The organism is Burkholderia mycopellens (genome assembly GCF_964265025.1).
GTDB lineage: Bacteria > Pseudomonadota > Gammaproteobacteria > Burkholderiales > Burkholderiaceae > Burkholderia.
Genome location: NZ_OZ183802.1, coordinates 2,336,929 through 2,394,599 on the forward strand (window position 1 = coordinate 2,336,929; position 57,671 = coordinate 2,394,599).

At 59.5% G+C, this 57,671-nt stretch carries 52 protein-coding genes and 1 pseudogene (2 of these 53 only partly in view); 23 read left to right on the forward strand and 30 right to left on the reverse strand.

The features are described 5' to 3' along the window. Together clpB and ACPTTC_RS10750 are read right to left on the reverse strand one after the other, a co-directional pair. On the reverse strand, positions 1-562 hold the beginning of the coding sequence (clpB, locus tag ACPTTC_RS10745; RefSeq protein ID WP_175969703.1) for an ATP-dependent chaperone ClpB. It extends 2,036 nt beyond the left edge of the window; 562 of the gene's 2,598 nt are visible here — the first part of the coding sequence; the start codon lies at positions 560-562; its stop codon lies beyond the left edge, outside the window. A gap of 157 nt (positions 563-719) precedes the next feature. Further along, entirely contained in the window at positions 720-1,235 is a 516-nt protein-coding gene (locus ACPTTC_RS10750; RefSeq protein ID WP_423392465.1) for an Rrf2 family transcriptional regulator, read from the reverse strand. Between the two features lie 249 nt (positions 1,236-1,484). On the opposite strand from ACPTTC_RS10750, the gene ACPTTC_RS10755 reads away from it, so the two are divergent. Next, positions 1,485-2,045: a group III truncated hemoglobin gene (locus tag ACPTTC_RS10755; protein WP_423392466.1), complete on the forward strand. Its 561-nt coding sequence runs from the start codon at positions 1,485-1,487 to the stop codon at positions 2,043-2,045. A 66-nt stretch (positions 2,046-2,111) separates the two neighbouring features. Here the strand turns inward: ACPTTC_RS10755 and ACPTTC_RS10760 are convergent, their stop codons facing one another. The 6 genes from ACPTTC_RS10760 to ACPTTC_RS10785 all read right to left on the reverse strand — a co-directional run bounded on the left by ACPTTC_RS10760 (position 2,112) and on the right by ACPTTC_RS10785 (position 8,449). After that, entirely contained in the window at positions 2,112-2,588 is a 477-nt protein-coding gene (locus tag ACPTTC_RS10760) for a molybdenum cofactor biosynthesis protein MoaE (protein WP_423392467.1), read from the reverse strand. Positions 2,589-2,598: 10 nt separating this feature from the next. Continuing rightward, positions 2,599-2,856, reverse strand: coding sequence for a molybdopterin converting factor subunit 1 (gene moaD / locus ACPTTC_RS10765; RefSeq protein ID WP_175955956.1), 258 nt, complete (start codon positions 2,854-2,856; stop codon positions 2,599-2,601). Positions 2,857-2,875: 19 nt separating this feature from the next. After that, positions 2,876-4,123: a gephyrin-like molybdotransferase Glp gene (gene glp / locus ACPTTC_RS10770; protein WP_423392468.1), complete on the reverse strand. Its 1,248-nt coding sequence runs from the start codon at positions 4,121-4,123 to the stop codon at positions 2,876-2,878. A 242-nt stretch (positions 4,124-4,365) separates the two neighbouring features. Next, positions 4,366-5,817, reverse strand: a complete 1,452-nt coding sequence (gene thrC, locus ACPTTC_RS10775) for a threonine synthase (protein ID WP_175955952.1) — start codon at positions 5,815-5,817, stop codon at positions 4,366-4,368. 12 nt (positions 5,818-5,829) lie between these two features. Further along, a complete protein-coding gene (locus ACPTTC_RS10780; protein WP_423392469.1) occupies positions 5,830-7,158 on the reverse strand; it encodes a homoserine dehydrogenase in 1,329 nt (442 codons plus the stop codon). A 52-nt stretch (positions 7,159-7,210) separates the two neighbouring features. After that, complete coding sequence (locus tag ACPTTC_RS10785; protein WP_021156506.1) at positions 7,211-8,449, reverse strand: pyridoxal phosphate-dependent aminotransferase; 1,239 nt, start codon at positions 8,447-8,449, stop codon at positions 7,211-7,213. Positions 8,450-8,763: 314 nt separating this feature from the next. Between ACPTTC_RS10785 and ACPTTC_RS10790 the strand changes: the two genes are divergently transcribed. The 9 genes from ACPTTC_RS10790 (at position 8,764) to ACPTTC_RS10830 (ending at position 17,130) form a co-directional block, all read left to right on the forward strand. Continuing rightward, the gene (locus tag ACPTTC_RS10790; RefSeq protein ID WP_012328660.1) at positions 8,764-9,138 is read left to right on the forward strand and encodes an Mth938-like domain-containing protein; all 375 of its coding nucleotides are present in this window, start codon (positions 8,764-8,766) and stop codon (positions 9,136-9,138) included. A 124-nt stretch (positions 9,139-9,262) separates the two neighbouring features. Then, positions 9,263-10,939, forward strand: a complete 1,677-nt coding sequence (locus tag ACPTTC_RS10795) for a glycosyltransferase family 39 protein (RefSeq protein WP_423392470.1) — start codon at positions 9,263-9,265, stop codon at positions 10,937-10,939. Positions 10,940-10,952: 13 nt separating this feature from the next. Next, positions 10,953-11,324 carry an EamA family transporter gene (locus ACPTTC_RS10800; RefSeq protein ID WP_423392471.1) on the forward strand — a complete coding sequence of 124 codons (372 nt, stop codon included), beginning with the start codon at positions 10,953-10,955 and terminating at the stop codon, positions 11,322-11,324. A gap of 134 nt (positions 11,325-11,458) precedes the next feature. After that, the gene (locus tag ACPTTC_RS10805) at positions 11,459-12,610 is read left to right on the forward strand and encodes a DegT/DnrJ/EryC1/StrS family aminotransferase (protein ID WP_423392472.1); all 1,152 of its coding nucleotides are present in this window, start codon (positions 11,459-11,461) and stop codon (positions 12,608-12,610) included. Positions 12,611-12,616: 6 nt separating this feature from the next. Beyond that, on the forward strand, positions 12,617-13,654 hold the full coding sequence (locus ACPTTC_RS10810) for a glycosyltransferase (RefSeq protein WP_423392473.1): 1,038 nt from the start codon (positions 12,617-12,619) through the stop codon (positions 13,652-13,654). Beyond that, positions 13,651-14,598: a formyltransferase gene (locus ACPTTC_RS10815; protein WP_423392474.1), complete on the forward strand. Its 948-nt coding sequence runs from the start codon at positions 13,651-13,653 to the stop codon at positions 14,596-14,598. The genes ACPTTC_RS10810 and ACPTTC_RS10815 overlap by 4 nt, the downstream gene beginning before the upstream one ends. Beyond that, positions 14,595-15,650 (forward strand): bifunctional UDP-4-keto-pentose/UDP-xylose synthase, encoded by a 1,056-nt coding sequence (locus ACPTTC_RS10820; RefSeq protein ID WP_006482864.1) that lies wholly within the window; start codon positions 14,595-14,597, stop codon positions 15,648-15,650. The genes ACPTTC_RS10815 and ACPTTC_RS10820 overlap by 4 nt, the downstream gene beginning before the upstream one ends. A gap of 13 nt (positions 15,651-15,663) precedes the next feature. Next, positions 15,664-16,560 (forward strand): polysaccharide deacetylase family protein, encoded by an 897-nt coding sequence (locus ACPTTC_RS10825; protein WP_089456348.1) that lies wholly within the window; start codon positions 15,664-15,666, stop codon positions 16,558-16,560. 108 nt (positions 16,561-16,668) lie between these two features. Next, positions 16,669-17,130, forward strand: a complete 462-nt coding sequence (locus ACPTTC_RS10830; RefSeq protein ID WP_009694041.1) for a peroxiredoxin — start codon at positions 16,669-16,671, stop codon at positions 17,128-17,130. Positions 17,131-17,322: 192 nt separating this feature from the next. On the opposite strand, the pseudogene ACPTTC_RS10835 reads toward ACPTTC_RS10830, so the two are convergent. Then, positions 17,323-17,567, reverse strand: a pseudogene (locus tag ACPTTC_RS10835) (hypothetical protein); the annotation flags it as partial. On the opposite strand from ACPTTC_RS10835, the gene ACPTTC_RS10840 reads away from it, so the two are divergent. After that, positions 17,463-19,265, forward strand: a complete 1,803-nt coding sequence (locus ACPTTC_RS10840; RefSeq protein ID WP_423392475.1) for a PhoH family protein — start codon at positions 17,463-17,465, stop codon at positions 19,263-19,265. The pseudogene ACPTTC_RS10835 and the gene ACPTTC_RS10840 sit on opposite strands and share 105 nt — an antisense overlap. A gap of 237 nt (positions 19,266-19,502) precedes the next feature. Then, the gene (locus tag ACPTTC_RS10845) at positions 19,503-20,597 is read left to right on the forward strand and encodes a C40 family peptidase (protein WP_423392476.1); all 1,095 of its coding nucleotides are present in this window, start codon (positions 19,503-19,505) and stop codon (positions 20,595-20,597) included. A gap of 133 nt (positions 20,598-20,730) precedes the next feature. Here ACPTTC_RS10845 and ACPTTC_RS10850 read toward each other — a convergent pair whose 3' ends face one another. Both ACPTTC_RS10850 and ACPTTC_RS10855 read right to left on the reverse strand, forming a co-directional pair. Then, a complete protein-coding gene (locus ACPTTC_RS10850) occupies positions 20,731-21,741 on the reverse strand; it encodes an inorganic phosphate transporter (protein WP_423392477.1) in 1,011 nt (336 codons plus the stop codon). Positions 21,742-21,751: 10 nt separating this feature from the next. Then, positions 21,752-22,378, reverse strand: a complete 627-nt coding sequence (locus ACPTTC_RS10855; protein ID WP_174388121.1) for a DUF47 domain-containing protein — start codon at positions 22,376-22,378, stop codon at positions 21,752-21,754. Positions 22,379-23,073: 695 nt separating this feature from the next. Between ACPTTC_RS10855 and ACPTTC_RS10860 the strand changes: the two genes are divergently transcribed. Beyond that, the gene (locus ACPTTC_RS10860; protein ID WP_175808331.1) at positions 23,074-23,286 is read left to right on the forward strand and encodes a helix-turn-helix transcriptional regulator; all 213 of its coding nucleotides are present in this window, start codon (positions 23,074-23,076) and stop codon (positions 23,284-23,286) included. 302 nt (positions 23,287-23,588) lie between these two features. Then, complete coding sequence (locus tag ACPTTC_RS10865) at positions 23,589-24,656, forward strand: hypothetical protein (RefSeq protein ID WP_423392478.1); 1,068 nt, start codon at positions 23,589-23,591, stop codon at positions 24,654-24,656. Between the two features lie 631 nt (positions 24,657-25,287). Here the strand turns inward: ACPTTC_RS10865 and ACPTTC_RS10870 are convergent. The 5 genes from ACPTTC_RS10870 to ACPTTC_RS10890 form a co-directional block, all read right to left on the reverse strand. Further along, on the reverse strand, positions 25,288-25,410 hold the full coding sequence (locus ACPTTC_RS10870; RefSeq protein ID WP_423392479.1) for a hypothetical protein: 123 nt from the start codon (positions 25,408-25,410) through the stop codon (positions 25,288-25,290). 31 nt (positions 25,411-25,441) lie between these two features. Then, entirely contained in the window at positions 25,442-26,275 is an 834-nt protein-coding gene (locus tag ACPTTC_RS10875; protein ID WP_423392480.1) for a competence protein CoiA, read from the reverse strand. A 64-nt stretch (positions 26,276-26,339) separates the two neighbouring features. After that, entirely contained in the window at positions 26,340-26,915 is a 576-nt protein-coding gene (locus tag ACPTTC_RS10880) for a hypothetical protein (protein WP_423392481.1), read from the reverse strand. 34 nt (positions 26,916-26,949) lie between these two features. Next, the gene (locus tag ACPTTC_RS10885) at positions 26,950-27,774 is read right to left on the reverse strand and encodes a hypothetical protein (protein WP_423392482.1); all 825 of its coding nucleotides are present in this window, start codon (positions 27,772-27,774) and stop codon (positions 26,950-26,952) included. Between the two features lie 21 nt (positions 27,775-27,795). Beyond that, positions 27,796-28,521: a hypothetical protein gene (locus ACPTTC_RS10890; RefSeq protein ID WP_423392483.1), complete on the reverse strand. Its 726-nt coding sequence runs from the start codon at positions 28,519-28,521 to the stop codon at positions 27,796-27,798. 76 nt (positions 28,522-28,597) lie between these two features. On the opposite strand from ACPTTC_RS10890, the gene ACPTTC_RS10895 reads away from it, so the two are divergent. Continuing rightward, positions 28,598-29,134, forward strand: a complete 537-nt coding sequence (locus ACPTTC_RS10895; RefSeq protein WP_423392484.1) for a hypothetical protein — start codon at positions 28,598-28,600, stop codon at positions 29,132-29,134. A gap of 40 nt (positions 29,135-29,174) precedes the next feature. On the opposite strand, the gene ACPTTC_RS10900 is transcribed toward ACPTTC_RS10895, so the two are convergent. After that, positions 29,175-30,413 (reverse strand): hypothetical protein, encoded by a 1,239-nt coding sequence (locus tag ACPTTC_RS10900; protein ID WP_423392485.1) that lies wholly within the window; start codon positions 30,411-30,413, stop codon positions 29,175-29,177. Positions 30,414-30,490: 77 nt separating this feature from the next. Beyond that, the gene (locus ACPTTC_RS10905) at positions 30,491-32,164 is read right to left on the reverse strand and encodes a P-loop ATPase, Sll1717 family (protein ID WP_423392486.1); all 1,674 of its coding nucleotides are present in this window, start codon (positions 32,162-32,164) and stop codon (positions 30,491-30,493) included. Between the two features lie 175 nt (positions 32,165-32,339). On the opposite strand from ACPTTC_RS10905, the gene ACPTTC_RS10910 reads away from it, so the two are divergent. The 4 genes from ACPTTC_RS10910 (at position 32,340) to ACPTTC_RS10925 (ending at position 34,801) form a co-directional block, all read left to right on the forward strand. Beyond that, positions 32,340-32,834 (forward strand): hypothetical protein, encoded by a 495-nt coding sequence (locus tag ACPTTC_RS10910; RefSeq protein ID WP_423392487.1) that lies wholly within the window; start codon positions 32,340-32,342, stop codon positions 32,832-32,834. A 155-nt stretch (positions 32,835-32,989) separates the two neighbouring features. After that, the gene (locus ACPTTC_RS10915) at positions 32,990-33,190 is read left to right on the forward strand and encodes a hypothetical protein (protein WP_423392488.1); all 201 of its coding nucleotides are present in this window, start codon (positions 32,990-32,992) and stop codon (positions 33,188-33,190) included. Positions 33,191-33,240: 50 nt separating this feature from the next. Then, a complete protein-coding gene (locus tag ACPTTC_RS10920) occupies positions 33,241-34,368 on the forward strand; it encodes a hypothetical protein (protein WP_423392489.1) in 1,128 nt (375 codons plus the stop codon). Between the two features lie 133 nt (positions 34,369-34,501). Continuing rightward, positions 34,502-34,801 carry an H-NS family nucleoid-associated regulatory protein gene (locus ACPTTC_RS10925; protein WP_423392490.1) on the forward strand — a complete coding sequence of 100 codons (300 nt, stop codon included), beginning with the start codon at positions 34,502-34,504 and terminating at the stop codon, positions 34,799-34,801. Between the two features lie 25 nt (positions 34,802-34,826). Here ACPTTC_RS10925 and ACPTTC_RS10930 read toward each other — a convergent pair whose 3' ends face one another. The 9 genes from ACPTTC_RS10930 to ACPTTC_RS10970 form a co-directional block, all read right to left on the reverse strand. Then, complete coding sequence (locus tag ACPTTC_RS10930; protein WP_423392491.1) at positions 34,827-35,438, reverse strand: hypothetical protein; 612 nt, start codon at positions 35,436-35,438, stop codon at positions 34,827-34,829. 60 nt (positions 35,439-35,498) lie between these two features. Further along, entirely contained in the window at positions 35,499-35,933 is a 435-nt protein-coding gene (locus tag ACPTTC_RS10935) for a hypothetical protein (RefSeq protein ID WP_423392492.1), read from the reverse strand. Between the two features lie 1,068 nt (positions 35,934-37,001). Next, entirely contained in the window at positions 37,002-37,199 is a 198-nt protein-coding gene (locus ACPTTC_RS10940) for a hypothetical protein (protein ID WP_423392493.1), read from the reverse strand. Between the two features lie 11 nt (positions 37,200-37,210). Next, entirely contained in the window at positions 37,211-38,248 is a 1,038-nt protein-coding gene (locus tag ACPTTC_RS10945) for a DUF746 domain-containing protein (RefSeq protein ID WP_423392494.1), read from the reverse strand. Between the two features lie 37 nt (positions 38,249-38,285). Continuing rightward, positions 38,286-38,855, reverse strand: coding sequence for a hypothetical protein (locus tag ACPTTC_RS10950; protein WP_423392495.1), 570 nt, complete (start codon positions 38,853-38,855; stop codon positions 38,286-38,288). Positions 38,856-38,879: 24 nt separating this feature from the next. Continuing rightward, on the reverse strand, positions 38,880-40,640 hold the full coding sequence (locus ACPTTC_RS10955; protein WP_423392496.1) for a ShlB/FhaC/HecB family hemolysin secretion/activation protein: 1,761 nt from the start codon (positions 40,638-40,640) through the stop codon (positions 38,880-38,882). 26 nt (positions 40,641-40,666) lie between these two features. Then, positions 40,667-41,332 (reverse strand): immunity protein Imm33 domain-containing protein, encoded by a 666-nt coding sequence (locus ACPTTC_RS10960; RefSeq protein ID WP_423392497.1) that lies wholly within the window; start codon positions 41,330-41,332, stop codon positions 40,667-40,669. A 5-nt stretch (positions 41,333-41,337) separates the two neighbouring features. Next, a complete protein-coding gene (locus ACPTTC_RS10965) occupies positions 41,338-50,592 on the reverse strand; it encodes a hemagglutinin repeat-containing protein (protein WP_423392498.1) in 9,255 nt (3,084 codons plus the stop codon). Positions 50,593-51,414: 822 nt separating this feature from the next. Then, positions 51,415-51,786 carry a helix-turn-helix domain-containing protein gene (locus tag ACPTTC_RS10970; protein ID WP_423392499.1) on the reverse strand — a complete coding sequence of 124 codons (372 nt, stop codon included), beginning with the start codon at positions 51,784-51,786 and terminating at the stop codon, positions 51,415-51,417. A 132-nt stretch (positions 51,787-51,918) separates the two neighbouring features. On the opposite strand from ACPTTC_RS10970, the gene ACPTTC_RS10975 reads away from it, so the two are divergent. Continuing rightward, positions 51,919-52,677 (forward strand): acyltransferase, encoded by a 759-nt coding sequence (locus tag ACPTTC_RS10975; RefSeq protein WP_423392500.1) that lies wholly within the window; start codon positions 51,919-51,921, stop codon positions 52,675-52,677. Positions 52,678-52,776: 99 nt separating this feature from the next. Here ACPTTC_RS10975 and ACPTTC_RS10980 read toward each other — a convergent pair whose 3' ends face one another. Then, a complete protein-coding gene (locus ACPTTC_RS10980; protein WP_423391749.1) occupies positions 52,777-53,997 on the reverse strand; it encodes an ISL3 family transposase in 1,221 nt (406 codons plus the stop codon). Between the two features lie 149 nt (positions 53,998-54,146). On the opposite strand from ACPTTC_RS10980, the gene ACPTTC_RS10985 reads away from it, so the two are divergent. From ACPTTC_RS10985 to ACPTTC_RS10995, 3 genes are read left to right on the forward strand one after another with little or no spacing between them, the layout of a single operon-like run. Continuing rightward, the gene (locus ACPTTC_RS10985; protein WP_423392501.1) at positions 54,147-54,545 is read left to right on the forward strand and encodes a hypothetical protein; all 399 of its coding nucleotides are present in this window, start codon (positions 54,147-54,149) and stop codon (positions 54,543-54,545) included. A gap of 37 nt (positions 54,546-54,582) precedes the next feature. Continuing rightward, on the forward strand, positions 54,583-55,059 hold the full coding sequence (locus ACPTTC_RS10990) for a PH domain-containing protein (RefSeq protein WP_423392502.1): 477 nt from the start codon (positions 54,583-54,585) through the stop codon (positions 55,057-55,059). A gap of 5 nt (positions 55,060-55,064) precedes the next feature. Beyond that, the gene (locus ACPTTC_RS10995) at positions 55,065-55,478 is read left to right on the forward strand and encodes a lysozyme inhibitor LprI family protein (protein WP_423392503.1); all 414 of its coding nucleotides are present in this window, start codon (positions 55,065-55,067) and stop codon (positions 55,476-55,478) included. Between the two features lie 684 nt (positions 55,479-56,162). Here the strand turns inward: ACPTTC_RS10995 and ACPTTC_RS11000 are convergent. Continuing rightward, complete coding sequence (locus ACPTTC_RS11000) at positions 56,163-56,843, reverse strand: recombinase family protein (protein WP_423392504.1); 681 nt, start codon at positions 56,841-56,843, stop codon at positions 56,163-56,165. A gap of 462 nt (positions 56,844-57,305) precedes the next feature. Continuing rightward, positions 57,306-57,671: the 3' portion of a tyrosine-type recombinase/integrase gene (locus tag ACPTTC_RS11005; RefSeq protein WP_423392505.1), read on the reverse strand. Its footprint extends 777 nt past the window's final position; 366 of the gene's 1,143 nt are visible here — the last part of the coding sequence; the start codon falls outside the window, past its right edge; it ends in the stop codon at positions 57,306-57,308.

Consider the following 57,671-nt stretch of genomic DNA (forward strand, 5'->3'; position numbering starts at 1 on the left):
GGATTTCGTCGTCGCGGCCGATCACCGGATCGAGCTTGCCCGCACGGGCGCGCTCGGTCAGGTCGACCGTGTATTTCTTCAGTGCCTCGCGCTGGCTTTCCGCATCCTGGCTGTGCACCTGCGAGCCGCCGCGCACAGCGGCGATCGCGGCTTCCAGCGCCTTGCGCGTGAGGCCATGCTGGCGCGCGAGCTTGCCGGCGTCGCCCTTGTCGTCGGACACGGCGAGCAGGAACATCTCGCTCGCGATGAACGTGTCGTTGAGCTTCTGCGCTTCCTTGTCGGCCTGGTTCAGCAGCCCGGCCAGTTCACGGCCGATCTGGATATCGCCGCCCGTGCCCGTCACTTGCGGCAGGCGCGAGATAGCCTCGTTCAGCGCGCCTTGCAGCGCCTGAATGTGCACACCCGCGCGCGACATCAGCGAGCGGGCGGAACCGTCCTGCTGCGCGACCAGCGCCGCGAGAACGTGAACGGGTTCGATGTATTGATTGTCACGGCCTGCCGCGAGGCTTTGCGCGTCCGCGAGTGCTTCCTGGAACTTGGTGGTGAGCTTGTCGATTCTCATTTAGTCGAGACCTCCAATTTTCGATTAACACCAAGATGAGGATGGTTATGCGGCTTTCAAGCGAAATTCGGGTTGATTCAGCGCAAAAATCGATGGATATCCTTGAAGCGGCGCCTGGACGGGCCACGGCCGGATCGAGAAGCGCGGCGAGCGCGTATCAGCCGGCCGTCGACGGCGGCTCGACGGGCGCCGGTGCGTCTTCCGGCGACGGCTCGGCACGCATGTGCACGACCGGGCGGATGCCGAGCAACGCGGCGAGCGGCGAAGCGGGTTCGACCAGTTCGCCTAGCGTGTGACGGTCGAGTTCGGCAAAGAATGCATCGCGCGCGGCCGCCAGCACGCCCTTCAACCGACACCGCGGCTCGATCACGCAGCCGCGCGACTCGCCGTCGGCCGAGAAGCAGCCGACCAGCGCAAAATCGCTCTCGGTCGCGCGCACGACCTGGCCGACGGTCAGTTGCAGCGATTCGGGGAACAGCCGCAGCCCGCCATTACGACCACGAACGGTATCGACCCACCCCAGCTCGCCGAGCTGCTGCACGACTTTCATCAGATGGTTCTTCGAGATGCCGTAGGCGTCCGAGATCTCCTGGATCGTGGCGAGCCCCTCGCCGCGCACGGCAAGGTACAGCATCACGCGCAGCGAATAGTCGGTGTAGTCGGTGAGTCTCATGGGCGAATACGGAAAAGATCGATCGTGCCCCGATTACGTGAGCCGGGCCGGTCGGGATGCGCACGAAGCCGGTTGACGGCCCTGTTCTGCGGCCCCGGGTTGCCGGGAGGGCGTGCGTGCAATAAGATGCTTGACACTTGCACGTTTTCAGGGGTCATTGGACGCCATTTTGCGTCAAAATTCGGCCGGTGTCCTGCACGATGTCCGCGCCGCCACCCCGTCGTTGCCTATTTCTCCGGCCCTTTTGCCATGACCGTCACGCCCGCCTCGCCCGATACCGCACCGGCCCGCCTTCGCGACACCGAGCCGACCGAAGAGAACATCCGCGATCTCGTCTACGCGTTCTACGACCGCGTGCGCGCCGATCCGCTGCTCGGGCCCGTGTTCGATGCGAAGCTGGCGGGTCGCTGGGACGACCACCTGCCGAAGATGGTCACTTTCTGGTCGAGCCTCGTGCTCGGCACCAAGGGCTATCGCGGCAACGTGCAGCAGGCGCATCAGCCGCTCGACGGGATCGAGCCGGCCCATTTCAGCCGCTGGCTGTCACTGTTCCTGAAGACCGTCGAGGCGCGCTACGCGCCGCCCGCGGCAATCCGCTTCATGGAGCCCGCGCTGCGGATCGCGCAGAGCCTCCAGTTGAGCCGGTTCGGCTGGGACTACCGGATTCCGCCCGAGCAGCAGGCCCTGCTCGACGCGATCTCGCCGCGCCGTCGCGACGTGGGCGACGATCCGCACCCGTTGCCGTCGCGTGCCCGCGGCGAGCCGTTTCCGACGAAGATCATCGGGCGCAGCAGCGATCCGGACGCGTAACGGGTAGCCGTCACGCGCGACGCTTGCGCGCATGCGGCACCTCGCCGCACTCCGCTGACGCCGCGCTCAACGCCGCGTATTGCCCGATTCGACGCCCCAGCGCGCGAGTGCTGCATCGTCGGTGCTGCGCGCATCGACCCAGCGCTCGCCATCCGGCGTCGTTTCCTTCTTCCAGAACGGCGCTTCGGTCTTCAGGTAGTCCATCACGAACTCGCACGACGCGAACGCATCGCCGCGGTGCGACGCAACCGTCGCGACCATCACGATCTGGTCGAGCGGCAGGAGTCGGCCGACGCGATGCACGATCGCGACGTCGATGCCCGGCCAGCGCCGGCCGGCCTCGGCGGCAATCTTCTCGAGCGCCTTCTCGGTCATTCCCGGATAGTGCTCGAGCTCCAACGCGGCAACCGAATCGCCTTCGTTCAGGTCGCGCACCGTGCCGACGAAGCACGCGAGCGCACCGATCTTCGGGTTGCGTGCGCGCAGTGCCGCGACTTCCGCGTTCAGGTCGAAGTCGTCGGACTGGATTCGTACCGTTGTCATCGCCCGTGCCTCAACCGCCCGTCACCGGCGGAAAGAACGCGACTTCGCAGCCTTCGGTGAGCCGCGTGTCGGCATCGGTCATCTCGTGGTTGCACGCCATGCGCAGTGCGCGCCCTTCGGCGAGCGTCTCGGCCCACGCGCCACCGCGCACGCGCAGCCACGCGCGCACGTCGCCGACGGTCGTGACGCTGTCCGGCACGTCGGCCTGCTCGTCGGCAACGCCCAGCGCCTCGCGTACGCTTGCAAAGAATTTCAGTTGAATCTTCATGGTTCGGGAGGCGGTCGCGTTACGACAGCAGTTCGGAAAACGGAATGAAACGCACGGTCTCGCCAGCGCTGATCGCGTGCTGCGGCGGGTTGTCGATCAGGCCGTCGCCCCACACTGTCGACGTCAGCACCGCCGAGCTCTGGTTCGGGAACAGGTCGAGGCCACCGGCCGCGTTCACGCGCGCACGCAGGAATTCGTTGCGCCGGTCGCCCTTGTTTTGCGAAAAGTCGGCGCGCAGCGACAGCGCGCGCGGCGTGACGTCGCGCACGCCGGACAGGCGCAGCAGGAACGGCCGCACGAACAGCAGGAACGTGACGAAGCTCGACACCGGGTTGCCCGGCAATCCGATGAAGTGCGCGTCGGCGCGATCGTCGCCGCGGCGCACCGCGCCGTACGCGAGCGGCTTGCCGGGCTTCATCGCGATCTGCCACAGCGCGAGCCGCCCTTCGGCCTCGACGGCCGGCTTCACGTGATCCTCGTCGCCGACCGACACACCGCCGCTCGTCAGGATCACGTCGTGATCGCGGGCGGCCGCGCGCAGCGTGTCGCGCGTCGCGGCGAGCGAATCGGGCACGATCCCGTAGTCGGTCACGTGGCAGCCGAGCCGCTCCAGCAGCCCGCGCAGCGTGAAGCGGTTCGAGTTGTAGATCGCGCCGGGCTTCAGCGGCTCGCCGGGCATCGTCAGCTCGTCGCCGGTGAAGAACACCGCGACGCGAATCCGCCGCGCGACCAGCAGTTGCGCGCAGCCAACCGACGCGGCCAGGCCGAGCGCCTGCGGCGTGAGCCTCGTGCCGGCCGGCAGGATCACCGAGCCCTGCCGGATATCCGCGCCCTGTGCGGTGATCCATTCACCGGCCTTCGGCGTGTGCAGGATTTCCACCGCATCGCCGTCGGCCGACGTCTGTTCCTGCATCACGACGGCGTCGGCGCCGGGCGGCACCGTCGCACCGGTGAAAATCCGCGCGGCCGTGCCGGCAGCCAGTGGCGCGGCAGGATGGCCTGCCGGAATGCGCTGCGACACGGGCAAGCGCCGCTCGCCATGCAGCAGGTCGGCGACGCGCACCGCATAGCCGTCCATCGCACTCGTATGCATCGGTGGCACGTCGAGCGGCGAGCTCACGTCAGTGGCCAGCACGCGGCCGAGCGCATCGAGCGTGGCGACCGTTTCGGCGCCGGGCAACGGCTTCGCGGCATCGAGCAGCGCGGCGAGTGCCTCGGCGGTCGACAGCATCGGCGCGCGCGGCGCCGCGGGATTCGGGTTCGACATCGATGGAATCGGGGATCGTTGGATTCAATACGTCATTGTAGCGACGCCGTCGCACGGGCGCGCGATATGGCCGACATGCGGAAACTGTGATCGGCGCGAGCGCGCAGGTCTGGCACTTGTTTCGGGTGCAATGCGGCGGTCGCCGCACGGTGCCGCCAAACAAAACGGCCGGAACCCCGATCCGTTCGACGAATCGGCATTCCGGCCGTCCTGCGCAGCCGGGCCCGCGGCCCGGCTGCGCGTCATGCGCCCGTATGGGCGGCGATGAAGTCCTTCACCTGCTGCGCGTCGGCCTTCACGACCTCGAAACGCTGCGGCAGCGCCTCGAGCCCGTCGAATGCAGCCGGACGCTCGGCTTCGCGATCGAGTGCTTCGCGAATCGTCTCGCCGAACTTGATCGGCTGCGCGGTCTCGAGCACGACCATCGGCACGCCTGCGTCGAGATGTTCGCGCGCGACCTTCACGCCGTCGGCCGTGTGCGTATCGATCATCGTGTCGTAGCGCGAGAACACGTCGCGAATCGTCGCGATGCGGTCCGTATGGCTACTGCGGCCCGACACGAAACCGAACTCGGCGACGCGCGAGAAATCGCCGCTCGCCGCGAGATCGAAACCGCCCTTCTCCTCGACGTCGCGGAACAACTGCATCACGCGCGCCGGATCGCGGCCGAGCAGGTCGAACACGAAGCGCTCGAAGTTCGATGCCTTCGAGATGTCCATGCTCGGGCTGCTCGTGTGATACGTGTTCTCGGCGCTGCGCACGCGATACGCGCCCGTGCGGAAGAACTCGTCGAGCACGTCGTTCTCGTTCGTCGCGACCACGAGCTTCGCGATCGGCAGCCCCATCATCCGCGCGATGTGGCCTGCGCAGACATTGCCGAAGTTGCCCGACGGCACCGTGAACGACACGCGCTCGTCGTTGGATTGCGTGGCCGCGAAATAGCCCTTGAAGTAGTACACGACCTGCGCGACGACGCGCGCCCAGTTGATCGAGTTGACCGTACCGATCTTCTGCTGCGCCTTGAATGCGTGATCGTTCGAAACGGCCTTCACGATGTCCTGGCAATCGTCGAACACGCCCTCGACCGCGAGGTTGAAGATGTTCGGATCCTGCAGGCTGAACATCTGGGCCGTCTGGAACGCGCTCATCTTCTTGTGGGGCGACAGCATGAACACGCGCACGCCGGCCTTGCCGCGCATCGCGTATTCGGCCGCGCTGCCGGTGTCGCCGGACGTCGCACCGAGAATGTTCAGCGTCTGCCCGTGCTTCGCGAGCGTGTACTCGAACAGGTTGCCGAGCAGCTGCATCGCCATGTCCTTGAACGCGAGCGTCGGGCCGTTCGACAGTTCGAGCAGCGAGATCGGCGCGCCGTGCTCGGTGCCGAGCGTCTTCAGCGGCGTGATGTCGGACGCGTTCTCGCCATGGCGCGTATTGCGGTACACGTCGGCCGTGTACGTGCGGCGCGTGATCGCGCGCAGGTCGTCGGCCGGCACGTCGTCGCAGAACTTCGACAGGATCTCGAACGCGAGATCCGCGTACGACAGCGTGCGCCAGCGCGCGAGCTCGTCGGCGGACACCTTCGGATACTCGGCCGGCAGGTAGAGCCCGCCGTCCTTCGCGAGACCGCCGAGCAGAATGTCGGAGAACGTGTGGCGCTCGCCGATGCCGGCGCCGCGCGTGGAGATGTAGTTCATGTCGTCCTCAGCTCAGTTCAGCGCTTCCATGCGCAGCTTCGTCACCTTCGACACGACCGTCGCGAGGCTCTCGATTTGCGCGATCGCCGTGTTGACGCGCTTCTCGAGCGTCTCGTGCGTGATCAGGATGATGTCGGTCTCGCCGTTCGCGCCGTCGATCTGCTCCGATTCCTTCTGCAGCAGCGCGTCGATCGAGATGCCCGATTCGGCGAGGATGCGCGTGATGTTGGCGAGCACGCCCGTCTGGTCGGCCACCCGCAGGCGCAGGTAGTAGCCGCTCGTGACTTCCTCGATCGGCAGGATCGGCGTGTTCGACAGGCTGTCCGGCTGGAACGCGAGATGCGGCACGCGATGCTCCGGGTCGGCCGTGTGCAGGCGCGTGACGTCGACGAGATCCGCGACCACGGCCGATGCGGTCGGCTCCGCGCCCGCGCCCTTGCCGTAGTACAGCGTCGTGCCGACCGCATCGCCGTGCACGACGACCGCGTTCATCGCGCCCTCGACGTTCGCGAGCAGGCGCTTCTCCGGAATCAGCGTCGGGTGCACGCGCAGCTCGATGCCGCGCTCGGTGCGGCGCGTGATGCCGAGCAGCTTGATCCGGTAGCCGAGTTCTTCCGCGTAGCGGATGTCGGTTGCGTCGAGCTTGCTGATGCCCTCGACGTACGCGCGCTCGAACTGCACCGGCACGCCGAACGCGATCGCGCTCATGATCGTCGCCTTGTGCGCGGCGTCGACGCCTTCGATGTCGAAGGTCGGATCGGCTTCCGCGTAGCCGAGCTCCTGCGCGGCCTTCAGCGCGGTCGCGAAGTCGAGCCCGCGATCGCGCATTTCCGACAGGATGTAGTTGGTCGTGCCGTTGATGATGCCCGCGATGTACTGGATGCGATTCGCGGTCAGGCCTTCGCGCAGCGCCTTGATGATCGGGATGCCGCCGGCGACGGCCGCCTCGAACGCGACCATCACGCCCTTCGCGCGCGCGGCCTCGAAAATCTCGGTGCCGTGCACCGCGAGCAGCGCCTTGTTGGCCGTCACGACGTGCTTGCCGTTCGCGATCGCGCGCAGCACGAGCTCGCGTGCGATGCCCGTGCCGCCGATCATCTCGGCGATGATCGCGATCGACGGATCATCGACGACTGCGTTGAAATCGTCGGTGATCTGCGCGTCGCCGGCGTTGCCGCCGAGCGCTGCCAGCGCCTTGGCCGGGTTGCGCACCGCAATGCGCGTCACCTCGATGCCGCGCCCCGCGCGTCGCTTGATTTCTTCCTGGTTGCGGCCCAGCACCGTGAAGGTGCCGCTGCCCACCGTGCCGAAGCCCAACAGGCCAACTTTGATCGGTTCCATGCTGCGTGTGATCGCTGAGTAAGAATTAGTGAGTGTCGTGTGGTTCTGCCGCTCAGGCCGAATGGCGCTTGCGGTAGCCGTCGAGGAAGCGTGCGATCCGGTTGATCGAATCGGTCAGGTCGTCGAGGTTCGGCAGGAAGACCACGCGGAAGTGATCCGGCGTCGTCCAGTTGAAGCCCGTGCCCTGTACGAGCAATACGCGCTCCTCGAGCAGCAGGTCGAGAATGAACTGCTGGTCGTTCTGGATCGGATAAAGCTTCGGGTCGAGGCGCGGGAACATGTACAGCGCGGCCTGCGGCTTCACGCAGGTCACGCCCGGGATCGACGTGAGCATGTCGTACGCGAGCTCGCGCTGCTTGTACAGGCGCCCGCTCGGCACGATCAGTTCGTTGATGCTCTGGTAGCCGCCGAGCGCCGTCTGGATCGCGAACTGCCCGGGCACGTTCGCGCACAGGCGCATCGACGACAGGATGCCGAGCCCCTCGAGATAATCCTTCGCGCGCCGGCGGTTGTCGCCGCCGAGGCCCGACACGGCCATCCAGCCCGCTCGGTAGCCGCACGAGCGATAGCTCTTCGACAGGCTGTTGAACGTGACGGTAATCACGTCCTCCGACAGCGAACCCAGCGCCGTGTGCTCGAGGCCGTCGTAGACGATCTTGTCGTACACCTCGTCGGCGAACACGATGAGCCCGTGCTGGCGCGCGATCTCGAGCAGCTCGAGCAGCAATTCGTCCGAATAAAGCGCGCCCGTCGGGTTGTTCGGGTTGATCACGACGATCGCCTTCGTGTTCGGCGTGATCTTGCGGCGGATGTCGTCGAGATCGGGCATCCACGCGTTCTGCTCGTCGCAGATGTAATGCACCGGCGTGCCGCCCGACAGGCTGACCGCGGCCGTCCATAGCGGGTAGTCGGGCGCGGGCAGCAGCACTTCGTCGCCGTCGTTCAGCAGCGCCTGGGTCGCCATCACGATCAGCTCGGACGCGCCGTTGCCGATGTAGATGTCGTCGAGGCCGACGCCCACGACGCCCTTTTCCTGCGTGTAGTGCATCACGGCCTTGCGCGCCGAGAACACGCCCTTCGAATCCGAATAGCCGGACGACGTCGGCAGGTTGCGGATCATGTCCTGGATGATTTCGTCCGGCGCGTCGAAACCGAACGGCGCGAGATTGCCGATGTTCAGCTTGATGATGCGGTGGCCTTCTTCCTCGAGGCGCTTCGCGTGCTCGAGCACCGGGCCACGGATGTCGTAGCAGACGTTGAGCAGCTTGTTCGACTTCTGAATCGGTTTCACGACGACACGGTTCCTGGGTTGGCCTTGCGGCCGGGGGACGGGATCAAAACTGGAAAGCGGCCGGTCTGTGCGCGCTGTCTAGACTGGGAAAAAGCGGGCGGTCGGGCGCGGCTTGTGGCGACGCGCGACGCAAGTGGCGCCCGGGGGCGACCAAAAAGTTATAATTTAGCGGATTTTGGCCGACTTTCGCAATGCACCATAGCCGCGCCGGGCCCGCGCCGTCAGGCGTCCCGCGTGCCCGGGCGAGCGAAACCGGCCATCCGGGCCCGTGTGGCCCTGCGATACATTCCCCTACGGAACCGCGGAATACCGATTTGAAACTGCACCAGGACACGAGCGGCGCGCTCAACACCGTCACCGGCTACGGCCCCGATTATGTCGACGTCAATCTCGAACGCCACGAAACGAGCGTCATCGTACTGCCCGGCGCGCCGGTCCAGGCATGGCCCGTGTCGTCGTTCGACGCGCTCGCGCCCGAGCATTTCGCGATGCTGCTCGACCCGACGCCCGAACTCGTGATCTTCGGCAGCGGCGCGCGGCTGCGCTTCCCGCACCCGCGGCTCGTCGCGGCGCTCACGGCCAAGCGGATCGGCGTCGAGACGATGGATTTCCAGGCTGCCTGCCGGACCTACAACATCCTGATGGCCGAGGGCCGCAAAGTCGCCGCCGCGCTCTTAATTGAACGTTAATCCCCGATGCGGTAAAACTCGGGCCGGCTCAGCGGGTCGATCCTCCGGATCGCCCCGGCCAGGCCGCCCGCCTCCGGCGCAACCCGCCGGCGGCCCGTCAAAATAACCAACAGGCTGAAAATCCATGAACGATACGCCGTCGAGGCTACCGCTCAATCGCATCACGCTCGTCCTCCTCGTCGTCGCACTCGCGATCGTCTGGTTCGCGCCGCTCGGGCTGCGCCACCTGATCCCGAGCGACGAAGGCCGCTACGCGGAAATGGCGCGCGAGATGTTCGTCACCGGCGACTGGATCACGCCGCGCTACAACGGCTACAAGTATTTCGAGAAGCCGCCGCTGCAGACCTGGCTGAACGCGCTCACGTTCGCGTGGTTCGGCATCGGCGAATGGCAGGCGCGCCTCTACACGGCCGTCGCGAGCTTCGCCGGCATCCTGCTGGTCGGCTACACCGGCGCGCGCCTGTTCAACCCGCTGTCGGGCTTCCTCGCCGCCGTCGTGCTCGCGTCGTCGCCTTACTGGAACCTGATGGGCCACTTCAACGCGCTCGACATGGGGCTCGCGTTCTGGATGTCGCTGTCGCTGTGCTCGCTGCTGCTCGCGCAGCGGCCCGGGCTGCGCCCGGCCGTGGCGCGCGGCTGGATGTGGGGATGCTGGGCCGCGATGGCGTTCGCGGTGCTGTCGAAGGGCCTGGTCGGCCTGATCCTGCCCGGCGCCGTGCTCGTGCTCTATACGCTGATCGCACGCGACTGGGCGCTCTGGAAGCGCCTGTACCTGGTGAGCGGCCTCGTGATCTTCTTCGCGATCGTCACGCCGTGGTTCGTGCTCGTCCAGCAGCGCAACCCCGAGTTCTTCAACTTCTTCTTCATCGTCCAGCAGTTCCGCCGGTACCTGACCCCTGAACAGAACCGCCCGGGCCCGCTCTACTACTTCGTGCCCGTGCTGCTGGTCGGCTTCCTGCCGTGGCTGTCGGTCGCGTGGCAGAGCCTCCGCCACGCACTGCGGATGCCGCGCCAGCCGAACGGTTTCTCGCCGATGCTCGTGCTGCTGACCTGGAGCGCATTCATCTTCCTGTTCTTCAGCGCATCGCATTCGAAGCTGATCTCGTACGTGCTGCCGGTCGCGCCGGCGCTCGCGCTCATCATCGGCGCGTACCTGCCGCTGATGAGCGCCGACCGGTTCCGCCGCCACCTGCTCGGCTACCTCGTGTTCCTCGTCGTCGCGGCGTTCGGGATCATCTTCCTCGCATACCAGGGCGACGCCCGCACGCCGAACGCGCTGTACCGTGCGTTCCAGATGTGGCTGTACGCGGGCCTCGCGGTCGCAGCCGTGCTGACGCTCGCGGCCGCATGGCTGAACCGCCGCACGGGCGTCGCCGCCGCGCTCGCCGCATTTGGCGCCGCCTGGCTCGCGTTCGGCACGATCGGCGGCACCGGTCACGATGAATTCGGCCGCTACAGCTCGGGCGCGCTGCTCGCGCCGGCGGTGCGCGCCGAACTGGCGAAACTGCCGGCCGATACGCCGTTCTACTCGATCGAGATGCTCGATCACACGTTCCCGTTCTACATGGGCCACACGACGATCATGGTCCAGCGCCAGGACGAGCTCGCGTTCGGGATCTCGATGGAGCCGAACAAGTGGATTCCGACCGTCGACGAGTGGGTCAAGCGCTGGGAGCAGGAAACCCATGCGCTCGCGATCATGCCGCCCGGCCAGTACGACGCCCTGGTCAAGCAAGGCGTGCCGATGCGCGTGATTGCGCGCGACAACCGCCGCGTGATCGTCGAGAAACCGCAATCGTAAGGACGCCCGCCGCATGAATCCCGTTTCGTTCATCTGCATCATCACCGGCGTGATGCTCAACGCCTGTGCGCAACTTCTGCTGAAAGCCGGCGTCAACGCCGTTGGACACTTCGAATTCAGCCGTGCGAACATCATCCCGGTCGGCCTGAAGATCGCGACCCAATTGCCGATCATCGGCGGCCTCGGCTGCTACGTGCTGAGCGTCGTGGTCTGGATCGTCGGGCTGTCGCGGGTCGACGTGTCGATCGCGTACCCGATGCTGTCGCTCGGCTACGTCGTCAACGCGTTCGCGGCCTGGTACCTGTTCGGCGAAGTGCTGTCGGTCCAGCGGCTCGTCGGCATCGGCATCATCCTGATCGGCGTGCTGGTGCTCGCGCGAAGCTGATTGCGCCCCGCCGCGTGCGTTAAGCGTCCGCCTACAAAAAATCACGGTGCGATTCCGCCAACCGGTGTTTAATGCCGGTTTCGGCCGGGATCGCCCGACCCTTTTATTACACGCCATTACAGACCAAAGCGTCCATGAGCCAGACTACCGCTCCGTTTCTGCCGTTCACCCGCCCCGAGATCGATGAGGAAACCATCCAGGGCGTCGTCGAAGTGCTGCGCTCGGGCTGGATCACCACCGGCCCGCAGAGCCAGAAATTCGAAGCGGCGCTGTCCGAGTACTGCGGCGGCCGTCCGGTCCGCGCGTTCAATTCGGGCACCTGCACGCTCGAGATCGGCCTGCGCATCGCGGGCGTCGGTGCCGGCGACGAGGTGATCACGACGCCGGCGTCGTGGGTCTCGACCAGCAACGTGATCCTCGAGACCGGCGCGACGCCCGTGTTCGCCGACATCGATCCCGTCACGCGCAACATCGACCTCGACAAGCTCGAGCAGGCGATCACGCCGCGCACGAAGGCGATCATCCCCGTGTTCCTGTCCGGCCTGCCGGTCGACATGGACCGCCTGTACGCGATTGCGCGCGCGCACAAGCTGCGCGTGATCGAGGATGCGGCGCAGGCGTTCGGCTCGACGTGGAACGGCAAGCGCATCGGCGCGATCGGCGACATCGTGTCGTTCAGCTTTCACGCGAACAAGAACCTGACGACGATCGAAGGCGGCGCACTCGTGCTGAACAACGAGGAAGAAGCCACGCTCGCGCAGAAATACCGGCTGCAGGGCATCACGCGCACGGGCTTCGACGGGATGGACTGCGACGTGCTCGGCGGCAAGTACAACCTGACCGACGTCGCCGCACGCGTCGGCCTCGGCCAGCTGCCGCACATCGAACGCTTCACCGCGCAGCGCCGCGCGCTGGCGCGCGCCTATTTCGCCGCGTTCGACGGCAGCGCGGCCGTGAAGCTCGGCGTCGGCCTGCCGATCGCCGAATTCGAGAACGGCAACTGGCACATGTTCCTGATCACGCTGCCGCTCGAGCGGCTGACGATCTCGCGCGCCGAGTTCATGGCGCAGATGAAGGAACGCGGCATCGGCACGGGCATCCATTACCCGGCGATCCATCTTTTCACGCTGTACCGTGCACGCGGCTTCAAGGAGGGCATGTTCCCCCACGCCGAACGGTACGGCGCGTCGACCGTCACGCTGCCGCTCTTCACGCAGATGACGGGAGGCGACGTGCGTCGCGTGGTCGACGCCATCAACCAGATTTGCGAACAATACGGAAAATAAGCGTACATGAGTCACCTTGAAGCACGCGCCGGGCATCCGGGCGCCGCGCACCTGGACGCCGGCCGACCCGAAGTATCGGTCATCATCCCCGTGTACAACGAGGAAGACGGCCTTGCCGCGCTGTTCGCGCGGCTGTATCCGGCGCTCGACGCACTCGACACGTCATACGAAGTGATCCTGATCAACGACGGCAGCCGCGACCGCTCGGCCGCAATGCTCGCCGATCAGTTCCACGTGCGCCCCGACACGACGCGCGTCGTGCTGCTCAACGGCAACTACGGCCAGCACATGGCGATCCTCGCCGGCTTCGCGCAATCGCGCGGCGAGATCGTCATCACGCTCGACGCCGACCTGCAGAACCCGCCCGAGGAAATCGGCAAGCTGATCGCGAAGATGCGCGAGGGCTACGACTACGTCGGCTCGATCCGCAAGCAGCGCCAGGACAGCCTGTGGCGGCGCAAGGCATCGCAGATGATGAACCGCCTGCGCGAGCGCATCACGCGCATCAAGATGACCGACCAGGGCTGCATGCTGCGTGCGTACAGCCGCCGCATCATCGACACGATCAACGTGTGCGGCGAAGTCAACACGTTCATCCCCGCACTCGCGTACACGTTCGCGCAGAAGCCGACCGAGATCGAGGTCGCGCACGAGGAACGCTTCGCCGGCGAGTCGAAGTACTCGCTGTACAGCCTGATCCGGTTGAACTTCGACCTCGTGACGGGTTTCTCGGTCGTGCCGCTGCAGTGGCTGTCGTTCATCGGCGTGATCCTGTCGCTCGGCTCCGCCGCGCTGTTCGTGCTGCTGCTCGTGCGACGCTTCATCGTCGGCGCGGAAGTGCAAGGCGTGTTCACGCTGTTCGCCATCACGTTCTTCCTGCTCGGCGTGATCATCTTCGCGCTCGGCCTGCTCGGCGAATACGTCGGCCGCATCTACCAGCAGGTGCGCGCACGGCCGCGCTACCTGATCCAGGCCGTGCTCGAGCAACACGACGGCGTGCCGGCGGTGCCGGCCGGCGCGAACCGCACGGGGGCCGCGCAATGAAGCCGCGCGCAGTCGTCTTCGCGTATCACAACGTCGGCGTCCGGTGCCTGCAGGTGCTGCTCGCGCGCGGCGTCGACGTCGCGCTCGTCGTCACGCACGAGGACAACCCGAACGAGAACATCTGGTTCGGCAGCGTCGCTTCCGTAGCAGCCGAGCACGGCATTCCGGTCGTCACGCCGGCCGATCCCGCCGATCCGGCGCTGCGCCGCGCGGTTTCCGACGCGCAGCCGGACTTCATCTTCTCGTTCTACTACCGGCACATGCTGCCGGTGGACCTGCTCGCGATCGCGCCGCGTGGCGCGTACAACATGCACGGTTCGCTGCTGCCGAAATACCGGGGTCGGGTACCGACCAACTGGGCGGTGCTGAACGGTGAAACCGAAACCGGCGCGACGCTGCACGAGATGGCCGCGAAGCCCGACGCGGGCGCGATCATCGGCCAGACCGCGGTGCCGATCCTGCCGGACGACACGGCCGCGCAGGTGTTCGACAAGGTCACGGTAGCCGCCGAGCAGACGCTCTGGCGCGTGCTGCCCGCGCTGCTCGCGGGCGAGGCGCCGCACCTGCCGAACGATCTCGCGACCGGCAGCTACTACGGCGGGCGCAAGCCCGAGGACGGCCGCGTCGACTGGTCGAAGCCGGCCGCGCAGGTCTACAACCTGGTGCGCGCGGTCGCGCCCCCGTATCCGGGCGCGTTTACGGACGTCGACGGCACGCGTTTCGTGATCGCGCGCGCGCGCCTCGCGGCGCCCGGCAGCGCGGTAGCGGCCGCCGCGGCAGATTTGCCGCCCGGCCTGCACGTAAGCGATAATGCGCTATTCGGCGTCTGCGGCAACAGCCGCGCCCTATCCATACTCGAGCTGTGGCAGCAGCGCGACGGCAGCGAAACCGTCGTGACGCCCGCGGAATTCGCGCAGTTCATTCATTCTTCCCGTCATTCATGAAAGCAAAAAAAGTCCTGATCCTGGGTGTGAACGGCTTCATCGGCCATCACCTGTCGAAGCGCATTCTTGAAACCACCGATTGGGAAGTGTTCGGCATGGACATGCAGACCGATCGGCTGGGCGACCTCGTCAACCACGAGCGGATGCATTTCTTCGAAGGCGACATCACGATCAACAAGGAGTGGGTCGAGTATCACGTGAAGAAGTGCGACGTGATCCTGCCGCTCGTCGCGATCGCGACGCCCGCCACCTACGTCCAGCAGCCGCTGCGCGTGTTCGAACTCGACTTCGAGGCGAACCTGCCGATCGTGCGTTCGGCCGTCAAGTACGGCAAGCACCTGGTGTTCCCGTCGACCTCCGAGGTCTACGGCATGTGCTCGGACGAGCAGTTCGATCCGGATGCATCGGCCCTCACCTATGGCCCGATCAACAAGCCGCGCTGGATCTACGCGTGCTCGAAGCAGCTGATGGACCGCGTGATCTGGGGCTACGGAATGGAAGGCCTGAACTTCACGCTGTTCCGTCCGTTCAACTGGATCGGCCCGGGCCTCGACTCGATCTACACGCCGAAGGAAGGCAGCTCGCGCGTGGTCACGCAGTTCCTCGGCCACATCGTGCGCGGCGAGAACATCAGCCTCGTCGACGGCGGCTCGCAGAAGCGCGCGTTCACCGACATCGGCGACGGCATCAGCGCGCTGATGAAGATCATCGAAAACAAGGACGGCGTCGCGTCGGGCAAGATCTACAACATCGGGAATCCGAAGAACAACTTCTCGGTCCGGGAACTCGCGCACAAGATGCTCGAACTGGCGGCGGAATTCCCCGAGTACGCCGATTCGGCCAAGCAGGTGAAGCTCGTCGAAACGACGTCCGGCGCCTACTACGGCAACGGCTACCAGGACGTGCAGAACCGCGTGCCGAAGATCGACAACACGATGCAGGAACTCGGCTGGGCGCCGCAAGCGACGTTCGACGACGCGCTGCGCAACATCTTCGAAGCGTATCGCGGCCACGTTGCCGACGCGCGCGCGCTCGTCGAACAGCAAGGCTGATCGGGACGTTCGCTTGGCTCGCATCGTCCTCAAGATCGACGTCGACACGCTGCGCGGCACGCGCGAAGGCGTGCCGAACCTCGCGCGCATCTTCGACCGCTTCAATGCGCGCGCGACCTTCCTCTTCAGCCTCGGGCCCGATCACACGGGCTGGGCGCTGCGGCGCGTGTTCCGCCCCGGCTTCCTGAAGAAGGTGTCGCGCACGTCGGTGGTCGAGCACTACGGCGTGAAGCAGCTGATGTACGGCGTGCTGCTGCCGGGCCCCGACATCGGCCGCCGCGCGATCGCCGACATGCGCGCGATCCACGAGGCCGGCTTCGAATGCGGGATCCACACGTGGGATCACGTGTACTGGCAGGACAACGTCCGCGCGCGGGATCGCGACTGGACTGCACGTGAAATGCAGAAGAGCCACGCGCGCTTCATCGAGGTCTTCGGCGCGCCGCCCGTCACGCACGGCGCGGCCGGCTGGCAGATGAACGATTCCGCGTTCGAGCAGATCGACGCATGGGGGATGCGCTACGCATCCGACGGCCGCGGCCATTCGCCGTACCTGCCCGTCGTCAACGGCCGCACGCTGTCGCACGTGCAGATGCCCACCACGCTGCCGACGCTCGACGAAGTGCTCGGCATCGACGGCATCGACACGCACAACGTCGCCGCGCACATCCTCAAGTTCACCGAAACCAATCCGCACGACCAGGTGTTCACGCTGCATGCGGAACTGGAAGGCCAGAAGCTCGCGCCCGTGTTCGAACAACTGCTCGCCGGCTGGCGCGCACAAGGCCACACGTTTGCGACGATGGGCGACTACCACGCGACGCTGGACCGCGACTCGCTGCCATCGTACCCTGTCACGTGGGGCGAAATCCCCGGCCGCTCCGGCGAACTGATCGTCCAGCCCGACTGAGTTCGCGCGCGAGCCGGCGTCGCCCGCCGCATCCTTGCGGCGCCGCCGCGACGCCCCGCCGAACCGCGCCGCCGCCGCGGCGCTTTTCCATAACAACAGGAGAAACACGTGTCTGTCGAAGTTGACCGTCAAGTTCCCGATTTCACCGCACCGGCCACGGGCGGCGACATTTCGCTGTCCGACCTGAGGGGCAAGAAGCTCGTGCTGTACTTCTATCCGAAGGACAACACGCCCGGCTGCACGACCGAAGGGCTGCAGTTCCGCGATCTCTATCCGAAGTTCAAGAAAGCCGGTGCGGAAGTCATCGGCGTGTCGCGCGACAGCCTGCGCTCGCATGACAATTTCAAGGCAAAGCTCGAACTGCCCTTCCCGCTGATTTCCGACGCCGACGAAGCGCTGTGCGCGCTGTTCGATGTCATCAAGATGAAGAAAATGTATGGCAAGGAAGTGCGCGGAATCGAGCGCTCGACGTTCCTGATCGACGCCGACGGCGTGCTTCGCCAGGCATGGCGCGGCATCAAGGTACCGGGCCATGTGGACGACGTGCTAAGTGCTGTACAAGCGCTTTGAGGCGCGTTATATTGGGCCGCAATGAATGCCAGTTCGCCCCATATTTCTCGTAGCTGCGCCGGTGCCCGATGCGACGCTTCCCGGCACCTGACGCGCATCACGACGGTATCAGCCGAGCCGCATGTCCCTGTCGACGGGGCAGCGGCTTTTTTTATGGATTGCGCGCCGGCCCTCGGTCCGGCCCTCACCCCGTCAAGGAGCTGATCGACACTTAGGCGAACCGGCTAGACGAACTTCCTGTGCGCCACCGCGCGCAAACTGCATGCGTCTACGTCACGCAGGATGCGATCAGCGGCGCACGCCTTGCGACACGATTCCTCCCGAGGGACACCATGCCTTTGCCTACTCCCCCCAGCAAGCTCGGCAGCCTGCTGCCGCCCGACGAATACAAGGCGAAAGCGCGGCCCGCGAAAGCCGCGAAGAAATCCGCCGAAGGGGACGCATCCACAGCCGGTGACTATGGTCCGGCCAGCGTGGCCCAACCGATGATCGAAGCCGCGAACACGGCCGCGCCGCTGCGCGCCGTCGCGTCTTCGACGCAAGATGCCGCGAGCGCACCCGCACGCGGCCGCAAGACCAAGCAGACGGCCGCACTGTTGCAGCCGATGCCGGCGCCCGCCGAACCCGCGGCGCCGGTCGTCGCGCGCAACGACCGGCCGGCCGCCGACAAGCCGGCCGCCGCTCCGGCGCGCGATGCCGGCGCGGCGACGAAATCGCGCGGCCGCAAGCCCGCCGACGCCGAACTGCAGAAACTGTTCGTGCTCGACACCAACGTGCTGATGCACGACCCGAGCAGCCTCTTCCGCTTCGAGGAACACGACGTCTATCTGCCGATGATGACGCTCGAGGAACTCGACAACCACAAGAAGGGGATGTCCGAAGTCGCGCGCAACGCACGCCAGGTCAGCCGCACGCTCGACGCGCTCGTCGCCGATGCCGGTGCGATCACGGCCGGCATTCCGCTGTCGCGCCTCGGCAGCCGCGAGGCGCTCGGTCGCCTGTACTTCCAGACGAAGCTTGCCGACATCGCGCCGATCGAAGGCTTGCCCGAAGGCAAGGCCGACAACCAGATCCTCGGCGTCGTGCGCGCGCTGCAACGCGACCGGCCCGACCGCCAGGTCGTGCTGGTGTCGAAAGACATCAACATGCGGATCAAGGCGCACGCGCTCGGCCTGCCCGCGGAAGACTACTTCAACGACCAGGTTCTCGAGGACTCGGATCTCCTCTACAACGGCGTGCGCGAACTGCCGCAGGACTTCTGGACCAAGCACGCGAAGGGCATGGAGAGCTGGCAGGATACGAAGACGGGCACCACGTATTACCGCGTGACCGGCCCGCTCGTCGCGTCGATGCTCGTCAACGAGTTCGTCTATCTCGAGCCGCAGAACGGCGAACCGACGTTCCACGCGATCGTCCGCGAGTTGAACGGCAAGACGGCGCTGCTGCAGACGCTGCGCGACTACAGTCACCACAAGAACAACGTGTGGGGCATCACCGCGCGCAACCGCGAGCAGAACTTCGCGCTGAACCTGCTGATGAACCCCGAGATCGACTTCGTCACGCTGCTCGGCCAGGCCGGCACCGGCAAGACGCTCGTCGCGCTCGCGGCCGGCCTCGCGCAGGTGCTCGACGACAAGCGCTACAACGAGATCATCGTGACGCGTGCGACCGTGCCCGTCGGCGAGGACATCGGTTTCCTGCCCGGCACCGAGGAGGAGAAGATGCAGCCGTGGATGGGCGCATTCGACGACAACCTCGAAGTGCTGCAGAAGACCGACGACGCGGCCGGCGAATGGGGTCGTGCCGCGACGCAGGAACTGATCCGTTCGCGCCTGAAGGTGAAGAGCATGAACTTCATGCGCGGCCGCACGTTCGTCGACAAGTACCTGATCATCGACGAGGCGCAGAACCTGACGCCGAAGCAGATGAAGACGCTCGTCACGCGCGCGGGCCCGGGCACGAAGATCGTGTGCCTCGGCAACATCGCGCAGATCGACACGCCTTACCTGACCGAAGGCAGTTCGGGTCTCACGTACGTCGTCGACCGCTTCAAGGGCTGGGGCCACAGCGGCCACGTGACGCTCGCGCGTGGTGAACGCTCGCGGCTCGCCGACTACGCGTCGGACATCCTGTAACGCGACAGGCCGGCCGCCCGGCCGGCTTTCGACGCATCGCGGCGCTCCGTTTCCGGAGCGCCGTTTTTATTTGGGGTCGAAAACGCAGGTAACACATCGTCACGCAACAACCCGGTTTACGCGCGAAACTTCAAGTAAATTCTCAAGAATAGTTGCTTAAGCCCCGCCAGAGCGTCTACCATCGGGTCTGTCTGTTGTCATACGATTCGCGAGCGCGCCGCGCTTGCCCGCCTTGCCATGCTTCGAATCTGGGTTCCCGTTGCTGTCGTTTCACTGCTTGCGGCCTGCTCCAGCGTGCCGCCGCAGTCGGCATCGCGCCCCGCCTCGGGCATGAAGATCACGACGCCACGCGCGTTCCCCGCCCCCGCCAATTTCCCGAAGTTCGTCGATCACAGCGTCGGCCAGGAAGAAATCTCGATCCAGGCGATGAGCCTCGTCGGCGTCCCGTATCGCTGGGGCGGCAACACACCGACGAGCGGCTTCGACTGCAGCGGGCTCGTGCGCTACGTGATCGGCCGTGCGGCTGACGTGAACCTGCCGCGCACGACGGCCGACATGAGCGGCCGCGGCATATCGATCGAGCCCGACCAGGTCGCGCCGGGCGACCTGATCTTCTTCAATACGACCGGGCGGCCGCATTCGCATGTCGGCATCTATGTCGGCAAGCTGCGCTTCGTCAACGCGCCGTCGACGGGCGGCACCGTGCGGCTCGACTACCTGACGAACCCTTACTGGGCCAAGCGTTTCGACGGCATTCGCCGCGTCGCGCCACCGCGCGGGGCGCCTACGCCGTTCGATGCGCCGACCTATGAGGCGAAGCGTGACGAGCCGCGCAGCGCGCCGGTCGTTGCGCCCGCTCCCGTGGTCGTGACTGCCGCCGCGCCGCGACAGCCGGCCTATGCGTCGTCACGAGCTGCCGCGCCCCAGGCATCTGTACCGGTCACGCCGGCCGCACCGGTCGTATCGACCGCAGCGGTTGCCCCCGCAGCCGCGTCGGCCGACCCGTATGAACCTCCGCAGCCGCGCATGCAGACGGCTCAGCAGCAGGCTACGTCGGTGAATGACGGTACAGGCATCACTGCCATCACGGCGAATGCCGCACCGTCAGGCCCGGCCGAGGTCGGCACGCAGATTCCGACGACGGCGCTGACTGCCGCCCAGGCTGCCGCTTTCGATGCGGAACCACCGCCCGCCACCGCCGCGGCGTCACCGCGCAGTATCGAGCCCGCCCCTGTTCAGGTATGGCGCGCGTCGACCCAATCTGCGCCCGTCAGCCCGCGCACCGCCACCGCAGACGATCCGATTGCCCGATTCGCGAACGGAAGCTACTAGCCCGCTTCGCCCTCGCCTGCGCTCGGCCGCCACTGCACCCGTCATTCGCCGCCTATTCCCGCACGCCAAATGAAAATGCGCCGCAGCCTTTCGGCTTGCGGCGCATGTCATGTCTGCTCGACAGTATCGGCGATCAGAAGATCCGGTGGCCGAGCCACCATCCACCGGCCGCGAACAACGCGGCCGCGGGCAGCGTCAGCACCCATGCCCACACGATGTTGCCGGCCACGCCCCAGCGCACGGCCGACAGCTTCTGCGTCGCGCCGACGCCGACGATCGCGCCGGTGATCGTGTGTGTGGTCGACACCGGAATGCCGAGGAACGAAGCGAGGAACAGCGTCATCGCGCCGCCGGTTTCCGCACAGAAACCACCGACCGGCTTGAGCTTCGTGATCTTCTGGCCCATCGTGCGCACGATGCGCCAGCCGCCGAACAGCGTGCCGAGGCCCATCGACAGGTAGCACGCGCCGATCACCCACGCCGGCGGCGCATCGGCGGTCGCCGACGCATAGCCCGACGCGATCAGCAGCATCCAGATGATGCCGATCGTCTTCTGCGCGTCGTTGCCGCCGTGGCCAAGGCTGTACAGCCCGGCCGACAGCAGTTGCAGCCGGCGGAAGCGCCGGTCGACCTTGCTGGGCGCGGTGCGGAAATACAGCCACGACACGCCGAGCATGAACAGCGAGCCGAGGATGAAACCGAGCAGCGGCGAGATGAAGATGAATGCGATGGTCTTCAGCAGCCCGTCGATGTTCAGCGCACTCCAGCCCGACTTGGCGAGCGCGGCGCCGACCAGGCCGCCGATCAGGGCATGCGACGAACTCGACGGAATCCCGTAGTACCACGTGATCACGTTCCAGCCGATCGCACCGACCAGCGCACCGAACACGACGTAGTGGTCGACGATCTCGGGATCGATCGTGCCTTTACCGACGGTCTGCGCGACTTTCAGGTGGAAGATGAAATACGCGATGACGTTGAACGCCGCCGCGAACACGACGGCCTGCTGGGGCTTCAGCACCCCGGTCGACACGACGGTGGCGATCGAGTTCGCCGCGTCGTGAAAGCCATTCATGAAGTCGAATACGAGCGCGACGAGCACCAGCGTCGCGACCATCCATAGGGCAAGTTGTATCGAATGCATCGTGGTCCGCTCAGGCGTTTTCCAGCACGATGCCTTCGATGATGTTCGCGACGTCTTCGCACTTGTCGGTGATCTCTTCGAGCAGTTCGTAGATCGCCTTCAGCTTGATGAGCGTCTTCACGTCATCCTCTTCGCGGAACAGCTTCGACATTGCCGCGCGCAGCACGCGATCGGCCTCCGACTCCCAGCGGTCGATCTCCTCGCACTGCTTGAGGATCTGCGCCGACTGCTTCATGTCGGACAGCAACCCGACCGCCTGCTGCACGTGCTGGGCCGACTGCGTGACGATGTGCGCGAGCTGGCTCGCTTCCGACGTGACGGAACGGACGTCGTACAGCGACACGGCGGTCGCGACGTCTTCCATCAGGTCGAGGATGTCGTCCATCGTCGTGATCAGCTTGTGGATCTCGTCGCGATCGAGCGGCGTGATGAAAGTCTTGTGCAGAAGATCGATCGCCTCGTGCGTGAGCTTGTCGGCGGCCTTCTCGGCGATTTGCACGTTTTGCTTGTGAATCTCGGCGTCGGCGAGATTGTCGATCAGCAGTTCGAGCTCGCGGCCACCGGAAACGATGTGCTTCGCGTGCGCGTTGAAGAGTTCAAAGAACTTGCCCTCGGTGGGCATAAAACGACCGAACATATAGTCAATTAAACTATGTAAAATCAATTGGTTAGGAGCGCAACACCCTAAAACTTGGCACGTAATACGGATTTTTTACGAATCCAGTGTTGCGCTGCACGTGTGAGACGCCTACGCGTGACACATTTGTGACGGCGCACAGTGTACCGGAAAGCACAGCGCCACCGCCCACGATCGCAACAGCCCGACTCACGTTCGCGACACCCGACTCCGCTCCGCTTGACGTTAATGAAACAACGTTCATGGTCGAGTCACGCACCTTTGACAGCATCATCCAAAGCGCTTGAGCCGCGAATCCTGACAAAACCACAATCAACCGCAACATCGGCGCTCGACGGTTCGACGTGGAGAATTACGCGACTCCCCACGCTAGCAAGACTCATTGTGCGCGATGAATCACGCCGATCATGCACAAAACATCAACAACGGCAGAAAAATAGAAATTTTTTGCATATTTCAAAAGACTCCGGTACGATTCATTTGTGCGCGCCGAGGCTACCGGCGCGCACAGAAACCCTCACAAGCCTCAAGCGGGACGACTCATCGTCCAACAACTCGCCGCTCGTGCAAGGGCGAGCACACGCCATTTGTATGCGTTCGGGAATCTCGCACTAAGAGGTTTTCCGCCACGCAGTTAGTACTTCCTGCGCACCTGCAAGCGCGATGTAGCAGCGCAAGCCTGACAGGAGAAACAAATGGAACAAGCAGTTGCAGCAATGGATGAAGATAACCGCAATCACTGCATCGTTCGTCCGAAGGAAGTAGCAAAATTGATGGGCATCAGCCGCTCAACTCTCTACGTGTTAATTAGCGATGGAAAATTCCCGCGCCCGGTTCACATTTCATCTCGCGCACGCGGCTGGCCTCGTTTCGTTATCAACGAATATATCGCCTCGTTGATGAAGTAAGCGACCAACCCATCCAAAAACGCCAACAAATCCTTCAGCCGTGCAAGTCTCCTTGCACGGCTTTTTTGTTTTTCGCCACATAACACATTGGCACTATCAGTTTTATATCACCACACATTCAACACAAACCAAACGATAGACACACACAACAAATCCCATCATCGCGCGCGTCTAATAAGGGGGTAAGTGTTACACCCTCATCCACCAACCTATTCCACCACAGTAAATACATTGGCAGCAAATCACCATGTGCCCATCCGAATTACATCCCATCCACATTCAACGTATCGACCTCAATCATCATGGACCTCCCAACTGTTGGCAAACCCATTGTTGACCGCCTAGTTTATGTACTTCCTCTTGCCGCCGACTGCACGCTCGAAGAGCAACGTGCGATCCTTCAGCCAATCTTGAATCGCCTCAAAATCGCAGTAGAAAATGGCATCTGCGAGAAAGCATTTCTCCCATCGTACAAAACTCGCTACATCGAGAAGTTCAAAATCGTCCTGTCATCCAAGCAGAAAATTCTCGTACAAATCGGAGCCATCAATCCCGAACGCCAAAAAGGAGGAATCAACGTCACAATGAATCCATCCCGCCTCACGGCATCACAGGTGCGCAAGCTCCACGAAGTGATGGCCAGCATTATCGGGAGTGACTATCATGAGCTGATTAAATCACCCATCCTCAACCGCGCCGATTTTGCAGTTGACATCGACAACATCAGCATTGACGATCTTCTTGTAACGTATCAGCACGCGCAGCGCCACACCGTTTTCGGGAAGCGTATTGGGAGTAATGGTAAAATAGAAGGGTACAATTTCGGCAGCGTAAACAGTGATTATATTCAGGCGGTGTATGACAAGCGGACGGAACGCATCCATGCGGCGCTAGTGAATGTTGTTGAAAATAGTCGCGGACGTGATGAACTGCATAAGAATTCGGTCAAGCGCTTCATGCGCGCGCGCGATGGTCACGAAGTCACCCGCGTCGAAGTACGTGCAATGAGGCTGCGCGGCTACAGGCCACACGAACTTTCGACTCTGCCAAACCGCTTCGCACGGTTTCGGTTTGCTGACCTGACGTGTAACGCTGGCCCCAACCTTTCAGAACTCGATCGTACAGCCTTTCTGTCGATGTGCCGCCACATCGGGGTAAAAGCGGCGCTCGCACTGTACAAACGAGAACGCCCCGATATCCCCGTTCGTGCATTTTGGGAAGCGAAACGTGCGGGTTGGTGGAATCCGGAAGCTTTGTGGATCAACGCTTGTGATGCGTTGCGCGAGTCAGGCATCTTCCCCGAGTGTGCATTTTCCAAGCCGGAAGTGCATAACGCGGCGAGCGCCCTCCCGACGAAAAAAGTGCGCTAACTTCGAGGCAAAATGTATGCATTCCCCGGGCGGTCACTCGCCTTTCGTATCGGCTCAAATTCCGCCTGCTCGGTACCTGATCACCCGGCACCTATGCTGTCATAACGCAGCAGTAGCATTGCTAATCACCGGATGCTGAACGCCGAAGCGATCAGGAATCGTGCACGCGCGAAGAGTCGCCTAAATCAAGCGATGCGTCAGACCCTCGGGCAGTGCTGGCGGCTCAGGGAGAATTGGAACAGAAGCATCTGACGGGCACGGCGCGCGAGTGTCCGAAGAGGATGTGGGAGCGAGAATTGACAACGCGCTATGCGGACAAATCCAGTCACTTTCGTCTGACCGAAGTGGGTCACACTCACGCAGCCAGTTGGCCCCGCATTGCCGACACCTGTACCGCTGCACCGTCAGCGGACGATGACCTAGGGGACGGAGCTTCGTCGGATTGTGCGATGCCACTAGCCCGGGATGCCCATGGGGGCTAGTAGTCCACTGCATACGTTCGCACGCAGCACATAGCATTGGGGCAGAATTCCAGCCTGATCGGCGCTCGCTGTCGATGGACCGTAGATTAATGCCACCGATCACGCTGAGCAAGGACGACGGAAGATCGCGCACTGTAACTTAGCGTTGATCACGCAGCAGCAGCCTTGCTGATCGTCGGGTGCGACACGCCGTATTCCTTCGCGAGTCCGCGCGCCGTCGCACCAGCCGCCAGCTTTGCCTTAATTTCTTCGCGTTGCGCAGCCGTCAACATGCGTCGCTAGGCATGTCCCGCCTGCAAGCGTCTAACGGATCGGATAGAAACGCGTTGCGATAGCGCGGGCATCGGTCTCGACCATGGCATCCTGCACGAATTTCCTCTTTGCGACATACCGTATGCAGCGCAGCCCCGATTCGTCATACGTCGTGAGTTGTGCAAGCCAGTCCTCGCCAAAATCGATGTAGACCGGGCATGCGGCATCAAGCCAAGTGCCGCGTGGTCGAACCCAATCGTATTGATGGTGCCCGCTATACACGCGCCCTAGCTCCTCTTCGATTTCATCTATCCAGTGAACTCGATGCAAACCGTCGCCCAAGTCCGCCTTGGTAGCGTTCGGATTGTGTACGTGGCACTCAGTTAGTCTAAAAAACATCCCGCCAGCTGCACCGCGCAACCCTCGCCGTGCTTTCGCCCAAACCAGATCGCGCGCCAACTCCGACGCCGGGTCCGGCAGCGCGTGGTAAATGTCGAAGTTCTGCCGGAATCCGCGCCCGTCGATGACCCATACGAGATTCCGGTAGAACACTTCGCGGGAATTCCGCTCGGCATCGGTCATGGCGGAATGTTGCATTTCGACAACGATGCCTGTCGGCGTCTTGATGTCCGCTCGATGGATTTCGCCGTCAGGCGCAACGTGCGAAATTTCTCGGCAAGCCGCTGGAAATAGGTTTTTCCACTCGCGATGCCACGGCGTTTCGCTCTCCCACCACGGATCACAGTCGCGGCGGCTAGCATGCGCCCAATGATGCATGACGCGCGGGCCGCATTTCGCAATGGTGGCCGCGCCGCATGTCGGGCAAACACCTTGGCCGCCCGGAAACGCCTCGCTGCGCTGATTTTCAACAATAGCGAACTGCACCTGTCGTCCCCTTCGCACCTGATTTGTTGTCGCAACTAAGTTGCATCGAGCCACGCCCACAGGTTCATATTTGTGGCGGGCCTCTGTATGGGCGATCGAATCGGATGTGCTCGGCACCTTTCATCTTCGGGTTGCCGTTCCTGAACTCGTTCCAGACCGATTCGGCCGTCTTACCGGGCCACAGATGATTCATGAAATGCATGTGTGGTCCGTAGTCGAAGTGGTTGTCGTATTGCCACACGTCACGGTTGTCGAAATAGAAGAACAGCCACTTCGAATGATCGGGCCAGTAGAAGATGTGACCGACAAGATACCGGCGCTCTTCGAGAAACTGGTACCACTTGCGCATCACCTTCGTTTGCGTGGCGGTCAATGGACCGTTGTTCATGTCCCCGAGCCTCTTCGCATCTTTCTCGGTCCACTGCCAATTCGGCAAGAAGTCGCGATATGAAATGTGGTGTGTCCAAGGATGCAGGCGGCCCGAATCGCAAGCCGCGATAAGGTCGCCGAAGGCGGTTTCGGTAATCACCGCCTGCTTGCATATCTTCTTCACGTCACTCAGCTTTTCCGCGCTTATCAAGTCATCGATGGCCTGCATCGCGGCCCTATCTTGCGGCGTGGGATTCGGATTGATTGGCATGCGGCAGAATGGTCGGGGGCGTGCGGGCCGGTACCTATTCGTCAAAGTTCGCCACGCCCTGTTCCGCAACGTGCCGCCACTGACGAATGAGTATGACCAAATCGTCGTTCAATTCGCTCTGCGCCTCCGGCCACAGTGCGGTCATGGTGTCGATAGCCGTCACGATGAACGGCATCGTGTAGCGCAGCGGCATCGATGACAGTCTGATTGAATCGGGATCGCCCGCCTTCGCGTTCATCAGTTGGTGGATCGCAAACGGATAGGTATGCACGTACTGTGACAGGAACATCGTGGCTGCCAAGTAGAAATCGTGATTGATGCCGTGCGCTAGATTTAGCTCCTTCTGCGTAAGGTGAAACGGCTCCCCTCTAGTCATGCGCGCTTGTAAATCCTTCGTTGCATTCGCGAAGCACTCGTGCGATTTGATCTGCTCCTTGAGCGCAGCGGAATTCCGGCGAATCTCATCGACACGCGCATCGACCGATCCGATTTTTTCGAGCATCGTCAGGCGGCGCTCCTGGTCATGTGCGTCCCAAAGCAAGATGCGAAAGTCACGCTCAGCCGCGCTGATATCCCGCGCACCTATGTAGGCCAAGGCGTCGTACGCTTCGATCAATGAACGCGCCACGGCGCACGCGGACGGCAAATCCCAAAGCTCCTGCGGGATTCTGGCGTCAAGAGTTGGCGAAAGCCGCCGCAAACTGATGCCGTGGCAAATCAGCTTCGTGTAGATCGTATCGACATACGCCAAGTGCAACCCGTCAATTGGACGGCCCGTCAGTCGGCTACAGAGTGCGTGAGCATGACCGATCAGCGCGTCGAACCCGGCGAGAGTTTCCTTGTATTTTTCTGGCGTCATACGTCCCTCGGTCTGCCTACGTTATCGCCGCGTCGGCACTTGGAAGGGCGCAAAATGCGTCCTGTAGAGCAGTATTCGTTCGAAGGCTCCCGCGTGAACTGTCGCTCCTTCCGGCCAAGAAATGTCCTGATCGGATGCCGGATTCCAGAAATTTACGACCATCAACAACCAGTACGCGTCGCACGCTTGGTACGCCTTCGCCAGTTCCGTTTTATCGGCTATGGCCTTTTCAATACGCGGCAACGAGAGCAAGGGCGTAGCATAGCTTTGCGTAACCCGCCATCTGGCATCAGGATATTCTCGACCATTCCAGAATGCCCAAGTCAATTCAGGAATGTGCTCAAGCATGTCATCAGGAACGTTGCCGGACGGTCCGCTTTCGATACGAAGCCCTAGCTCCGCGATTGCCTTTGCAAGCGGCTCAATCTTACGGATAGGTTTGTCGAAACCGAAGGCGAAATGAAGCTCTGTCGAGCGCCCGCCAGCTTCCCGATACAATCTTTGTGCTTGCAGGACTGCTGCGTCACGGTGCCGTCGCTGCACCTGCTCGCTGTCTGGATCGTTTCCATCGGCAAGGTACAAGTCTGTAATCTCAATGCCAATCTTACGCTGCCCATTGATGATGACATCAGGCTTATCACCGTAGATGATTTCCCCGGCAGGCAGTTCGAAATCGTGTGCGAACATTTCGAACACGCGTTTTTCCTGCTCCTGCTTCTTCTGGTTCTTGGTGGAACGTCCCGTCATCCTCGTCTCCGATTACCTGAATTCGAACGGCCACCCCTATGCACTATCATGACACATCTCAGATGGGACTCTGGCCATGAAAAGAGCACTTGATATAGCGGACCTTGCCCTGAAGGTGTTGTCGTGCCTCGCGATCTTAGGCGGCGGCGTGTGGGCGTATTATCAATTCGACCTCGCCGGGGCTACCAACTGGCAAAGCAATCTGTCCATCGAAACACAGGTGCTTCCCTACCAAGACGATCTGCGCTTGCTGGTTGTGCACGTAAAATCGAAGAATCCGCGCAGTGTGGCCTTCCGTCTGGTCAAGAAGGACGGTGATTCGTTTGTACTTCACGTACAGAGAGTTTCCGATGATGCCAAGGCTAATACGATCGTCGCACCCGGAAAGCAGGATGCCGTAGTCCCCGATATAGACCTGTTGGCAGACACCGGCGGTGAGTATGAATTTTCCCCCAATGCCGAAATGGACGACATGCGCACCATTGTGCTGAAAGTCGGTGGTACCGTTGTGCTGACGGCCGATATGGAAGCCCACAACGGCACACTTGACGAGCACGGCAAACCCGATACGGATTTCGTGTCCGCATCGGCAGTCGTGCATGTCGGCCCATGATGGTCAAAATTATCTCGAACATCATGATTCACATGAAAGTTTATCGTGACGTGATCAACAGAAGATAGTCTAGAACTCTCGTGGCGACAGTCGATGCAAAGACTGGCTTTCCACTAAGACTCCAAACGAATCTCCCAAGCGGAAATTGCTTTATTTTTACCGTAAATACCATCTCACCACGCGCAGAATTCAGCGGAGACTGAATAACACCAATAAATCCGTCTCCTCCGACGTAAACCTTAATCTGCACACCACCTTTTTTGACTAGAATTTCTCGATCAGAATCGGTTATTGTTATTTTATCAGACGATGAATCGCGACCGTTCAACTCATCAATTTTCCGCCTCAGCTGCACTTTCACACCTGAGATAAACGACGTAGTTTCTCTGGCATGAACAGCATTACCAAAGGTCATCTTGAATGGGTGTTTTTCTGATGCCTTCCCCCTCGCAATCGGCCACTCTACACACTCAGAAATCAAACGATTTCTCGCGGCGATTCCCAAAAATACCAAATAACCGATACCCTTTGGCAGTGCCATCGCCTTCGACTTTACAAACCAATACGGCCTTCCAATCCACCGGGAAAGATAGAGTCCAGTGATTCCTTTATAAGAGTTAACTTCCAACCTAATACGCCGCCGCTTCAATTTCTCTCGCTCTGAGAATCGATCTGTCAGCGAGAAATTGTGCACGGAAAACTCTCCATGCGTAGAATTTTCCCCATACTCCGCATGAAGAGAGAAGCGCGCAAATCTCTTCCACCTCCCCGCTGGATTCTTGTAGAGCGCCTCAAGTTTCAAATGCGCAGTGGAACTCATCGCCCCATGGGAAAACTTCTCTTGAGCCATCTCCAAAATCAAAGTCTTGGAAGATCGATTTGGAATTGCCAAAGTCGCCGGGGGCAACCGCTTCGCCGAAACCACATCCTCTCTGCTTATAGGCATTTCTGCCAAGCTTGCGATTGGAAACAAATCCAATACAGATGCTTCCAGTTGACGAGAATCATAAATCCTCACAAATACATCCTCTATGCGGCCAAGCCTATTTCTGTGGTTGAATACTTCAAACTGAATAACAAGAGAAGATAGATATGTGTAGTCAGCCTTGTTATTTGCATAAACAAGGTACACACGATCCCCGGTAACAAATTTTGGCTTGAACCTCAGCACATAAGTATCGATAAAGGTGTATGCACCGAGCAATCCGCCTATGATACCTAGTGCGGTAGATACGCCTTTTATAATTTCAGCAACACTAGTGATTGAGGACGAAATCATTTTATTTTTTATTCAATGATTGCAACAAGCATGTGACGGAACAAATTATAATAAGATAATTTACCATTCGAAGTAGATTAATTCTTCCTCTTGACCTCATCCTTTTGGCGTTCATCTCCTGCGCGCCGCCGTCGATCCGCACGCAACGGCGGAATTACGTCTAGCGCCCGCCAAAGCATAGGATGGACGTATATGGCCGAACTCTTCTTGTACTGTCCCTCTGATATTCCACGATCATCCAGATGCGACCAGCTCACCCTCTCCGTCGCCTCAGGCTTGATACCGATAATAGATGCCGTATACAGAACCTTCAGAATTTGGATGATGCATGAATTTGCACTACGGCGGTTTTGCATATACTCATTCGCAGCGATCTTCAACGGATCACTTTCCTGAATTTCCGTCCAGTGCTCCTGCACACAGTCTGCAAGGTCTTGCTCGGTAACCTCCGAATACTTGAAGTGAGATTGCCTCCCCCTGATAAGCTCAGCACAAGCATTCAATGATGAGAAATGCCCACTCCATTCATCTCGAAGCGAACGCATGCGTCCGATTGAGTATTTTCTTTCCGCATCTTGTACGATCGAGGGCGGAACGTATTCCTTTCCCTCACAAAGCTCAATACAGCAATTGACAAAAGCTATAGCATCACGCGGCCGAAACAAGGTACGACTAACCAAGTAATCAATTGCCGACTCCCCACGCACAGCGCCGCGAAAAACATCATCAAAGAATACTTTTCGTTGCGTGTACGGTTCACGAATTAATTTATCGATTCGAAGATCAAGCAATTGCTTTAGTTGCGCCTTACTCCAACGCAAGCGCAAAATCAAGCTCTCAAATTTTTCCTCTTGAAATCCGGCATCCCGAGTGGCTTCAAATACAGTTCGCAGCAGATCCTCGCGGATTGCCACAATCACCTTGACCGATCTAACGCGCTGGAATGCCCGAATTGTCTCGATCAAGGCGCGAATTAACTTATATCGAATCCGATCATCAACCCACGATTCATCAAGACGATCAATAACAACATAAAATCTATTCTGAGGGTCCGTAAATATCTCGTCCGCAAGAAGAGTAATTATCTCACCAAGTTCTCGCACCTGATTTTCATTTACGACAGACTGCGCCTTGTGCAGCACTTCAGCCTTCACTTCGTCGGTAAGGCTCTTTGCCGCAGACGCATTCAATGCTATGCCATGCGTCTTGGCATCGATTGTTCCAGACAATTTTGACTCTAATTTTGTTGTAAACTCTTTGACGCGCGTCTCAGTATCTTGCCAAAACTGGTCATTCCATTGTCGGAGATATTCTACAGCCCGCCTTTTTGCCTGATCCCGCTGAAATATATCGCGCAATTGATCCAAAAAGCTCCACGGATCACCCTGAGAAATTTTATATCGCTTGCGAAGCAACTCAACCACAAATACGTGCTTCCAAAGCAATTGATAGAAAAGATCGAGCTTTACACCAGCAGACTCGAAAAATTGAATAATATCCGAGTTCGCTACATAGCTGAGCGAAAGTGTCTCCGCACGAATCTCAAATGCGTTCGATTGAGTATCGAGAAGTCGAGTAAGGAGCGCACTTTTTCCCGCTCCCACCCGACCGACCACGATACGCTTGGGATCGTCAGAGTTCACAAGAGACTCCAAGTCGCCAGTATCAAGGAAGCAGTCACGCAAAAATTGCTCATCGGATTCCGCGTCCATAGCACCGACCGAACTGTTTCTACGAAACACGTACTTCATACCGCCCCCAAGAAGAATTTACTTGTGGAGAGCAATCGTAACAGGTTTTTTTTGCGCAAGTGGCAAATCTAAGCATCGACTTGATACCTTCCCTGAACCACCTATCTTCCAAATCTTCCTATCAGGCAAAATAGGCATTCAAACAGATCGCCCTTCCGGGCGACAGGAGAATTATATGCATGTCAACTCAGCGGCATTGCCCGCCATTCTTGGCGCACTCGCATCCGGCCTATTTGCCCTTGTTGGCGTCATCGTAACGTCAGCACTTGCTCAACGACGAGAGCACGAATCAGACTGGCGTCAAACCAAGGTCGAACACTACCAAGAGTACGTCACAGCCCTATCGAATATCATTTCGGGACGCTCCACTGCGGCCGCACAGGAACGTTACGCTGATGCCGTGAATGCGCTGGCGCTCGTAGCGTCACCCAACGTGTTGGACGCCGTCCATGCATTTCAGAAGGAAATTTCTTACCGGAATACGGAACGGAGCGACGCCCGTCACGATGCGCTCCTGAGCGCGGTCATGCAAGCCATGCGCGTCGATGTCCAGCCGAGTCGCTTTCAAGATTCGCATCGCGCATTTCATTTTCTCGCCCCTCCGCCCGCCCCTGACCCCAAGCGAGAGGCGGACGTGTCAAGACAGGTTTCGGATCACTCCAAGTCATAATCTGACCATCTATTGATCAGTCGCACATGAATTCGCTCAGCTTGCGGGCAGCGCTGCGACCGCACCATCGAGTTCGCCATTTCCACAGCCTCTATTGCGTCAGAACTAAGCGTTAAAGATTTGGCGGACGAGGCCGATATCCATGTCACGCATCTATGGATATCAGATGCCCCCTGCGCCACACCGAAAAGGTTAAGAAGATCGTCGACGCGCGACGCGCAGCGCGCCACGCACTCAACCCTGACTTCCTCACGCCGGGAACAACACTCTACGTCGCCATCTGCGAGGAATATTTGCGGGAAGCACTCGCGGTTGTCGACATCGTTGAAGCACTGTATGACGATTCAGCCGCGTGAACCAAACACACCGGCTACGACCAAATATCAGCAACTGTTGGAAATCATCGATGAATAATCCCAAGAAAGCATCGAAGCCTACTCAACGCCGATATGGAGCCGAAGGTGCAGTCCATCTGTACTCCAGTCTGCCGACAGTCCTCACGCCAGCAGACTTGTATCGAGTTCGTGACAATGCGGTACTTCGCGAAGCGGTAACGAACTGCAATATTTATTTGATTGCTAGCCGTCGACGTATCCTGATTGATCCGGCCGATTTCTCGCTTGATGGGAACACCCTGTCTGGCAACTTCCTTGTTCAACGTGTCGGCGGGATGGCGTATATTCCGTTCGAATATGACGTCGAAACCGAGAGGATCGGTGCCGATACGGTCATCGAAGATGTTGCCGTTGCCTTGTCCGGGACCCATCTTGTAATCACCACTTCGGCTGGTCAACTTCCGCTTGCTGCGTACGTCATCGTCGCGTCAGCACGCGCCGAGCTAGATGCCTTGGACCGAGACCTTGACGTGCTGTATATCGGGCAAGGCATTGGGCGAACAGGCAACCGAACTGCGATTGATCGACTGCTGAACCACTCAACGTTGCAGCGCATACTCGCCGAAGCTACTACCTTCTATCCGGAGCAGGAAATTTTGCTCCTGTTGTATCGCTTCGAGCATCAACGTATCATCGCAAGCACTGGCGGCGACATGACCGTGGAACCGATGGCAACGCGGGAAGAGGAACATCACCACATGGAGCGAATGCACAAAGCTAGGCTCAACCGTCATGCGATCGTTTCATTAGCCGAAGCGGGATTGATTCGTCACTTTCAACCGGCCTTCAATGTACAGGTGAAGATGAATGACTTTGCTGCGAAACGCAAGCTGACCGTTTTGCAGAAGCTTCTGACGCACGACCTCACTGGCCTGATTGTCGAAATCGGGTCTGGCAACATCCGCTCCCGTCTGCGTACGCCGAGCGCGCCGCCGCCCGAGCTTCCCGCCATATTCGATCAGAAAGCGTTGGACGGTGATCGCCTCGATACCGACGAGAAAAAGCGCCAATGGGCCGAAGAATTACATTTGATGGCTCACACGCAATACGCACGTCATCCGCTGACGACGCCGCAGGAGCGAGACACATTCCTGCACGGCACATTATGGAACGGCGAGACAGAGCGAACAACATGGTGATCAGCCGTAGCCTGAGCGCACATCTTTTGCGTTCAAGCAAATTCGCGATGGAACGTAACTCGCAGCAACCGAACAATTTGCGAGACATTGCGTCATTGTGCAACGCTGCAATCACCGATCACTGGAGAACATTATGGCGACATACACCGAACTGAAGGCACAACTCGAAGCGTTGCAGCAAGAGACGGAAGCAGCACGAATTGCAGAGCTACAAGCCGTCATTGAACAGGTCCGCGATGTCGTCCAGCAATACGGACTGACAGCCGAAGATATTTTCGGCCGTCAACGCGCGTCGCGCGGCAAGGCTGCGAAGGCCCCCGTGCCGCCGAAATATCGTGACCCCAAGACCGGCGCGACGTGGAGCGGACGCGGTAAACCGCCAGCTTGGATCGCGGGCAAGAAGCGCGAGCGTTTCTTGATCGAATCGGATTGAGCAAATTCCGTGCAGGCGTACGGAACTATACCCAAAAGTGCCACCACTTCTTTTTGGGCTTCCGAACATGAAATGCTGGCACTTCCGGCGGGCAAATAATGTCTGTTACGTCCGCCGGTTGTCCGTCAGCCTGCCAACCTTTGAAGCGTGGCGCGTAGCAATCTAGTTCACTCCCGGCGGCTCGAATTCCGGCACAGACTTTGTCAAACTCCACGGCACCAGATACTGCCGCCTCATCACCATCTGCAATGCACCAGCCGTTTGACTCCGCTGCCAAGGCCGCCACGATCAGATGCTGAATATGACGTGCACCGCTCGGTGTACCGGCACTGGTACGCGAATACGCAACGTGTTCAAACTTCCGTACACCGCGCGGTGCAAGCGCAAGACCATCGGACGTGCGACGAAAAAATCCATAACCGAACTCAGCAAGAAAAACCGTTCCGTGCTCGATTCTCGGAAGATCAGAAGGTATTTCCAGAACCGCCAAGCAAAGCGATTCATCGGCGGAAGTGGAACGCAAACTGCGGTTGGGCGGCAACTCAATCTTGTATCCATGCGCCGCAAGTCTTTGCAGGACACGTTGATCAAGGCCGAGTTGGCGAGTACCTAAGTAAGCACGGACCTCGAAGCTCATGTGCTGGCGCGCCGAAAAATTGAGTACCTGCGGCAGTGAGCCGTGCGCATATCTGTAACCTCAGAGCAATGGTGCCTTCGAAATTGGCGATCGAAATCCGCCGATCATGTAACGCTGCAGCCGTTCCCACGCCTCGACGTATCGGTAATTCGGAATCGCGGCAAGTTGTTCATCATGCAGCACAAGCACGCGTTCAATCGTCTCATGCTCATCGCCCTTGATCGCCCACGGCTCACCTCGTTCTGCCCGCGAAATACATTGATCGAGTACGGCTTCGGCCTGCCTGAACGGTTCAGGATCAGTACCAATCCGCGTGGCGTCACGCATGAAAAAGGCAAGGTACGTCACTCGCAACAGACAACTGATTTGATCGCTGCCGCCCTGTCCGCTGCGCACCGCAGCAAGCGCCAAATGATTTTCGAGTGATAGCGACTTCACAATATCCGTCTGCAGCGGCAGCAACTGCACTTTTGTGAGTCTTGTCAGGCGTCGCATTTGATTTCGTATCATTTCAGTTGCAAATCGATTTCATCGAAGATCGGGAATCGACCACCGCGTTTTGTCAAGCTTTGGCCGTTTTGTGATTCGAAGCAAGACTAATGCAACACAAGTAATCAAGATCGCGTAGGGAACCAAGGGTTGCCATGGAACATCAATGCGTTGGAACTCCCGTGGCATGTAGCGAACAAGTGATGTTCCGAACGGTACGTAGGTCACTAGCGAAACCGATATTGCAACAGCAGATGTCATCAGCGACATGCCGCAACTCCACATACGCGACCCTCGCGGAGCAATAGCCACGCCCAAGACCAAGGTGACTGCTGCCGCGATAAGCAAACTCATAGGACGACCATTCGACATCACGTACGCAAAAAATCCGGTTCTTGCCATCGAGTATGATATAGCCCAATAATGCAAAGCCGATGATGCTGCGAGTAGACCAAAGGATGCCGATACCCGTGCAGTGGGCCTATTCGCGATGTACAGATGTGACAAGTACTCCGTGCTGAGCCTGTTGTACATCAATGGAAAAATAATCGCTGCAAGGGGTAACGAAACAACAACACTAACCCATGTGGAAAGTACGAGCGTCGACAGGCTTCCTATGCACCAAATTGCCACGTCGAGCGTGCGCCCCCATCGCCGATGGAATGCAAGTGCGACGTTGGCGACCACTCCTATGATCACTACCGCAAGCGAAATACCCTGAATAGTCCAAAGTTGCCACGACCAAGATATGCGAATGCTTGATGACTTATCGTTAAAGATAAACATCCCAATTGAGAAAAACTGCAGGATACTCGTGAAATTTTGCAGGATGCCATGGTATGCAATCACACGAATCGTCGTGTATCGGCGCGTGGCCGATGCTGTAGAACTAGTTGTGGACATGGCACGTATTGATTCAATAACTGTCAAAATCGGGTACCAGCGTGACAACCACCGAACCCACCACCATTGCTCGCCGCGCCGCCGCATCCGAAGATTCCACAGCCACCAAGCAGCGATAGCGCCGCCAGTGCTACAGCACCAACAATTTTTCGCAGTCGCATATGTACCTCGTCAATGAAGCGGCCGTGTCGCAAGGATTTCCGACAACGTGACGTGAAGCATGCCCCATGTCAGCAGCATCGCGACGACCAGCCACCTGACTTTCGAGCGCTGGATTCGTGGCGCGGCTGGTTGTTCCGTCATGTCGCTGCTGGAACGTATGAAGGTGAGCTTTTTCAGGTCACCAATCCCGCTACTCAATTTCTGCATTGTTAGTCCGCCTACAGCGTCTTGTCCGGCGCATCGTCCGGGTGCACGTTTAGGATTTCGAGTCGTCCGTTTCGTTCGACCACTACTCGGCGCATCGAAAAAAGCCTGCCACACCCTGTGCAATTCCAGACGTGTTGGTCGAATCGTTTCGCGGTGCCAATGCGTCCACAAAACAAGCACGGCGCCTTGGGACCCGGCGTTACGCCGATCTTGATTCGCGCGCTCAAGCTACCGTCCGGTTCAAGCCGGTCCGCCACCTGCTCAAAAATGTCACGCCAAGCCATAATCTGCTCTTCCATTACCGCGAATACTTCCGACAGTTGGCTGTACGGCAACGGCAAGGATAGGTAGCGGATCAGACCACGCATACGTGGCAGGCTCTTCACGCGAACCAACGTGAATGGTGTACCGGTTCGCCGATTGAACATCTTGCGACACGCGGAACAGCGAAACATCGGAAACGGATGTGATGGCAGTCTGTTCAGTTCATACGTTCGCATACTGGTGCAGTACCGACAGGCTGGCGCTCGTCCACTTTGCGAATGAATCTCATCGAACTCTTCCGTCAGCCGTCGTGTGAGTTCAAGGTCCTCAAGCGCCCCGCCTTCTTCAAAATGCCATTGCGCAGGCATGATCGCTGTCGGCAGTCCGCCGAGCTTCACGCGTGCTTCCCATTTTCCGGTTGGGTCCAGTTCGATCAACCACGAACGTAGCTCCTTGACCCTCGTCGCAATATTCATGGATTCCGTTTTGAGCATCGTCGCAACGGCCGAACGGCTGATCGGTTGCGATAGAAGCGGTATCAGCGCCTCCATCTTTTGTGCGTGACGCCCATACAGGGGCGTACCGTGCAGCCGGGTGAATTCGCGATTACACGCCCCGCACAAGAAGCGCGGAATTCGGGGGCCGCTCAAGGAGTTTCGGTATCCACGGATACCGACGTGCGCTGAGCCGCAATGAAAGCACGGCGGGCGTGGCTCAGAATTCGGCGACAGCAACGCATCGACATGCCGCCGCAAAAAAGCGGTTAGCTCGCGATCTTCCTGCATCGATTGCTGTCGTGAACTCGTCATAGGAAAACGAAACTTACCCGGCAGGGTCGGGACTGACATCTTGGCACTTTGGCGCGGCCTTGATGCTGACCGGCTTCGTCTGAACGTGCTCACCTACGACAGATAGTATCCGGACGTTGAGTTGGATACTATTCGATGCATTGCTTGCGAACACTTCGTAATCTTTGCCAGTCTGAGGAACGAAAGTACGCGCAATGTGCTGAAACGGACTTCTAAAAACGAAGCCGTTAAAATCAGGCAGCGAGTCACCACCGTATTCGACCGAAATCGTCAATGGCTCGTTGGCTTTGATCACATACTCGTCATAGTACCGATACGCGTCCTCTGGAACGGGCATCCCGATCGTCGTGTTGGCGAGATGTAGCGTGCGTGGTTTAGCCACTGCCATTCCGCCGCCGCCGAAACCGAGTACACCTTTCTTCGGTTCGCAGGTTGTGTTGAAGAAGAAGTGTGTGGATGCGCCAAAATAAACGCGAATCCTCGCATCCGTTGCAGGATCGTAGGCAGCGCTGTGCGTGTTCTGCGACGCGCAGCCAGCCAACAATGTGCCGAGTGCGACGGCAGTCAACGTATTTTTAAACATCACCGAATTCTGTCTTCGATAATTTCAGAATTGCGCCGTCACCTGAAATCCAACCGTCACGCGTGCGGTCGGGAATCCGGATGGCTTGTAGACCGGCGTACCGGCGAACAGGTCGTAGCCGTAACCGCCGAAGCGCGTTGCAACACTGCCTTTAACGCCGATCACTGCTCCGGCCAGTTGCGTACCGACCAGCGCGACAGGCTGCGGTCCCCAAACGCGGCCGTAATCGAGTCCTGCATAAATCGCCTGCCCCGTCTGTCCGATGGGTATCTGCAGTTCGTTACGCCAGTAGAAGCCACGCGCCGCTGCCAGCATCGTTTCGCCGTCGAAACCTCGCACGGTGTAACGGCTGCCGATCGTCAGGTCATCGATGTAGTACAACGTGTTGCCGGTATATTGGCCGTGAAAGGTCGTCACGTAGCGGAACGGCTGTTGCGCGATCGCGAACGGCACGGACAGGTTCGCATCCAGCACGGCCATTTTGTAGCGGTACGTCGGACCACCGTCCGTTGCCAATACATCATCCTGTGCGCCAAACGTGCCGACACCTTGCCTGTACGCAAGCGTGCCATCGAACTGCGCGCCGCCGAAATAGTGGCGATCGGTCAACCCGAATTCAACGAACGTATTGTTGCGGCGCTGCTGCGGAATTTCCGTATCTTCGATGAAGCTCTGGCCGAAGCGCCGCGACAAGCGGACGTAGCCGCCGAATACGTCGTTCTGACTGCGGGCAAGCACGCGTGCCAGTTTGAAATCGATCGTCTTTGAATTGCCGCTCGCTACGAACGTCTGATTTACACCGGCAATCTGCTGATAGTAGGTGTTCGTGTACGCCGCAATCGTTGCGGTCCAATAGCCCCACGGAACCGAATAGAAGCCGTTCCATCCGTGTGAACCAAGGCGCTTGTCACCGAATTCGAGGTCTTGGCTGACGCCGACGTTGAACATATCGTTCAAGCCGAGCGGGTTGTCGATACCGATGGACAGATTGCCTTGCAGCTTACCGGTAGCGCGCGTACCAGAGTTGTCAATCGACGCGACGACCGTCCACGGCTTGACACGCTTCACGTCCAGTACAACATCGCTTTCGCCCGGCACGTCTGCCGGCACAATTTGCATCGATACGTCCTGACTGGTGACGCGCTTCATTTGCTCCAGACCTTGTTCGAGGTCACGCAGGTTCAGCAGGTCGCCATCGCGCGTCGGAAATGCAGTCTTCCATGTGCCACGCAATTTCTCGTCGGCGAAGCGAATGTGCCGGATCGTGCCGGGTACCAACGCGAGCTTCAACGTTCCCGTCGCTAAATCTTGTTCTGGCAGCAGGACGCGCGTTGTGATGTAGCCGCGCGCCAAGATCGCTCGCGACAGCCCCTTGACGATCGTATCAACGCCTTGCTTGCCGACGCACTGACCGGCGTAGTGGGCGAGCCATTCGCGCGCGAAGGCGAAGCGGTCCTGCGGCAACGCCGACGCACCTTGTACGCGTGTTGCTGCGGACAACGTGTCCGGCACGTCGAGCGTAAAGCGCTCGATACGAAAGCATGGCGTTTCACTCGGCAGGGGCGGATAGGTTTCAACGTGCGGGACGGTTGAACGCACAGACGGCGCTTGCAACGCCGAATTACGTTGCTCGGCGTCGCGCTGCTGCTGCGCTTGCCGATCCTGTTCGGCATTAGCACGCGCAGCGGCAGCGCGATCTTCAGGCGTTGGCACCTGCTGTGCGTGAACCCCGAGCGATACCAACGCGGTAATCGGCAACGCAGCAAGCCGCTTTTTGATTTTCATTTTCGTTCAGTTCTGGCTGGCAGAAATCAGTGAAGCACATCACGCCCATTGACATTCCACTTATCCAATAGCTTTCGCAGAATTTCGTTGTTATTCGATGAAATAATTCCATTCTTTGTTTTAATTTCAATCGAACTCAAATCGCATTTCACAATCACCTCCGGCGGCAGGGCCAGAAATGGAACAATCCAAGGCGCAGTTATTGAAATCTCAAACAAAGAGCAATATTTTCCCTTGTCGCGCTGATCTTCGCGCCCCAAAAAGAACCAACCAGAATCTCCATCCTGTTGTGCCTCTCGACTCATCACGAATCCAGTGTTGGGAACAAAGACAGGGGAGACGATGCCTCTTTGTAAGAGCGATGGGAATTCCGGGGCCAACCCGGCCTGCGCACACAGTTCTCTCTGTAGATACATATCCCTCAGTGCTTTATCCAAGGAAAATTCCCAATTTATCGGCATAGAACTAAAATCGGGCTCCCATATCTCCAAGTCGCCTTGTCCATTGGCATTCAGCATCAGAACCATCCATCCGAATTGAATTGTTTGACCAGCATCAAATCGCTTTCCAGATCGAATTTCACTTTCAAGATGCTCAAACAACGAATGGAGAATTTGATCATAGTCGCCGCTCGCCGACACAATAAAATTCGGATGCTTGACTGCCCTGTCAATTTTTGATTTAAAAATCATATCAATCACCTTGGCGGATTAAGCATAGTCTTGATTTGGTTCGTAATGTAATTTCGAACCACCTCGGCCTGTTGGGCACTGTTCTGTATATATTCCGAATTCAATGGTTGCCCCTTGTACGTCGTCCAATCTCCGGGCATTTTGGCCCCCTTTGAAGAGTTGAAGGTAGTGGGTAGACCATTCGTATTTACAGGATCGTTCAGAATAGCACTTTGCTGCGCAGGAGTTAGCTGGTCAAAGCCCGGCTGTTCTTTGATCCATTTTTGCGGAACGAAGTGATCGGCCGCCAAGGGGCCATCCGCAGGAACGGTCTTCCCCGTCAGTGGGTCAACATATGTTCCGGTCGCATTTGCATTGTCGCGCATTGCGGCATTTGGTGAAGTGACGGAACCTGTTTGCGATCCGTTGGAATCGCTATCCCCACCGCCGCTCGAAAGCATAGGTGTGCCGGGAGCGACTACCGTTGCGACGTTGACAGTAGGACACAGCACGCCCGGACCACACACGGTCACGCCGGTTGTAATCACTGCATGCCCCGTCGGCGGCGTGCGGTTGTTGTTGCTTACGTCACCGAGCGGGCTTGCATCGGCGTCAGGCTTTTGGCCGGCAGGCGAAGGAATCAGACTATTCAATGCATGATTTAATGCCCCCCACGGATCGTTCACCGTACTACTGATGGCGTCGCCGAGCCGGTCCAAGAACTCGGCTCCCTTGCTACACGTGCCGTCGGTGTTGCAATTGCTCCGGTTGTACAAGTCTGCATTTGATGCCGTGAACGCACCCGACGTACCGCCGATCAACGAACCGCCCGCACCAGCCAGCACGTTCGACAAGACGTTGCCCGCCAGCAGCGAACCCGTACTGTCGCCAACCGCATCCGCAAGGCTGTTCAACTTGCCCGCGACCGCTGACGACAGGCCAGCGCCTGCGGCCCCTGCAAACGCGTTGCCGCCCCCCATACCGGCAAGGAACGCGCCGCCGGCCGTGTGCATCAGTACGCGGTTCGTTCCACCTTCAGCCCATGAATCGGCTTCGGCCTGATAAGCGGCCTGTGCAGTCGTATCACCCGCGAGCTTGGCCGCATCGGCTTCGCTTTGGGCTTGCTTCTGCTTCATATCCGAATACGCGCCGATGCCTTGCGCGACTACTTGGCCCGCCGCCTGACCGGCGTTCATCAGGTCAGACTGCTTGTCCAGCAGATTCTGCACGTCCGGCGTCTTCGAAACGGTGCCGTTCAGGTTCGATGTATCCCGATTCAGGTTCGCCAAGTCTTGCGTTTGGCCTGCCGGATTCGTGATATTGATCGTGCCCGCGCTAACGCCGCTACGCGTGGTCGCGTTCTCGCTGCCGCTGTCCGATTGCGAAATCATCGGAGTCACGCCACCTGAACCGCTCACCGAACCCGTGCCGATCGCTTTACCCGTAACACCAACCCCGGCCCCCGCGCTAAAGCCGCTGCTGTCCGCGCTGTAGCTCGAATGGTTCCCGATATCGCTGGTCGACAGCGTGCCGGTCGTCAACGTGTTCTTCGATGCGTCGGCCGTGCTGGCGATCACTGCGCCGGTCAGGTTCGTGTTGCCCTTGACCGTCACATCGAAACCACCGTCACCGGCCTTGATGCCGGCCTGTTCGGCAACGCCCGCATAGTTGCCGTTTGCGCTGCCGTGCTGCGAACTGAAACTAGCGCTACCGCCCATTGTGCTAACGCTGATCCCGCCGCCGGAACTGCTTTGATTGGCGCTGCTGGCGGTCGTATCCTGCACGCTCGCAACGTTCAGATTTCCGCCAACATTCGCGGCGACGCTGCGACCCGATACGTCCGATCCGACGATATTTGTATCGCCGCCGCTGACCAACGTCACGCTGTTCGTGCCGCTCACATGCGAATTGTTCTGCATCACGGCATCGCTATTGCCGTCGCCGTGCGCGCGCGACATCGCGGCCGACACCCCGATACCGTTCGTGCCGATCGACACGCCAACGCTTGCGCTCGACGACGAATTCGAACTGCGCGTCGAATCGGTGTTCGTCGTGTTCTGCAGGTCAATCTGATTCTTCGCGGCCAACAGCACATCGTTGCCGGAAACGTTTGAACCGGCGACCGTGATATTGCCGCTACCGGGGGTGCCGTTGCCCGTCGCAATCAGCGAAGTCGTGCCTCCGGCCGTCACGCTCGATCCGCGCTGCATGGCCTGGTTTTCCGACGTGTCGAGTCGGCTATGGCTCGATCCGACACTGATCTGAACACCGATGCTCGGCGTACCGCCGCCCGCCAGTGCGCCGCCGGTCAGCCCAGCCACACCCATCGCAGCATCGCCAGCCGCTGCGATCGCATGCAGGGCCGTTGCACGGCTGTCGCCGGCACCACTCTTTGCCGCCTGCGCTTGCTGATACGCACCGTTGATCGCATCGCCGATGCTGCCCGACAGGCCGAGCGTGACGCCGCTGCTGCTGGTCGTTTCGCTATGCGTCTTGTTGCTCGTATCGGTTGCTGAATCGATCACCACGTTCGCAGCCGTGCCGGTCAGATTCTTTCCAGCAATCAGATCGCTACCCGTCACGTGCAACGTATCGCCCGCCTTGATAGTCAGATCGCCATTAAGCGAACCAATCGTGCTCGCGTTGTTCGTGACGGACGAAGCATGATCCGTATCGGTCTTTTTCTGCGTGCCGATACTTACGCTCAGGCCGCTTGTGCCAATACCCGAATGCGTTTCGTGATAGTAGCTGTCCTGCGAAACCGTATCCTTGGACGTCGTGATATTGACGTTGTTTGCCGCCGCAAGGTTGACATCGTTCGTGCCGACCACCGTGCTGCCTTGGACGGTCAGATCGCGGCCCGATTGAATGTTGACGGTATTGCCAGAAACCGTACTACCGACACCAACATTCGCCCGCGTGTTCTGCATCGAATCGGTTTTCGTGCTGCTGACGAAACTACCGCGACTGACCTGCACCGACTGATACGCGTCGTGTTCCTCGCGAGCTTCGTTGATCGTGACGTTACCGGTCGCCGCGATGTTCGCCGCACCGGCGCCATTCTCAACGCCATTTGTCATGCCAGCGGTGACGGACGAACCCGTGAGCGTCACGTTACCTTTCGTCGCGTTGGCGCTTGCCGCCGCGAGCGTCGCATTGCCACCTGCCGTGAATTCCGTGCCAACAGCGTGCTCATCGTAGTTGTGATCGACTTCTTTACGCGTCTTGCTGTCTGCAGCAACGTTATCGAGCTTTGCGGTATCCGTGACCGTCGTTGCCGTCAGATTCCCACCAGCGAGCACCGACAAATCCTTACCCGCGGAAACGGTCGCGCCCTTGAGCGTCGTATCGTTACCGCTTTGCATCCCCAAGCTGCCGCCTGCGGTGATGCCGCTCGTTACGTTCGTGGTGCCCGATTGTTCCCAATGATGCTGATCGTTCAGATACATCGATTGGTTCGTCGTGGACTGAACCGTGTCGACGCTGATGTCCCGACCTGCCGTCACCAGCGCGTCGCCGCCAGCCGACAGATTCGCGCCATGAAGCGTAAGGTCGCGACCCGCCTGCGCGGACAAATCGCCCGTTGCCGCAATGGTGCCTTGCTGACCGAGCAACGTTTGGTTGACCTTACTCGCGCCTGATGCACCGCTCACACCAACCGTATCGACCAGCGTCGTATTAACGATATCCCGACCCGCGCTGACAGCGACACGATTGCCCGTAATCATCCCGGATGCATTCACCACATCATTGCTCGCCGACACGACGGTCGTGCCGTTTTTGCTGTCGCTGGAAATCGTGCCGCCGCGATTCAAAATATCCGTTGCGGTCAAGACGGTTTTCGAGCCACCCTTGATGACACCGGAATTCGTCGCGCTACCGACCGTATGAATTTCGACATCATCCGCCGCGATCAACGCACCAGTCGGTTGCAGATCGTTCGCATGCGTTTGCGCCATATAAACGACCGGGGCCAACACGTGCGTCGTGCTGCCGTCAGGCAGCGTCACGGTCTGGTCAACGAGCCACACGATATCGCTCGTCAAGGCATCCATCTGCGCAGCCGTTAACGCCATCCCCGGCACCAGGCCGAATTCCTTCGCGTAGTTCGCGCCGTTCGTCATCAGGGCGCGATACTCATCCTCGGCGCTTGCATAACCCGGTAGGAACGTACGGCCGGTCAACTGCGTAATCTGGTTACGCACCATTTGCTGCTCATACATCCCGTCACCCAAGCGCTTTTCAATGCTTGCGGGGTTCAGGTTCAACTGACCGAGCATGTAGTCACTCGAAATGAAGTTCGTGTAGCTCGTCAGGCGCGGATCAGTGACGATCAGGTACGGCTGACCGGGTGCGTCGTGAATCGAATACATCCCGCTTGTCGGCAACGTAATCGACAAAGCGCCTGTCGCACTCGCGACCGATTGCAGAGCCGGGACCGTTGTCGTCCCGTTGGCCGCGCCGACCTTGGAAGGATTGCCACCCGACACACCCTGATTGGCCGAATTGCTGCCAAGCGTGCCGCCCGTCGCGCCGGTCGCAGAATTCTGCGCAGCGACGTTCTGGTTGTTGACGCTCTGGCCGGTGATCGACACCGATTGGTTCGCTACGATGGTCCCGCCCGTGCCGCCGATCGCGACCGGCGTATAGACGACGGACGGCTCAACTATCGTACCGCGATCCCGCGAGGTGTCTTCGTTCCACGCATACGTCGAAACGATATTGTCGGTTTGATACTGGTACAGCGTCTGGCCGACGTTGTTCACGATCGTCCCGCCGTAGCTGCCGCTGCCAACAGAGCCGCCTTGTTGCGTGCTGCCGATTTGAATCGACTTGCCAGCCGTGATCGCGCTGTAATCGTTATTGATCGTGCCGACGTTCGCCATCGTGATATTGCCACCCGCGACGAGCTGCGCCTGCTTAGCTTGGCTCGTTACGACGTCCTGTTGGATGGTGGACGTGGTATCGCGCGCGACTTCGACGCGTTGATAGCCGTTATGGGCGTCGCTGCGTGTCGGGTATTCGGTGCTGGGGAGGTAATTGATGTTCGGGTTATACGCGTCCCAATAGTTGACGGTAATGGAGCCGTCTGAATTCTTCGTCAGGGTGTTGTAGTAAATCGTCTGCTGCGCGCCGTTCACCGTAACGACCAGCACGTTGTCCGTCGCGTTGGGTCCGGACGTCTGCGATACGACCTGCGACGCACTATAGGTCGAATTGATCGGCGTCTTGTAGCCATAATCCCACACGGCCTGAGTACACGACGAATGCGAATCTGCGTTGGTCGTCGCACACGCCATGTATTTGTCGCGCTTTGTCTGGTGCGTGGTCGTCGTACTGGTTGTCTCGGTCGTGACCGTCGGCGCGGGACGCGAATTGGTAAACGTGCCAGCAGCAAGCTCAACGTTGCCCTGTGCCTCAATCGTCGATTGATCGTTCAGCACGTTTTGCGTACGGTTCGCCAACAAGCCGTTTGCGTCGCGCTGACCGTTCGCCGCGATGTTGATATCGCCGACGCTGAACAGGTTCGCGCCACCCGTATTCGACAACTGATTCGTCGCGTACAGATTCAACTGATTGGCAGCAGCAAATACAGCAGCAGCACCGGTGTTCGTGATCGTATTCGCGTTCGCCGTCACGTTGGCGCCGATCACGGTCCCTGTGTTGTTCAACGTCGCGCTGTTGGTCGTGACCGAATCGCCTTCGATGCGGCCTGCATTATCGATCGTGCCGCCGTTCGCGTTGACCGTCGTGTTTGCGGAATTCAAATCCGCACCGCTCTGGTTGTCGACGTTCGCCGCATTCACCGTGAGCGCGCCATTGGCATCCATTACGCCTTGGTTCGTCAGCTTGCCCGACGTAGTGAAATTCAGGTTGCCGTTTGCGTGAAGCTTGTTCGCCGCTGTCTGCGTGTAGTCGCTGCCAAGCGTCACCGTGCCGTTACGGCCTGCGACAATCGAACCATCCCCATTCAGCGTGCCGGTCGTCAACGTCAAGTCTTGATCGCTACCGATCGCACCACCTTGATTCGACAACGCGCCTGTCTGAATCGACACGCTGCCGCCGCTACCGGTGTCATTGCCGATCTTGCCGGAGGTGTCGTCAATCGATGCAGCAGTCAACGACAGCACGCCGTTTGCATGCACCGATCCGTTCGAATTGGAAAGGGCAGCGTTCGCGCCGTTCAGCGTCAGGTTGTTCGCCGCCGACAGCACGCCGCCTGCATTGTTCGCGTTGCTCGCGACATTCAACGTCAGGTCGTGTCCCGCCAGCGTCTGCCCGCCTTGTGCATTGGTGAGTGCTTGCGTGGTCAGCGTTACATCGCCATTTCCGCCAATCGTGCCCGCACCCGCTTTACCAGACGCGTTCGTGTTCGTGATCGATGCGCCGCCGTCGATCGTCGTCGCACCGGTGCCGATATTGGCGATTCGACCATCGCTGTTATCGACGCTGGAACCCGATACGTCGAGGGTGGATGTCGCGCCGTTCGCTTCAATTTGGCCCGCGCTGTTGGTCACGGCACCTTGCGCACGAAGTGACAGATTCCCGTTCGCCTGAACAAGACCAGCGGCATTCACAATTTGGCCGTTCGACTGTGCTGCCAGCGACCGGCCTGCAAGCAACGAACCACCAGAATTATCGACACTGCCCGCAGACACCGAAACGTCTCCATTGCCGCCAATGGTGCCGCCAGCCGTATTCGTCAACGCATTGGTCGTCTTGACGGACAGCGCACTCGTACCCACATTTTTAAGCGAACCTCCATCATTCGCAAGGCTGTCGGCTGCGACCGAAACACCGTTGTTCGCTTCGAGCGTGCCTGCGCGGTTATCGATCGCGCCTTGTGCTTTCAGCGTGATGCTATCGGCACCAACGTAACCACCTGCATGGTTATCGAGCGATTGAACGTCGAGCGCTGCCTGTCGCTGTGCGGCCAGTGTCCCGGCGCTATTCAATACAGCAGCAGCCTTCAGGCTCAACGCGCCATTGGTCGCGATCGTGCCGCCTTGGTTCGACATCGCACCGGTTGTGATCGACAACGTACCGCTGCCTGCGTGCGAAATTTTTCCGTGATCGTTGATCAGCGTCGCAGGCGTCAGGTTCAGGTCGGTGCTGTTCGTCTGAATAACGCCGTTGCTCGAATTATCGAGCGTGTTCGAGACAGCGACATTCATTGCGCCGGTCCCGGTTTGCGTAATCGTGCCACCGTGGTTCGACAAATTCGTCGCCCCGAACGACAACTGGTTGGCCTGTATCGAACCCGCGTCGTTGCTCAGCGATATTGCATTCACCGTTGCCGATTGTCCGGCCGCGATGCTGCCGGAATTATTCGTCAATTGCGCGCCAGCATTGATCACTGCATTTTGCGCAGCCGACAACGTACCACTGCCGTTGTCGAGTGATTGCGAATCGACTTGCAGGTTCGTTTGTGCACTGACCGTGCCGTGGTTCACGACGCTGCCGGATTGCACCGTCACACCGCCGTTGCCGCCGATGACGCCGCCTTGTGCGCCAAGTGCGGTCGTACCAGCCGCGTTCGTCAATTGCCCTGTCGTCGTGATCGACAGGCCGTCCGAATTCAATGACGTAACGCGACCGGCACTGTTGTCCAGCGCGCTTCCGGAAATATTCATTCCGGCCGCACTCTGCATCGTGCCTTGGTTATTCGCAATCGCGCCACCACGCACCTGAATCGCATTTTCGGAAACCAGCGTGCCGCCCTGATTCGAAATTGCGCCGCTCGACTGCACGCTCAGCGGACCTTGCGCCGAAACCTTGCCGCCTTGGTTCGAAATGCTGCCTGCGGTAAGCGTTGTACCGCCTTGGCTCGACAGGCTACCGTGATCGTTGATCAATGCACCTGCTGCATTCGCATTGACCGCGCCCTGCGCGCTCGTCGTCGCGCCCGAAAGGTTTAGATCACCCGCGTTCGCGTTCAACGACAGATTGCCGTTCGCAGCAGTCTGGCTGCCTGCAAGGTTCACGGCACCGCCCGAAATCGACGCGCTACCGCCCGCGACGTTCTGCCCGGTCGCCGTCAGTTGTCCCGTGCTCGACAGATTCAGGTCGCCACTCTTCCCGACAGAACCGTCGTTATTTACGCCAGCGCCGAGCGTCCCGGTCGAATTGATACTCCCCGCATTGACCGTCGTATTCTGTTGCGCAGCGAGGGTGCCGCTGTTCGACAACGCGCCGCCCGTCGATACATTGACGTTTTGCTGTGCGTACGTCGTGCCGGTGTTTTGAATACTGTTCGCGGTTGCGGTAAGATTACCGCTCGCAGTCGTCTTGCCTGTGAGTACAAGCTGGCCGTTGGATTGCAGCGTCAGATCGCCTGCTTGTGCAGCGATCGTCCCGGCGTTCGCGACCCCAACTCCAAATTCGTTGCTCACGAGAAACACGCGGTTTGCGTACATTCCGCCAAGCTGGCTCACGTCAATCGCGACGGCAGGCGCTGCACCGTCGCCAGCGATCGGGGTTGCCGCCAGCGTGTCGTGATTGACTTGGTTCGCACCTGCGATGACGTTCAGGTTCTTGGCATAGATAGCGGCATTGGCCTGTACCGCACGCGAAATCAGGTCGACCTGATCGACGTTCGATGCATTCAAGCCCGCGCCCTGTACAGTAATCAAGCCGCGTGATACATTGAACCCATTCACCGAACCGTCCGCACCGTAGTACGGTACGCCGGTTGTCAAAGTGGCCCGCGATGTATTAATAAATCCGCCGCCATCTACCACGATGCCGGACGGATTAGCCAAAATCACTTCTGCACGATTTCCTGCAACTTCAACGTAGCCCCGCAACTGCGACGGATTCGCGCTGTTGACTTGGTTGACGATGATTCGCGCGGACTGGCCTGCACCGAAATTCGGGTTGCCGTTGATATATCCCGCTTGCTGCGTATTCACCAGCGTCGGTGAATTATTCAAAATCGCGCCGGGTTTTTGTACATCGAACTGGTTGTACGTATTCACCGAGACGCCAGCCCCCGAAGGAGCGGCAATATTCACTTGCGGTAAACCGTTCTGCGTCTGGATTACGTGCGTACTTGTACCGGGCGTTGGCGCGATCTGCGCGAAGCTGAATAACGGCACACCGAACAGAAGCGCAGCAGCCATCGCAAGCGGTTGCCACACGACACGCAGCCCCGGCAAGCTCGATGGCCCACTTGCGCCGCCCGAATTCCCGGCCGTGCGAGGCGCGTTGCCATTTTCCTGAACGACCATCATCGCGCCACGTGCGCGACTATACACAACCCGATAGCGGTTTTTATTCATTCTTCGTTCGACGCAAGTCGCGTCGCTGCTTCAATTTTTTGATCGGAATCGACACCCGGCCGAACCGATTGTCGTTTATGCACGGCCACGGCCGGGGCTGAGCAGGATTCGTGAAGGTCAATACACGGCTCTGACGTCAAAGCGCGTACACAATCGGTTCCCGTGATCCTTGTGCGCGATCGTACCAGAAGCCGAACAGGCCACAGTGTCAGGAATCATCAGATCGGCTGGCGAAGAACGATTTTCCGCTCCGGAATACGATTGATTATTTTTGAGAAAAGAAAATTGACATTTTTATTTAATTTTTAGAATGTCAATTCGAGATTTTAGATGCGCAATACTCCGATGGTTACTTCGCGGCTTCATACGCACATGAATCGAAAAGCGTATCGCAACACCCTGCCCAAGCAGGTCGCCTGCCTGCGGGTGCTGCGCGCTGTACGGTTCGCTCGCCAGACGCGGCGAAATTCGAGATATTGGCTCGTCCGCAATTGACAAGTCGAGCGAAAAAATCGCACTACAAAAAAGTCAGGACTGGCGTACGAAAGAGTTCTTGATGTGCGTTGCAGGAACGCAACAGGTGCCTGACAAGCGCATGGGCCGCAACGACACAGAAAAACCGCGCCGAACTATATCCCTGCGAGTTCGCGAGCGCTACGCAGTAGCCGCCCCTTTGAGCGACTAGGAAGCACCCCGTACGTTCGAATCAACTCCGCCAACTCCAGGTTGTCGGCACAGAAGTACGCCACCGGCACCTTCAGGACAGCCGCCAGCTTGCTTGCGAACTGGAAATCGCCCCCCTCCCAATCGCAGGGGCGTGCATCAGCTTCCCCTCGCACTACGTTTCTTTGGCGATGATGCTTCGACCAACTCAAACGCGTCGTTGATCAATTTCTCGAATGCTTCCTGTTGCGCTGGCGACAGCTTCTCCAGCCGCTCCTGAATTCGGATCGCGCGATCCATTGCACCAGTTCCGCTAGCGCCCAACAAGTCGGCAAGACGGCAGTCGAGCTTTTCGGCAATCCCCGCCAATCGTTCGAGATTCGGAACCAACGTTCCTCGTTCGATTCGCGATAGCGACGACTGCTCGATCTGGATGAGTTCAGACAACTTTTCCTGAGTCATTCCAAGCGCCTTCCGGCGAGCGGAAATGGCGTCGCCAATGGATTTCGCTAGTTGTGCAGCGTTGCTCAAGACTGATGCCCTCCCCGGTAGTCGAGGGAGTGTCAGTTTTCGTCACCGCAGCGTGAAGGGCGTCACCACACATATTATTCGTTATAGAGTATATTATGTGCGGCAGCGAATTTCTAGGTCGTGTTACGGCCCGTGAACACATTCGATATACGCCCTCAGTTCGCTATACGTGCGACCTATCACGGTCTCCGCGCCCTGTTCGCACGCTATTTTTTGCATCGACCGCACGTCGCGGCGCTGGCCGAAGTCCGACAACAGAAATTTTTCGACGGGGATTCCATGAACGACACGACGCCCGAATCCGATTCGATCAGCGCCCAACCCCATCCGGGCTACTGGACGGAAACTGATGCCGTCTCGTCCAAGTTCGGCAGCATCGGCCATAACGTGCGCATAGCAAAGAACTGCACGCTCATCGGGATGCACAACATCCACATCGGCGATTTCGTGACCATCGACGGCCCGACCATTCTTTGCGCCGCAGTTGGTCGTATCTCGATCGGACGAAACGTCCAAATCGCCGCTGGATGTCACCTGAGCGGACTCGGCGGAATCGACATCGGCGATTTTTGCCAGCTATCACCGGGCGTCCACATTTATAGCTCGGACGATGATACCCCGGACGACCTGTTCGGACGTGTGCCGAAGCCTCTATCCAAAGACGACAACGCCCCGGTCCGCATTGGCCGGTACGTCACCATCGATGCTTACTCCATAGTCCTACCGGGTAGCGACATCGGGGATGGAGTATCGATCAAGAGCATGACGCTCGTAGCGACCAGTCTCGCGCCTTGGACCATTCAAGCGGGCGTACCGGCCGCACTCGTTGGGACACGTTCGCAACGGCTTCTAACGACGAGCGATTCAGTCAGTCCGGAAAATCCACAGTAATGCAGGGTGTTCCTTTTCTGCTGGTTCCGGCAACCATCCTCGTGCCCTCGGAGGCCGGGACCTTTTTGCCGATGCTTCCCCTGTCGGCATTTTTTTGGTTCAACGCGGAATTCCGGGGAACGCGGCGCGGATCTTGAGGAAGAAATACTCCTCGTCGCGATAGCCGTAGGCCCTGCGCTTGATGACCTTGATGGTGTTGTTGATGCCTTCGACAACGCTGGTATTGAGCGGATGGCGGCAGCGGGTCACGATTCCGTGCCAGTAGCCCTGCAAGCGCTCGGCGAACTTTTGCAGGGCGGCAATCCCGCTTTGCTGGGCCTGTTCGAACCATTGCCCCCAAGCCTTGTCCGCCCAGGCTGGCTTTCGGTAGAACCAGAGCCGTTTGAGCTCGTCGCGTAGCACGTAGACGCATAACAGCGACTGATTGGCGGCCAGCAACTCCCTCAACTGCACTGCCTGTTCTGGCTTCAGATTGTGCCGGTTGCGCAGTAACAGCCAGCGGCTGGACTTCAGAACCTTCCGGGCCGGCTTGTCATGTCGAAGTTGATTGGCCTGATCCACACGTACCCGGTCGATCACTTCGCGGCCGTACTTGGCCACGACGTGGTACAGGTCAAAGACGATTTCCGCTTGCGGGCAGTGCTCCTTGATCTCCAGCTCATAGGCCGTGGTCATGTCGATGGCGACCGCTTCGATGCGCTCGGCAACGCCTTCGGGCAACTGTTCGAAGAAGGCTCGAGCCGTTTCGCGCGAGCGTCCAGGTCCCACCCAGAGCACTTGTCGGCCGATCGGATCGACTACCACCGTGGCGTAGCGGTGGCCTTTATGCAGCGCAAACTCGTCCATCGCCAGATAGCGGATCGTCGACCAGTCCGGCTCGGCCACGCGCGCCCGTAGGCACATCTTGTCGATCGCTTTGACCGTGTGCCAGCCCAGATCGTAGAAGGCCGCCACCGCCTGCACGCTGGCAGCCTGTAGCAGCTTCTCGCACGCCTTGGCGAAGCGCTCCGTCACTCGTTGGTAGCGGCCCAGCCATGCAAGCTTCTCCAGTCGCGGGCCACCGCAGCGTTCACACCAGACCCGGCGACGAGGCACATACAACACCACCCGGTATTCGAACAGCGGCAGATCACGCACTCGGCGAACCGTCGTCTCGTGGATCTGCTGGCAGCGTGCACCGCATTGCTCGCAGTACATGACCTTGCTGACCGGCTTCAGATACAGCGATAGCGTGCGGCCTTCGCCTTCCGGCCATTCCACACGCTCCAACCGATAACCCGTCCAGCAACCCAGTGCCTGAAGCGCCTTGCGATCGAGCAATTCTTCCTCCTGACCTCCTTAAAGTCAGGCGTCAGGTTACGCAATCGCTCTCAAACCCTCCACGATTTTCCGCGATGAATCATTTTTTTGTTCCAGCAAGCAGCGGTGAGCACCGCTGCCCCAAAAAACCAACCTTTCGGGGCAAGTAAATGAATCGAAATTCCACAGCAACGGTTGCCAAGCTGGCCGTTGCAACCGTCGCATGCATCACTTTCGCAACCGCTGACGCGCAAACCATCCCGCCAGCCTGTCAGCAAATTCTCACGGCACTAAAGGTATGCGGAACTGCCTACGTGCGCCTGACCGAGTTGAAGGACCCGGCGCAAACGCCGAAGGCTAAACATGATCTGGAATCAACCCTGGCGACATCAAGCAACCAACTGCGAGCGGCGGTCCGGCAGGTCGGCGCGCAAGCCGTCGCCGAGCGCTGTGCAGCACCCGAAGCGAAGGGAAAAATGGTTCAGTCCATCGCGTCGATCGTCGCGATGTTGGGCTTCGGTGGAGGTATGACGCCGGAATGCGACGAAGCGTATTCAGCCATTCGTTGAACGCCCCCTTCCTGCAACCACTCACACCGAGCAAACAATGACAGAAATTCAATCGTGGAGCGGGCGACCGTCGCAGTGGACGAACGGTCCGCTCTTTTTGGGCTGCTTTCTGCTAGCTGCAACGTGCACGCTCGTCGGGCTCGAAGCCGACAAATTCCACGTCATCGCGTTGTCGCTGGCCGCCATTCCGATCGTGCGTGCGGCGGTCGCATACCTAGATATTCGCTGCCGGTCCTACACACTGACCGATCAGCGTTTTCGATACCGCTACGGCATCCTGTCCCGGCGTTTCCATGAAGTGGAGTTGTACCGGATCAAAGACGTGGTGCTCGATCAGCCTTTTATCCTGCGCCTCTTCGGCCTGAGCAACATCCTTGTCGTTGGTTTCGACGTGGTGAAACCGATCGTGAAAATCCAAGCCGTTCGTGACGGTGAGAAGGTTCGGGAGGCGTTCCGCACGCTTGTCGAAGCACGCCGCGACGCCAAATCTGTTCGTGTCAGTGAAGTTGGGTAATCAACATGAAAAAAAATCTCGTGGCCTCGTTCCTCGCCGCATCGGCATTTTCCATCGCTGCACACGCAGCTATGCCAACGAAGGTCGATCCGGTGAAGGCGTGCTTCGACCGCGCGCAGAATCAAGACCAGACGGCAGCTTGTTACGACAAAGCAATCGGCATGCAGAAAAAGCGGCTTAACGCGGCGTACAACAAGCTGGTTGCACACCGCAAGGACGACCCGAAAGCAATCGATGCTCTGAACCAGATGCAGCGGGAGTGGATCAAGTGGCGCGACGGTACGATTGACTACATGAACCACAACGTTGCTGCGAACGGCTCAACGTTGCAAACCGTCAGCAACGATTTCATGCTCGACGCAGTGACGAAGCAAGCGGACCTGCTCGAAGAAATGAACAGCATGGAAGGCGGCGAATGAAACCGCACGGCCGCCCCGTGCAGCGCGCGTCGCGACATCCGGGCCGTCATAGTAAATAATGGGCCGCTTTCGCTGTCCGCCACGACGGCAACTCGATACGCAAGCGGCCCGCACGGCACACAGCCAGCACCCGCGCAATTTATCCATCGCACAAGCGACGCTGATGCGATCACTGTCGGAGTGAACAGGCACCAGCGCAGTAAATAGAGCATCCGTTTGCCATGGCGGGCGGGCGTGCACACGCCCACGCCTGCGTAGCGCTTGTCTATTTTTTGCGCGAACAGTGAGCACACGTGGCGGCGGACCGGCGCACGCTCAACGGACGCACCGCAGGTGTGTATTTTCGGCACACGTGCAGTGAGTATTCCGTCGTGCGCGGGTACACACTGTGTAATTATCAGCGGTGCGCGAGCACAGGTCGACGCGGCTCAAATGATCAAAACCCGCCCGTAGCGCTCGAATATTCAATCGGTCGGCGCACAATCGTCAGGCGCTTCGACCACCCCGGCACGCGAAGGCCATCGGAAATTCTGCTCATTTCGGGCTGACGAGTGGTCGCCGGGGATAGCTTGCTGCGCCCTTTTCGTTCGTGCAGCCAATTCGGGCGACGCCCGTAAATAACGACAGCACCACTGCTGCACCATACGCGCTCGATGGCTCACCGTCGCGCGCCTTGCGGGATGATCACGCGGCCAGCTTGATTTCTGCCTGCTGCAAACCGTTGATGCGGGTGACGAGCCGCTGCACCTGTGTCAGTGACCAAGCACCTCCGCGTGCCGTGCGAATTTGCAAACGGTTCAATTCGTTCACGATTGCGCGACGCGTCAGCCCATCGGCGATAAACCCCCGCACAACGCGTGATAGACCAACCGCGAACTCGTTGGCTGCCTGTTCACGTGCTGCGATCACAGGTTGCAAGTTTGCGAACCCGGCCTGACCAAGCTTCACGCCGCGCGCCTTCGCAGCTGCGAGCGCAGCCTTCGTCCGAGCGCTGATCTGATCGCGCTCCCACTCGGCCATAACGGAGAACATCTGCAGCATGACCTTGTTCGCGTGCGGGTTGTCAGCCGCAACGAAATCGGTGCCTGCCTCGATCAGCGACGACACAAAGGCGGTGGACCGGCTCAAGCGGTCAAGCTTCGCAATTACGAGTGTCGCCTTTTTCTTCTTGCACATTTCCAGTGCTGCGCGAAGTTGGGGACGCTCGTTGTTTTTACCACTTTCGACTTCGGTAAATTCCGCGATTGGTGTGACGCCATTCAGGTAGCGAGTGACCAAATCCTTCTGCGCATCAAGGCCAAGCCCCGAAACACCCTGCTTGGCCGTCGACACCCTAAAGTACGTGACTACCTTCCCGGAAATCATTGCTGACGCCCTCGTTGTACACAACAGCTAATGTTCGTTTCGTATATGTACAAGTTTAGGGAAATGCGGAGACGTTTACAACAGACATTTCTGAACGGGAAGGCTCTCAGCGGCGAACATAGAAAGCCATTGACGTTTCGCATAGAAGCTGCTAACCGAAATCGGGGGTATTAAAATACCCACTTGCGCGCCTCACACATGGTGCTGATGAATATTCAAAACTTTCACGAAAAATACGTAGCCACCCCGCAACTCATGTTGGAGTGGCGTTTTTCGGAATTTAAGAAGTGGTTTTTCGTCGGCCGCCACAAAATGTCATGCCCCCAATGCTTGACATAACTTGCACCGTGCCGCCGCGACGTGGATCACGCTCCGCTCCGCGCCCGTTGATCTTTGTGGTTGGCAATTCCGATGACCACAGTTATCAATACGGGTTTTTTCCAGATGCCAGTCCTTCACTCTTTACAGAATGGAAATCCGGTTAAGGCGTTCGACAATATTGTCCGTCAACGTGCCGTAGTTCGATTGAATAATTTCGACGCTAGTACCCGTCAATTCTGCGACCGTATACACATCGACCCCCTGCGCGATTGCCTCGCTGATGTACGTGTGGCGCATACAGTAAAGGACGGCATCCGGCAGGCTCGCCTTTTCCCGAACCTCCCTGAACATTCGCCCCCAAACAGGAGCGGTCCAACGCTGGAGGTCTGCCGTAGCGAGTAAGGGCGCATTTCCGATCTTGTCCTTTGCCTGCATCGTGAAAAACTTGCATGCTTGATTCGACAATGGCACGTCACGGCGCCCTGTTTTACCGTTGAGTGCGAGAAG

Coding starts and splice junctions, on each gene's coding strand:
- ACPTTC_RS10750 (WP_423392465.1), bottom strand. CDS start 1,235: ATGAGACTCACCGACTACACCGACTATTCGCTGCGCGTGATGCTGTAC.
- ACPTTC_RS10755 (WP_423392466.1), top strand. CDS start 1,485: ATGACCGTCACGCCCGCCTCGCCCGATACCGCACCGGCCCGCCTTCGC.
- ACPTTC_RS10760 (WP_423392467.1), bottom strand. CDS start 2,588: ATGACAACGGTACGAATCCAGTCCGACGACTTCGACCTGAACGCGGAA.
- moaD (WP_175955956.1), bottom strand. CDS start 2,856: ATGAAGATTCAACTGAAATTCTTTGCAAGCGTACGCGAGGCGCTGGGC.
- glp (WP_423392468.1), bottom strand. CDS start 4,123: ATGTCGAACCCGAATCCCGCGGCGCCGCGCGCGCCGATGCTGTCGACC.
- thrC (WP_175955952.1), bottom strand. CDS start 5,817: ATGAACTACATCTCCACGCGCGGCGCCGGCATCGGCGAGCGCCACACG.
- ACPTTC_RS10780 (WP_423392469.1), bottom strand. CDS start 7,158: ATGGAACCGATCAAAGTTGGCCTGTTGGGCTTCGGCACGGTGGGCAGC.
- ACPTTC_RS10795 (WP_423392470.1), top strand. CDS start 9,263: ATGAACGATACGCCGTCGAGGCTACCGCTCAATCGCATCACGCTCGTC.
- ACPTTC_RS10800 (WP_423392471.1), top strand. CDS start 10,953: ATGAATCCCGTTTCGTTCATCTGCATCATCACCGGCGTGATGCTCAAC.
- ACPTTC_RS10805 (WP_423392472.1), top strand. CDS start 11,459: ATGAGCCAGACTACCGCTCCGTTTCTGCCGTTCACCCGCCCCGAGATC.
- ACPTTC_RS10810 (WP_423392473.1), top strand. CDS start 12,617: ATGAGTCACCTTGAAGCACGCGCCGGGCATCCGGGCGCCGCGCACCTG.
- ACPTTC_RS10815 (WP_423392474.1), top strand. CDS start 13,651: ATGAAGCCGCGCGCAGTCGTCTTCGCGTATCACAACGTCGGCGTCCGG.
- ACPTTC_RS10820 (WP_006482864.1), top strand. CDS start 14,595: ATGAAAGCAAAAAAAGTCCTGATCCTGGGTGTGAACGGCTTCATCGGC.
- ACPTTC_RS10840 (WP_423392475.1), top strand. CDS start 17,463: ATGCCTTTGCCTACTCCCCCCAGCAAGCTCGGCAGCCTGCTGCCGCCC.
- ACPTTC_RS10845 (WP_423392476.1), top strand. CDS start 19,503: ATGCTTCGAATCTGGGTTCCCGTTGCTGTCGTTTCACTGCTTGCGGCC.
- ACPTTC_RS10850 (WP_423392477.1), bottom strand. CDS start 21,741: ATGCATTCGATACAACTTGCCCTATGGATGGTCGCGACGCTGGTGCTC.
- ACPTTC_RS10855 (WP_174388121.1), bottom strand. CDS start 22,378: ATGTTCGGTCGTTTTATGCCCACCGAGGGCAAGTTCTTTGAACTCTTC.
- ACPTTC_RS10860 (WP_175808331.1), top strand. CDS start 23,074: ATGGAACAAGCAGTTGCAGCAATGGATGAAGATAACCGCAATCACTGC.
- ACPTTC_RS10865 (WP_423392478.1), top strand. CDS start 23,589: ATGGACCTCCCAACTGTTGGCAAACCCATTGTTGACCGCCTAGTTTAT.
- ACPTTC_RS10870 (WP_423392479.1), bottom strand. CDS start 25,410: ATGTTGACGGCTGCGCAACGCGAAGAAATTAAGGCAAAGCTGGCGGCT.
- ACPTTC_RS10880 (WP_423392481.1), bottom strand. CDS start 26,915: ATGCCAATCAATCCGAATCCCACGCCGCAAGATAGGGCCGCGATGCAG.
- ACPTTC_RS10885 (WP_423392482.1), bottom strand. CDS start 27,774: ATGACGCCAGAAAAATACAAGGAAACTCTCGCCGGGTTCGACGCGCTG.
- ACPTTC_RS10890 (WP_423392483.1), bottom strand. CDS start 28,521: ATGACGGGACGTTCCACCAAGAACCAGAAGAAGCAGGAGCAGGAAAAA.
- ACPTTC_RS10895 (WP_423392484.1), top strand. CDS start 28,598: ATGAAAAGAGCACTTGATATAGCGGACCTTGCCCTGAAGGTGTTGTCG.
- ACPTTC_RS10900 (WP_423392485.1), bottom strand. CDS start 30,413: ATGATTTCGTCCTCAATCACTAGTGTTGCTGAAATTATAAAAGGCGTA.
- ACPTTC_RS10905 (WP_423392486.1), bottom strand. CDS start 32,164: ATGAAGTACGTGTTTCGTAGAAACAGTTCGGTCGGTGCTATGGACGCG.
- ACPTTC_RS10910 (WP_423392487.1), top strand. CDS start 32,340: ATGCATGTCAACTCAGCGGCATTGCCCGCCATTCTTGGCGCACTCGCA.
- ACPTTC_RS10915 (WP_423392488.1), top strand. CDS start 32,990: ATGGATATCAGATGCCCCCTGCGCCACACCGAAAAGGTTAAGAAGATC.
- ACPTTC_RS10920 (WP_423392489.1), top strand. CDS start 33,241: ATGAATAATCCCAAGAAAGCATCGAAGCCTACTCAACGCCGATATGGA.
- ACPTTC_RS10925 (WP_423392490.1), top strand. CDS start 34,502: ATGGCGACATACACCGAACTGAAGGCACAACTCGAAGCGTTGCAGCAA.
- ACPTTC_RS10930 (WP_423392491.1), bottom strand. CDS start 35,438: ATGAGCTTCGAGGTCCGTGCTTACTTAGGTACTCGCCAACTCGGCCTT.
- ACPTTC_RS10935 (WP_423392492.1), bottom strand. CDS start 35,933: ATGCGACGCCTGACAAGACTCACAAAAGTGCAGTTGCTGCCGCTGCAG.
- ACPTTC_RS10940 (WP_423392493.1), bottom strand. CDS start 37,199: ATGCAGAAATTGAGTAGCGGGATTGGTGACCTGAAAAAGCTCACCTTC.
- ACPTTC_RS10945 (WP_423392494.1), bottom strand. CDS start 38,248: ATGCAGGAAGATCGCGAGCTAACCGCTTTTTTGCGGCGGCATGTCGAT.
- ACPTTC_RS10950 (WP_423392495.1), bottom strand. CDS start 38,855: ATGTTTAAAAATACGTTGACTGCCGTCGCACTCGGCACATTGTTGGCT.
- ACPTTC_RS10955 (WP_423392496.1), bottom strand. CDS start 40,640: ATGAAAATCAAAAAGCGGCTTGCTGCGTTGCCGATTACCGCGTTGGTA.
- ACPTTC_RS10960 (WP_423392497.1), bottom strand. CDS start 41,332: ATGATTTTTAAATCAAAAATTGACAGGGCAGTCAAGCATCCGAATTTT.
- ACPTTC_RS10965 (WP_423392498.1), bottom strand. CDS start 50,592: ATGAATAAAAACCGCTATCGGGTTGTGTATAGTCGCGCACGTGGCGCG.
- ACPTTC_RS10985 (WP_423392501.1), top strand. CDS start 54,147: ATGAATCGAAATTCCACAGCAACGGTTGCCAAGCTGGCCGTTGCAACC.
- ACPTTC_RS10990 (WP_423392502.1), top strand. CDS start 54,583: ATGACAGAAATTCAATCGTGGAGCGGGCGACCGTCGCAGTGGACGAAC.
- ACPTTC_RS10995 (WP_423392503.1), top strand. CDS start 55,065: ATGAAAAAAAATCTCGTGGCCTCGTTCCTCGCCGCATCGGCATTTTCC.
- ACPTTC_RS11000 (WP_423392504.1), bottom strand. CDS start 56,843: ATGATTTCCGGGAAGGTAGTCACGTACTTTAGGGTGTCGACGGCCAAG.